Consider the following 48473-nt stretch of genomic DNA (forward strand, 5'->3'; position numbering starts at 1 on the left):
GGCCGCGATCCGGCGCCGCACCCAGTCTTTGACATCGGTCAGCTTGCCGCGTCCCGGATTGCCCTGCGGCTTTGGCGCAAGCGCGCCAGTCTCGCGCTTGAGCCGCACCATGTCATTGACGAACTTGATGGAAACACACAGGCGCCGCGCCGCCTCGGTGTGCGTGCTGCCTTGCTCAACAAGCAAAACCGCCCGTTCACGTAACTCAACAGGATGCGGCTTACCCATACCTGACCCCCATATCTGCCTCCAGAACAGGGAATCACGGGATGATCGAAATGGGAATCCAGAATCCGATCAGGGGCGACACGCTCTAGCCCGCCGCGTCCTCGAACGAGCGGATGCGGAACACCATCCCGCCATTTCGCCGCCACGAATTGCGGGGCGGACGCCTTCAGGTACAGGCGGAGCGGTCGGTTGAAGCCCCCCATGCGTCCGCTCTGAAAGCCGGGTCACGTTCCGCGGTCAGGTCGCGCGTTGCCGGGGCAACTCCGACCTAGGTGCAAATCGCGACCGGACACTCTGCTTGATGTTGTACCAGAGCTTGGCCATGCCGAGCGGTTCGTAGATCATGAAGATGATGATCAGGGCGCCGAACACGACCTGCTCGGTCGCCGAAATGATCGTCGCGTCGATCGCGCCATGGAACAGGTTGTTCCCGATACTGTTGAGCACGACGGGAAACAGCAGGATGAAGGCCGCCCCGATAAACGCCCCGTTGATCGTGCCCAGCCCGCCGAGAATGACCATGAACAGGATCTTGAAAGACAGCTTGATGTCGAAGGCGACAGGTTCGAGCGACTTCAGATAGGTAAAGGCAAAGAGCGCCCCGGCGACACCGCAGAAGAAAGCCGAGATCGCGAAGGCCTGCAGCTTCGTCCTGAGCAGCGAAATACCCATGGACTCCGCGGCGATATCCATGTCGCGCACTGCCATCCAGTTTCGGCCCGTGCTGCCACGCGTCATGTTGATCGCCAGTATCGTGAGCACCGTTACGACGACCACCACCACCAGATACATCTCGAAGGGCGAGGTGAAGGGCTTGCCGAAGATCAAGATGTCCTGCGCCGTGATGATCCCCGACGTGTCGTAATTCTTGAACCATCCGAACTTGTCGATCATCCAGATGATGAAGAACTGCGAGGCGAGTGTCGCCACCATCAGATAGATACCCCGGACCCGGAGGCTGGGCAGCCCGAAGAGTATGCCGAAGGCCGCCGCGATCAGACCCGAGAGTGCCAGCGCCACGGGAAACGGCAGATAGGGCACGCGCAGGATCAGGTTGAAGCAGGCAAAGGCACCGGCAGCCATGAAACCGGCCGCGCCAAGCGCCAGCTGCCCTGTATAACCCATGACGATCTGCTGCCCGATGGCCGCGAGCGAAAGGCAAAGCCACGGGATCAGGATCGAAGAATACCAGTAGTCGGTCTGGACGACCGTCGGGATGACGACCAGCGCCACCAGCAAGGCAACGACGAGATTGGCGAGGTCGCTTCGCGTGTACCCCATGAAAACGGTCTTCGCGTTCATTTCTCTACCCTATACCCGTCTGATGATCTTCTCGCCGAAGAGACCCTCGGGCCGCCACAGCAGGAAGAGGATGGCCATGACGTAAGGCGCCCAGCCCTCGATCGCGCCGCCGAAATAGGGCCCGACATAGACCTCCAGCACCTTCTCGGTCGCGCCGATGATCAGCCCGCCGATGATCGCGCCGGGGATCGACGAAAAGCCGCCGATGATGAGGACCGGCAGTGCCTTGAGCGCAAGGTCCACCAGCGCGAACTGCACACCCGCGCGGGCGCCCCACATCATGCCTGCCACCAGCGCGACGATGCCTGCCGCAGTCCAGACGAGCAGCATGATGTTGCCGAGCGGAATGCCGATGGAACTGGCCGCGCCCGGATCGTCGGCCACGGCGCGCAGGCCAAGGCCCATCTTCGTATACTTGAACAGAAGTGCGAGCGCGATGATCAGGAACGCGGCAACGAAACCGGCCGTCAGATCGAGTGCGCTGATGAAAAGTCCCGTGCTGTCGATGATCCACTGGATCGGAAAATCGCCGATCCCCAGGTCGAGCCGCCGGACCTCCACGCCCCAGGTCGCCTGCGCGAGCCCTTCGAGCACGAAACCGAGCCCGATGGTGGCCATCAGGAGCGTATCCTCGCTTTGCGTGCGCAAGGGCTTCAGAACCAGCCGTTCGGTGCAGAATCCCACAAGCCCCATCAGCAGGATCGTCACGAAGAACGCGACGACGAAGGGCAGCCCCAGTTCCATGAAGCCGACGAAGGCCAGGACGGCAAAGAACACCATCGCGCCCTGTGCGAAGTTGAACGTCGACGAGGCCTTGTAGATCAGCACGAATCCGAGCGCGACGAGCGAGTACATGGTTCCGGCGAGCAGCCCTGCGACGACGACCTCGATGAAAAACAGGAACTCAGTCATGGGCCACCCCGAGATAGGCGTCGATCACGGCCTGATCGGAGCGGACCTCGTCCGGCGGGCCGTCGCCGATGACCTTTCCGTAGTCGAGCACGACCACGTTGTCCGAGATATCCATGACGACCCCCATGTCGTGTTCGATCAGAACCATGGTGGTGCCGAACTCGTCATTGACCTTGAGGATGAAGCGGCACATTTCGCGCTTTTCCTCGACATTCATGCCGGCCATTGGCTCGTCGAGCAGGAGGATTTCGGCCTCCGTGGCCAGCGCCCGGCCAAGCTCCACCTTTTTCTGCAACCCGTAGGGCAACCGACCGACCGGTGTATCCCGGATATGCGCGATCTCGAGAAACTCGACGATTTCCTCGCAACGCTCGCGGTTTTCCCGTTCCTCGCGTCTGGCCTGCGGTGTCTGGAAGGCGACTTGCAGGAAATTGGCCGACATGTGCAGCTGACGTCCCACGAGGACATTGTCGAGAACGGACATCCGCTTGAACAGGGCGAGGTTCTGGAAGGTTCGCGATATGCCCTTTCGTGCCACGATGTTCGGGCTGATCTTGTCGAGCACTTCGTTCTTCAGGGTGATCGTGCCTTCCTGCGGCTTGTAGATCCCGTTGATGCAGTTGAGCAGGGAGCTCTTGCCGGCGCCGTTTGGTCCGATGATCGCCCTGATCTCGTGCCTGAGAACGTTGAACGAGGTATTCGTGATCGCCTTGACGCCGCCGAAGCTGAGCGAGATGTTCCGGACCTCCAGTATCGGGTCGCCGATCGGAAAGTTTCTGGCCTGCATCATCTGTGTCGTGCTCTTTCTCTGTGCGCGCGTTTCGGCCTAGCCGTGGTGAAGATCCGGGTGCACGGCGCTTTCCTGCCGAAGGACGTCCCGGAAATTCTTCCTGCCTTCCTTGGAAATGCCGAGATACAGATCCCTGACGCTGTCGTCGTTCAGCAGGCTCTCGGCCGTCCCGTGCAGCATCACGTGCCCGGTTTCGATGATGTATCCGTAGTCGGCATTGCGCAGCGCGACGTTGGTGTTCTGTTCCGCAAGCAGGATGCTCACACCTTCGTTCTGGTTGAGTTCGGTCACGATGCGGAAAATCTCGGCCACCAGTTGCGGGGCGAGTCCCATGGAGGGTTCGTCCAGCAGAAGCATCCGGGGCTTCGCCATCATGGCGCGGGCGACAGCGACCATCTGCTGTTCTCCGCCCGAGGTGTAACCGGCCTGGCTCTTGCGTTTGTCCCTCAGGCGATTGAAGTAGCCATAGATCTTTTCCAGCTCGTTCCGCATCTCGGCCTTGGACAGCCTGCGCGAATAGGCACCGGCGATGATGTTCTCCTCCACCGTCAGGTGACCGAAGCAGCGGCGCCCCTCCAGGACCTGCACCATCCCCAGTCCGACCATCTCAGCGGGCGTCTGTCCTTTGACCGGCGTGCCGTCATAGGTGATCGTTCCCTTCGTCACCTTGCCCTTTTCCGACGCAAGCATCGTGGAGATGGCCTTCAGCGTCGTGCTCTTGCCCGCTCCGTTGCCGCCGAGCAGGGCGACGACCTTGCCCCGCGGGACGGTGAGCGAGACATCGTGCAGCGCGGAAATGACATTGTCATAGACGACTTCGATGCTGTCGATTTCCAGGATGTTGTCGGTCGGTACGTTCATCTGGGCGATGCCAATCCATTCTTGCGGTTGGGTGCCGGACGCACTGGCAAAGTCAGTCCGGACGGTGGGGGCCAGGGATGTTCGTTTCCCTGGCCCCGACCATTTGCGCCACAGGGGGCTGGCGCCCCTTCAGCACTCTTTCGGCGTTATGCCATTCTCGCTGGCGAACTTGGCCGCGGACTCCTCCACCAATCCGCGAATGAACGCGGGATCGAGCGGGGCTTCCCAGTCGGTGACCTGCTGGAACTTCTCGCCATCCCACTGCATCATGGCGAACCGTCCCGCGCCCTCGTGGTTTTCGCACGAGATCGCGAAGGGTGCGACCATGCCCCTGATGCCGATTTCCTCAAGACGCTCTACGGTCATGTTGAGCGCCTCGTAGCCGTCGCGGAACTCCGCACCGGTCACGGCCTGCCCGACCTTGCCGTGCATCTCCTGCGCGTTCTTCATCGCCTCGATCCACATGACGGCCGCACCGAGACCCCGGTTCCAGTAGACGGACCCGACCCGGCTTTCATCCGACAGGTTGCCCTGTCCGCTGCCGTAGACCTGTTCCTTGATGGCCGCCACGAGCGGATAGGAATCTCCGGGCAACGCGTTGGCCATCGCATACGTGCCGATCGCCGCGTCACCTGCCGGGTACATGTCTTCCTCGGCTGCACCGAAGGTAACGTAGATCATCCGGTCCCGCGGGAAGTTCACCCGTGCGGCGTTCGTCATGGCGGTGGAGTTCATGCCCGATCCGGCGCCCCAGAATGTGACCCAGTCGGGCTGTTCGCGCCGGATTTGCAGCCATTGGGACTGCTGCTCCAGACCCGGTGGCGGGATCGAGATCTCGACCAGCGTCACGCCCCAATCCTCGGCGATCTGCCGCATCGCGGGAAGCGGTTCGCGGCCATAGGCGCTGTCGATATGAAGGTGCACGATCTTCTTGCCCCTCATGTTCTCGATGCCGCCTTCCTGTTCAGCCATGAACTTCATCTTGACCGCGATCTGCGACCAGTAATGGCTGGCGGCGTTGAACACCCATGGCCAGACCGTGCCATCCGCCGCGTCCGTCCGGCCATAGCCGTATTGCGCCAGAACGACGTTGTCTTCGGCCATCCGGTTGATCACGGCATAGGCGCCGGGCGTTCCGAGCGTGTCGAACACGACGATCCGCTGGCCGTCCTTTTCGAGAAGCCGCTGGTAGCATTCGACGGTCTTGACCGCGTTGTACTCGGTCTCACATTCCTGCCACGTCAGCATGACGCCGTTCACGCCACCGTTCATGTTGACGTAGTTCATGTAGTCGATCTGGGCGCCGTAATAGCCGGTGCCCATGGCGGAATAGGGACCTACCCGGCTGCTGGCGACCGGAAAGTACTGGGTTTCCTGCGCGACCGCAGAATCCGGCAGCGCGAATGTCCACGCCGCCACCATGGCGGCAGCCACCGGCATCAGGCGTATCCGTCGATGCTTCATGTCAGATGTCCTCCCCATTTTTTGCTTTTCACTGAACTCGCTCCGAAAAGGATCGGCGTCCTCCGTGCCGCCGCTCCGGTCAGGGTGTCGTCCGTCATGACGACCCGACCGGCGCGCGACCGACAGTGTCCCTCCCAAAACCCTGCCGCAGCTTCTGCGTTCATGCGGATGCCCCTTGTGCGCGACACATCGGGCATGTCCGTCTAGGACGAAGTGCTAGGATGGAGCCTCCCGGCCTGTCAAACTTTTTTTGTTTTATATCAGCTAGATAAAGCGAATCTGCCGCGCTGCAGAAAGGTCACAAAGTCACCGAAACGCCAGCACCGCAGCGTGCAGAGGGACAATTTGTCCATCTCTCGGCGCGATTTCCGCCGGTCGGCGGACTAATTGTCCGCGGCCGGGAACCACACCGAAAACGTGGCGCCCTTGCCCGGAACGCTGCTGACGCTGATCAGCCCGCCGACCCGTGTCACCAGCGCCTGGCTGATCGACAGACCCAGCCCGGACCCCTTGCCCAGCTTGGTCGTCATGAAGGGGTCGAACACGTTGTCGATCTTGTCCGGCGGAATGCCGGGGCCCGTATCCTCCACCAGGAGCTCGGTGCCCTGCGTGCCGTCGCGCGCCGCTGGCCGGGTCCGGATCGTGAGCGTCCCGCCGGTTCCCATCGCCTGCGTGGCGTTGATGACAAGGTTGACCATGACCTGCTGCAATTCGGTCTCGACGACCCTGAAGCCGGGGCTTGGGCAGTGGTCCACCCGCGTCTCGATCGCGTTCTTGCGTAGGTCGGGCGCAACAAGGATCAGCGCGTCGTCGACGGCCCGGGCCGCATCGACACGGGTCATCACGTCCGACATCTCGTCCGGCCGGGTGAAGTTCAGCAGCTTGCCCACGATGATGTTGATGCGGTGGGTCTGGGCATCGATGAAATCCAGCTCGCTCTTGAACTCCGCCCGCTGCTCGGGGGACAGCCGCAACCGGATGATCTCCAGATTGCCCTGGATGATCGCCACGGGGTTGTTGATCTCGTGCGCCACGCCCGCGGTGATCTCGCCGACCGAGGCCAGCTTCTCGGACATCACGAGTTGTGCGAAGGTGGCCTCCAGCTTGCGATTGGCTTCCTGAAGCTCTGCGGTCCGTTGCGCCACGAGTTCGTTCAGGTTGTTCGCATAGTCCCGCAAGGCGGCATCGCGTTCCTCCACCTGGTCGAGCAGGCGGTCAAGATGCCGGGCGACCGTGTTGATTTCGTCCTGTCCCGACACCGGGCCGATCCGCGCATCGAGCGCACCGGCCTCTGCGCTGGCCATGGTGGCGGTCATCCGTTCCAGCGGCGCGAAGATGCCTCTGGCCAGCCACAGGAACAGCGGCACGGATGCGCCGATCACGGCCACGAATGCCAGGAACAGCGTCAGGATCGTCGCGTTCCGCTGTGCCTTGAAGGGCGCTTCGAGAAACCCGGTATAGAGCATGCCGACGCGATTGCCGGAAATATCGGCAAGCGGGACGTAGCCGGAGATATACCAGTCGTTGACGACGAAGGCCCGGTCGAGCCAGGTCTCCCCATCTTCCATAACGCGCTGCCACACCGCTTCGGATACCCGTGTTCCCAACGCGCGCGATCCTTCGAACAGCCGCACATTTGTCGAAATCCGGACGTCTTCGAGAAACAGGGTCGTGGTTCCGGTCCGCGAGAACGACCCGTCTTCGTCGCGATAGACAAGCGCGTTCATGGTGTCGATCACGCCGAGGTTTCGATTGAGCAGGCGGCCGCCGATCAGAACCTTGCCGCTGCGGGCGGCTCGATGCGCCGCCAGCATCAACATCCCCCGACTTTCCTCGTCGCGCGCGATCGGCCGCGCCGCCTCGGTGGGAACCAGCGGGATGGCGGCTCGGTCGGCCAAGGCGGGCGAAATCGCCGCGAGTTCGGCGGCGGTCAGCAGAGCCACGCTCGTGCTTGGCGCATCGGGCGTCGCGGCGCGGGCCACCTCGCGCGCGGCACGGGGCAGACCTGCGTCGGACGTCCCGACCCACACCATGAAATCGAGCCCGAGTTCGGTGCGCCTGCTTTCGACGAAACCGGCAAGCGCCGCGTCGCCCCGCGACCGCGCCTCATCGAAATCCACGGACTGGGCGGTCGCCGACACCGCAGCGGCCTGCGTCGCCTTGATCTGGTCGAAATACTGTTCTGCCACGCGCAGGTCGCTGGCCACCTTCGCGATCAACAGGTCGTCGTACTTGTTGATCCAGCGCAGCATGGTCACGCCGAGCAGAAGCGGCAGCAGCACGATCAGCGGCAGCAGGGCGATGGCAAGCAACCGCAGCCGGACCGAATGCATCAGGTCACAGGCCCCAGGACCGGCACTTCCGGTCGATGGTCTTGCGCGCGACGCCAAGCCGCCGCGCCGCCTCCGCCCGGTTTCCGTCGCAGGCATCGAGAACCGCAAGGATGTGCCGCCGTTCGACCGACGCCAGATCCTCCACGTCAAGCTCCGTTGCGGTGATCCCCAGCGCGGCCTCGAAATCGCCATGAATCAGGGCGCGTTCGACCGTGTTGCGCAACTCCATGACGTTGCCGGGCCAGTCGTAGGACAGGAACCGCCGCCGCGCCAGGGGCGAGAAGGGGGGAATCTCGATGCCCATCCGCTGCGAAAGCTTCTCGGAGAAGTAGAATGTCAGTTCGACGATGTCGGCCGTCCTGCGGCGCAAGGGCGGCAGCACGATCTCGACCACCGTCAGCAGGTAGAACAGGTCGGCGCGAAACACACGTTCTGCGGCGATATCCCCAAGCGGTTTCGTCGTGGAACTGATGATCCGCATGTCGAACCCGAGGCTGCGGCGCGCGCCCAGCGGGCTGAACCGGCCCGTACTGATGAGTTCCGCCAGGATGTTCTGGCATCCCGCGGACAGCATCTCGACATCTTCGAGATAGAGCGTCCCGCCCGCCGCGCTCAGCAATATGCCTTCGTGCCCGGAGACGGACCCGTCGGCCTGCGGGCCCAGGTGCCCGAACAGACGTTCCTGGAAGACCTGTTCGGTCATGCCATAGCATTGCAGCCAGACGAAGGGATGCGACGCGCGCGGCGATGCGGCATGCAGCATCCGCGCGGCGACCTGCTTGCCTGACCCGACTTCTCCGCGGAACACCACGTTGGCGTGGGACATGGCGGCCTGGTCGATCGCGTGGCAGGCCTTCCGGATCTCGGTGGATGTGCCCAGCAGCGCGTTCCGGTGCTTCAGGATGTCCTTGCTGACTTCAAGCTCGTGGCGCAGGACCGAGTTCTGGCGGCGCAGCCGCGCCCGCTCAAGACTGCGGGCCACGGCGTTCAGCACCTGATTGGACCGGAACGGCTTGAGAAGGAAATCGCTGGCGCCGGCGCGGATCGCCTGGATCGCCGTGTCCAGATCGGCATGCGCGGTGATCAGGATGGCATCGCTGAACAGCCCGATCTGGCCCTGCTCCGCCAGCCAGTCAAGCCCGGTCTTCTCGGGCATGATGTTGTCGAGGATGATCACGTCATAGGCGTTCTCGTCCAGAAGGCGCGCGGCTTCGCGCGTATCTGCCATGACGTCGACCTTCGCGCAGTTGCCGGTCAGGACCTTGGACAGGAAGTTGCGCATGCCCGGCTCGTCATCGATGACAAGCACGGCTGCCTGCGCCAGTTCCTCGCTGAACCCTTTGCTGGCGCCCATCGCCTTGCTTCGCTCGCCGGTGGCGGACAGGGGGCTGGCAGCGACGGGCATCATCACCCGCGTGGGCCTGCGGGCCGCATCGGCGCGGGCGCGCGGCCATGCGGTTCGGGGGCAGGCCGGTGCATCGCGCTGCACGCGTTGCCTGCCCGCGACGCGGCCAGTGCCGCTGCGCCGGGCGATCGTGCGCCGCCGGGTTGCGCGATCACGTGCGGCGACCCGGCGATCTTGGCCTGCGCAATGTAAGCGCCTTCGGCACGGTCGTTTTCCTCCCAAGCGGTTTCGCCAGCCTACGTCGTTCCCGGAATTGGCGTCAACGGAGTCGAGATCCGCGGTTCGCGGGACAAGACCCGTCCTTGGTGCAAGCGCAAGTGCGCCATTGCCGCGAGGCATGGCGCGCCTGTGCACAAACCCGCCGGGGATGGCTGTTTTCGGTCTTGCAACCGGATAGCCGCGTCGCTGCGCGCCAGCACGGCGCTGCGGTTGTTGCTTGCGCACCCGGCGATGACGCTTGGCGCGCCGCAGCCGGGCCGCGTACACAGTTTGTGATGCATGACCGGTACATGGGTTTCGACACCAACCGATGTGTTCCGAGGCAAGGGCTGCCTCGATGCGCTTTGGGGCGCGCGACACGGATCTGGCCGCAATCATCGCGCACTGGCAGCAGGTCGCAAGCCGGGACGTGCTTGCGCTACAGGTCGTGCAGACCCAGTCGGAACGTGGCTCGCGCTCGAAGTGCACCGCGCGTTGCGCGGCATGATGCAGGACGGCAACGGCTACTGGCTAGACCGCATGGCGTTCGGCGCCGATTGCATCGGGAAACATGCGAACAAGGCCGCCCGCCACCTGTATCAGATGCTCGATATCGGGCCGTCCCGCCAGGCCCACCTGCGCCGCATGCCAGTGTGCCGCCCGCGCCGCGCCGTGTTCCAATGTCGGGTGGAAAGGTCCGGCCAATGCATAGGGCGGAATGGGCAGGGACATGGTCATGACGCTGGATGGCTGCGGCTTTCGTTGCTCCTCAGCGTCGGGGCCAACCATGCCGAAATAAAACCGTGTGACCCAGATGCCCCGCGGACTGGTATGGAAGAGCTATCCTTGCCATGTGCCAGGCTCGTTCTGAAAGCCGGGGCGCGCAGGTTCATGGCGGTGTCCCGCGCGCAGCCGGGACCCCGGCTTGCCGATGGCCGCCCGGACAAGCAAGCATCGCGACATGCGGTCGGGGCGCGATCACGGAGCCCCCCTTGGCGACGCGCAAGGCTGATGCCCCGGTGCAATAAGGCTTCCCTGGCTTCGCTTTGAGGGCAATGCCGTGGTGCTTCCGTCGCAGGCTGTGCTACCTTTGAATTTCACCCACCTCCAGCGGCAACTGAAAGAAACGGACAGGCACCCTTGGTTTTCTACGCGCGTCCATCCGGCTTGCGTTCCCCACGATGACAGGATGGCGTTCTCGGGCTGGGCGTAACCTGCTGCGCAAGACCAACGTGCCGGCGCTTCTTGCTTTCCTCGTGGTGGTTGCGGGTTGGATTGCAGCCGAAACCCAGGCACGGAAGAATCATGTCGAAGCGCAACGGGCCACGATCGCAAGTCAGGTGGCCCTGCTGCGTGCGGATCTGGAAGGTGCGGTAAACGGACCGATCCAGCTTGTGCGCGGGTTGATTGCGGCGATTGCGACCGAGCCGGATATGGACCAGGCGCGCTTTGCGGATTTCGCCAGCAGGCTCATCAACAGCGAGCCATCGCTGCGCAACATCGCCGCCGCCCCGGACATGGTCATCCGGATGATGTATCCCGTCGAAGGCAACGAGCAGGCCATCGGCCTTGATTACAACAGTATCCCGGAACAGCGCGACGCAGCCCTGCGCGCGCGTGACCTTGGAAACCTGGTCCTGGCCGGGCCGGTCGACCTGGTCCAGGGCGGCCAGGGCTTCATCGGACGCTTCCCGGTCTTCTTGCAGACGGATAGCGCCCGTCCGGTTTTTTGGGGCCTCGTGTCCGCGGTCATGGATCTCGAGGTGTTGTACGCGCAGGCCGGGCTGCACGACGATCTTCCATTTTCGCTGACGCTCACGGGCCGCGATGCGACCGGCGCGCAAGGGCTCAGGTTTCTCGGGCCCGAGGTCGCGCCGGAAGACATGCCGGTCATCGCCAATGTCCAGTTGCCTGCGGGAACGTGGCAGATTGCGGCGCTGCCGCATGGCGGCTGGAACACCCAACATCCGCAGATATGGACAATCCGTGCATTGCTGGCGTTGGCTGCGGCCCTGATCCTCGTGCCCAGCATCGAGATGGGCCGTTCGATGCTGGCCCGCGAACGCGCCATCGCGGAATTGGAAGCCGCGAACACGGCCCTGCATCATCAGATGCAGGAGCTTGAAACGGCGCGCGCAGCCCAGGCGGCGGCGGAGGTGCAATTGCGCCAGTCGCAGAAGCTGGAGGCCGTGGGCCAACTGACCGGCGGCGTGGCCCATGACTTCAACAACCTGCTGACCGTGATCCTCGGCAATGCCGAGATGCTGACCGACGCATTGAGCGACCGGGATCACTTGCGCGGACTTGCGGAAATGACCGCGGATGCGGCTGAACGCGGGTCCGAACTGACCAGCCGTCTTCTGGCCTTTTCAAGGAAACAGCCCCTGCAGCCCCGCGTGTTGGATGTCGGCCATCAGATCACCAATGGCCTCGAAATGCTTTTGCGCCGCACCTTGCCCGAGTCCATCACCCTCCAGATCGATCGCGGCGAAGGCCTGTGGCTGGCCGAGATCGATCCGAGCCAGCTGGAATCGGCACTTCTGAACATCGTGCTCAACGCCCGTGACGCAATGCCGGACGGGGGGGAGATCAGGATCGCGATACGGAATGCCGAACTGGATGACGATGTCGTGTCGAACGAGCCCGACTTCGAACCCGGCCAGTACGTCTTGATCTCCGTGACGGATTCCGGCCACGGGATGCCGGAGGAAACGTTGTCGCGGGTATTCGAACCCTTCTTCACGACCAAGGAAGTCGGAAGCGGCTCCGGCCTTGGGCTGAGCATGGTCTATGGATTTGTGAAGCAGTCGGGTGGCCATGTCCGCATCCGTTCCGCGCCGGACAAGGGCACGTCGGTGACACTCTACTTTCGGCGGTCGCAGCACGAAGAAGCGGAAAGCGATGTCGACGCCAGCCTTCAGCCGATTTCAGGTGGCTTGGAAACGATACTTGTCGTGGAGGACGATGAACAGGTGCGCGAGCATGTCTGTGCCAACCTGCTTGGACTGGGCTACAAGGTGGTCGAGGCCGAGAACGGTCCGCAGGCAATCGAGATCCTTGAACAGACGCGCGATCTCGACCTGCTCTTCACGGATGTCGTTCTGTCCGGTGGTATGAACGGACGTGAACTCGCCGATATGGCCAAGGCGTTGCGACCCGGTCTGAAGATATTGTTCACCTCTGGATATGCGGAGGATACCATTGTCCATCATGGGCGGCTCGATCCGGACGTGGAACTGCTCAGCAAGCCTTACCGCCGCGCGAAGCTCGCAGAGAAAATTCGCAAGGTGCTGGGGTAACGGATGTATTGCGGGGTCGATGCGGGAAGTGCATTGGCCCGGACAGGCCGCGTTGTTCGAGCATGGCCTTACCCGTTCCTGCTTTCCGAAGTGACAGGGTCCGCGCATTGGCAGTGCATTGGGCGGGCGCGGTCCTTGGGGTCAAGCCACGCGGCCTTCAATAGGGCCGATCGCCGGTTCCATCGGCAAATGCGCGGCGACGCGGATCATCTTGCGCGGCAAGCGGGCCGCTAGTCTATGGTCGGGCCAACAGGCCCCCGAGCAGGCGGTTTCCGAGGGACGGCCTGAAATGGTTCGCATCGATCCAGTCTTCGGGCGTCGCGCGAGGCGCCTTCAGATCGGTGAAAGACGCATTGCAGCCGGGATTGCGCACGACGAAATCCTCGACGAGGGCAGCCAGAACCGGGGTCACGCCTGCCAGCGCCGCAGGCAGCTCCGGTTGCGCGGTCTCGACCACCGGGTTCATGGGCGGCTGGAAAAAGACGACGCGCCGACCGGGTTCCGCCGCGCACCAGGCCCCGAGATCGCCGGACAGGTCGAGAATGTCGTCGGAGCGCTCCCGCAAGACCGAAGGCGGCGGGAGGTTGATCTGGCGCAAAGGGCGATCTGCGTCCGAAAAAGGACTTGCGCAGGAACCAGCTTCAGGCGCTGACGCGTTCCACGCATCGACCGCGGAAAGTTTCCAGACCGCGAGCCAGACGTCCATGGCGCGAGGTCCCATGTCGAAGCTGTTCACCCGGGCTTCGCCAAGCGACAGTTCCAGCACGATGGTCTGGACGCTTGGGTTGTCGCGCGCGGCTTTCCCGGCCCATTGCACGGCATCCTGCATGATCCCGGACGAACGCGAAAAATTGGCAGTGTTCGGCAGGCTGCAGGGGTCGAACCCGTACAGGCTGATGGATGTCCCGATGACCCATGTCTCGGCGTCCGACGCCGCTGCAGTATTCGCCAACCAAGTATTTGCGAGCGCCGGATAGCTGTGAAGCACACGCGGAAGACCCTGCGTCGTTGGAAGCCGATGTCGGCTCTGGTTCAGAACGTCGGCCTGCCGTGTCACGAAGTCCGTGGCGAGAACGCCCAGTAGAAAGATGGCCAGGACCGCGCCCCCGAACCGGACCGGGCCGAGCGGCTCAGAACGCTGCATAGATCACACCGCCGGGGATGGGGGAATCCGAAAGCCAAGCAAGCCACGCGATCAGCCCGAGGAACAAGGCCCAGTGTAGAGTTGGCCGGAAGACAGCCCGCCCTTCCGGCTGCGGAAGGAATCCGAACATCCGCGACGTGTTCGGCGCTGCAAAAGCAATGGCAGCGGCGAGGACAAGGATGGCGGCGACGATCATGTGGTCCGGTGTCGCGGAAAGTGTCGGGCAGGTTTCCATGGTTGGCGCCTGTTCGGTGAAGAACATGGTAAGGCCGCGCATGTCGGCGAAGCCGGCCAGCACGGTCAGTGCGGATGTCGCGTCGCCGCTCCGGAAGAACACGATTGTCACGGAGGCGAAACCGACGCAGGTTGCGACGCCGCCCAGACGTGCAAGCCGGCCTGGCGCGCCCGCGCTGTCACGGCCGCGCAGGCGCAGCAAGGCCGCGGCGATCACCGCGCCAGCCGTCACGACACTGATCGCGAAGGCCGTCCAGTTCGCGGTGTGCCACAGCATCACCAACACGAATGTCGCGCATACCGAGATGATCCACGCCGCCAAGCGCCGCCGCACGGCCGACTGGAACGGCAATGCGCGCGACAGCGCCTTCTGCACGTGCACGAAGAAATAGTCCCGCGCAAAGAGCATAAAGGACATGTGCCAGCGCATGACGTAGTCGCCCAGACGGTGCGCCTTGAGCGGGCTGTCGAAATTCGGCGACAGCCGCAGGCCGAAGAACAGGGCAAGTCCGATGGCGATATCCGAATAGCCGGAAAAGTTGTAGTAGAGTTCCAGCAGGAAGCCGAAACTTGCAACGACAGCTTCGGGCAGGCAGGCGGCGGTGCCGTCCGCCGCCGCGGCATAGATCGGTACCGTAAGCGCGCTGATCTGCCCTGCGAAGAACCGCAGCTTGAAGGCGCCGATGATGACGAGCGCAAGCGCAGCCATCAGGCACCCGGTATCGATCTTCTGGCGCGACAGCGCGGCGAGTTGCGGCTGGAGCCCGCGATACGGCGTGATCGGACCGGCGGGAAGATGCGCGAAGAAGGTCGAGAAAAGAAGATACTGTGGCAGCGGCGCGTCCGGTGTTCGGCCCTCGTGCCGGTCGATCAGATAGGTGATCTGCTTGAACGCATAGAAGGACAGCCCAAGCGGCATGCCGGCGACCAGAAAGAGCGAGCCGGTATCGGACAACGTGACGGGATTGATCTTGAACCACGCGACGCTTGCGATGTTCGCGGCGATGCCCAAGGCCAGGATGGCCGTCCGTTCGCGGGGGTACGCGGCCATCGCGCTGGCGCAGGCGCGGTTTACGCAGATGCTGACAACGATCACGGCAAGGCTCAGGGCCGAGGTCGCGGCCAGGAAAGCCAGGGACATCCCCACAAGGAACGGCACGCTCCAGCCCGGCGCAAACCGCCGCAGCAGGAAGAAGCCTGCAAGCGATGCGGGCATGAAGCCGAACAGGAACGGCGCCGACAGAAACACCATGCGATCCGGTTCCCGTCAGGCCGCGGCGCCGGGTTTCTCGACCAGCATGTCCTCGACGAGAATGGCATCGAGCCCACTGGTCATCAGCATCGCGACCGCGTCCTCGACGCTGTGGACGATCGGCTTTCCCATGATGTTGAAACTGGTGTTCAGCACCACCGGAATGCCGCACAGATCTTCGCAGGCATCCAGAAGATCTACCATCCATGACGCGGTGTCCCGTTTGACGGTCTGCAACCGCCCTGTACCGTCCGCATGCACCGTGGCCGGGACCATGTCCCGGCGGGACGCATGCCATGGCAGTGTCACGGACATGTAGGGCGACGGTTGCGCGCATTCGAACCACGCCGACGTATCCGCGAGCCGCACGACGGGTGCGAAGGGCCGGTACGCTTCCCGGCCCTTTACCTCGGCATTGAGACGATCCTTCATGCCGCTTACCTGCGGCGCCGCAAGGATGGACCGGTTGCCGAGCGCGCGGGGCCCGAATTCGGCCCGCCCGCGCATGACGCCGACGATCCGGCCCTGCACGAGGCAGTCCGCCACGGCGCGCGCGGATCCATCGCCCATGTCACGGACCGCAAGCCCGCGGGCCGAAACGCGAAGCTTGTCGAGCATTCGGATGGCCACCGTACTACCCAGATAAGGTGAGCCGTCCCCGCGCGGGACGGCATCGCAACCCTTCGTTCGCATATAGGCCAGCAGCGCGGCGCCGATGGCGTTCCCGTCATCGGCCGGGCATGGCGGAACATGCAGGGCGGGCAGGGCGAAACGGTCGCGTATCGTTCCGTTATGGGACGAATTCAGCGCACATCCCCCCGACAGGATCAGTGGAAGCCGCTCGTCCCCGTCAAGACAATCGGCGATGACCTGATCCGCAAGTGCTGCATACACGGCCTGTCCGGTTGCAGCGAGATCGGCCGCGGCCTCGACCGGGTCGGCGGGTCTGCGGACATGGGGCTGGCACCTGTCCGTCGCCCTGCGCAAGGTCTCCGGGTCGGCAAACCGCAACCGTCCGCGATCCACGGCGACCATGCCGCGCATGACCTCCGCAAGCTCCGGAATGACTTGTCCGAAGGCGGCAAGCCCCATGACTTTCCATTCCTCGCCCTTGCGCCAATCGAAGCCGCACAACCCCGTCAGCCAGCCATAGAAGGTCCCGAGACTGCCCGGGCCCCAGGACCGGAAGCGGCGCGTCAGGCGCCGCGCGCGCATGTCGAAGACGCTCAGCGCGCCGACCTCTCCCTCGCCGTCGAGCACAATGCACACGGCATCATCCACGGGGGCGAACCATGCGGCGGCGACCGCGTGGCACAGGTGATGGTCGAAGCGCATCGGGTCCGGCGGCGCGTCGGCAAGGCCCAGCCGGAGCAGGGAGCGCCCCGCGGTCGCATGGAGCTGTCCCTGCAGTCCCTGCATCCAGAGCGTGTCGCGCGCCGGGAGTAATGCATCCTGCGGCGCCTTGCCCAGTTCGGCCTTCACGCCCGCCCAGCTTGTCCCGACTGCAAGCGTATCGCGGGCCGCATCGAACCCCACCTGCGCCAGCGCGGACTCGAGATGCGGCACGTGGTCGGGTGCGATACCCCAGGCACGCTTGTCCTGCACGAACCGCTCGGTCGCCTCTGCGAAGCGCACGGCACCGTTGTCGTCGACGATTGCCAGCGCCGGATCGTGGCCCGAGGTCGAAACGCCGAGATGGAAAGCTGTCATCCGTCGGCCAGCCGCAGCACGACATCGTCCACGAAACTCCCGACGGTGTCGTGTTCGAAGATGGTGCTGGGATCGAGCTCGACCCGGAAGCGATCCTCGACCTCTCCGCACATGATGACAGCATCGATGGACTGCAGGCCAAGCCCGATCAGGTCCGATCCCGGTTCGATCCGTTCCGCTGGCAGCTTCACATGGCGCGAAATCTGGGTGCGGACGAACTCCATCACGGATGCGCGAAGGTCGGTGTCGGTCATGCCTTTTCCTTGTCTTGTTCTTGTGGGGGCCGGACGCAGGGCAGCTTCGACAGGGCAACAGTCTGCGTCATGTCCTGGTATTCGTGGGCCTGCGGTTTCAGGTGCAGATCCGGAAAGCGCGCAAACAGTGCCGGTACCGCGGTGCGGAGCATCATGCGCGACAGCCCGGAGCCGACGCAATGATGCAGGCCGTGACCGAAAGCCAGATGCCCGGCGCCAATGCCCCGGTTGATCGACAAGAGCTGAAGGCGCGCGGTATCGCCCACACGCAGGTCGAGCCCACCCAAGCGAACCGGTTGTCGCACCATCCGGTAGATGTACTTGGGCGACCCGCACAGCGATATGAGCCGCTCCATGTGCTGCGCGATCCAGTCCGGATCGGCGGCTCCGATGCGATCCTCGGGCGGCCGGGTCAGAATCCAGTGCAGGACATTGCCGAGCGTATGCGAAAGATTGAAGCTCGCCCCGTAGAGGACAAGCACCAGGGCCTTCATGTCGTCGCGCGTGAAATCCTCCAGCCTTGTGGCCATGAGCGCCCCGAGAACGGATACCGGCGCGCCGTCCTGCGGGGCCGGCGGTATCCGCATCAGCGCCAGAAGCTCGGCGAACACCTCTTGCAGGCGAAGAAGCTCGCGCATCGGCAGCCAGGGTTCCAGCACGTCCTGAAGGATCGGCGCCAACTGGTCGAAGCGGTCGGGCGCGTCGGTGTTCACGCCCAGTATGGGCCCGGTGATGCCACGAAACAGCGGATCGGCGAAATCATGGATCAGGTCGGGCCGCGCCGCGGCGGCAAGGCCGTCAAGCGCCCGCTGCACCTGCGTATCGACCAGGCCCTGCCAAACCGGCAGCCTGTTCCCGCCGAGGCAGCCGGCCACGACCTTGCGGACATCGGCATGGCGCTTGCCGCTCATGAAAAACATCGCGTTGCGGGCGATCAGGATGGCCGGCGACAGGTCCGTGCCGCTTCGCGCCGCGAGCGCGCGCAGATGCGGCTCCATGGCGGGGGGCATGAACCTGTCGTTGTCGGATACGATGGCGCGCGCGGATGGAAGATCCTTCACCTCCGCCAGCCGGGCGCTCAGTCTCCGGGACTGGCCGGTGGTGTCGCATGGCATCGTGACGGGAAACTGCACCATGGCGGTCGTCCGGAACCGCACCTTGTCCTTGTGCAGCGCCATGTTCGGAAAGCGCCGCGCAAGCGCGGGCACGGCAAGGGCCAGCAGCCGCCGCGACACCGCTTCGCCGGGGCATTTATGCGCGCCCGCGCCGAAGGACAGGCTGCGCGCCTTGCCCGCCGCGTCGGTCCGGTCGCGCAACCGCGAGTTGGTGGCGGGAACGTCGATCACCGTCGCTTGCCCCCGTGCGAAGGGACAGCCGCCGATGACCACATCCCGCGAAGCCATGCGCACCAGCGTCAGGGTCGACGGATAAAGGCTCAGGAATCGTTCGAGGTGCCGTGCCGCCCAACCCGGTGTCGCCGCGTCGTGCCAGTGCCGTGCATCCTCCATCAGCAGGCCGTGGAGCACGAAGCCAAGGGTCTGCGCGGCGGTCGATGCGGCGACGGTCAGCGCCATGGCCGTATAGCGCAACTCCACGCTCGCGGGCGCCCTGTCCCGATTGCGGTGGAGATAGCTCGACAAGCTCTCGGGTGTTGCGGGCGGGATGCCGTCTTCCGGGGGCAACCGGGCGTCGAGATACTGCACGGCGCTGTTCAGGTCCCGCAGGTCGCGCAGCGACAGCATCGGTTCGGTGATGCGCTGCACGGTCGCGATCATGCGATGCATCTGTCCCGATCCGTCGTCGCGCAGCCCCACCATGGGGCAGATCACCGACAGGAAAAGCGGTGTCACGAAATCATCGATCAGGTCGGGCCGGGGCGCGGTTGCCAGCCGGTCGAGCGCGGCGTCGATAGCCGTCTCGAACCGCGGTTCCCAGCGCGCCATCGCGCGGTCGCTGAAGAACGGCGCGATGAGCCTGCGGGTTTCCAGATGCTCGCGCGCGGGCTGCGAAATCAGGGCATTCCGCGCAAGACGGCGAAGTGCGCCGAAGTCTTCGCCGCTTGCCGCTTCCAGTCGTGCCACGTAGTCCTGAAGCGGCGCGACCTCCATGGCCGGACAACGCAGAAGCGCTTCGACCTGCGCGGGATCGCTTTCGAAGAGCGACCGGTCGTCCCAGATGTCATGCCTCATGGGGCTGCCTGGTCCGCGTCTGTTCCGCAACGTCCACGCCGACCTGTCCCGCACGATAGGCTTCGGCCATGGCTTGGCGGCGGACCTTGCCGCTGCTGGTCCGGAGCAGCCGTCCGCGTGGCAGAATTCGAAGATCCTTCAGATGGATGCCCCATTCGCCCGCGATGACCTTCGCGATGCTGCTGCGCACCGTTTCCAGCGGACCCGCGGTCGTGGCGTACCCCGACTTCAATTCGATCAGCAGAACCGCGCGTGCGCTTTCGGTCGCATCGGGCATGAAGGCCGCCGCAGCCAGGGGATTGAGCGCGTCATCCATGCTGGCGGCCAGCCATTCCAGTTCCGCAGCCGCGACCTTGCGCCCGTTCGCGATCAGCGTGTCCTTGATCCGCCCCGTCACATGCAGAAGCTCGCCGGTAATCACACCCAGATCGCCGGTGCGCAGCCATTCTCCCGCAACCGCGTCCGGCGTTTCCAGTGTCGCGTGAAAAGTCTGCCGAGTCTCCTCGGGGAGGTTCATGTAGCCATCTCCCTTCGAAGGGCCGCGCAGCCAGATTTCGCCCTCCCGGCCTTCGGGGCATGGCATGCGGGACTGCGGGTCGACGATGCGCAGGCGTGGGGCCGTAAGCGTGTTCAACCGGCAGGGTTCCACCGGGGTGCCGCCGAGCGAGGCAGCCGGTCCGGGCGCACCTGCGGCGAACAAGGTCATCTCCGCCATGCCATAGCAGCCGAATACCCCCTCCGGCGGCAATCCATGGGCCGCGAACCGCGCGCGGAAGGCCGGCAGCAATCCCGCTGGTATGGGTTCGGCACCGCAGAAAGCGCGCGTCCAGCACGAAAGGTCCAGCCCCGCGCAGTCCCCGGGCGCGATCCGGCGCAGGCACTCGGCAAAGGCGAAGGCGGGTCCCCCGCTGAAATCGGCGCGGTGATCGGAAATCGCGCGCAGCCAGTCAACCGGGCGGCGCACCATGTCGAGAGGGTTCATCTGCACCGACCTGCCGCCTGCCAGCAGCGGGTACAGGATGCCGCCCATCAGCCCCATGTCGTGATAGTGCGGCAGCCAGTTCACCATGCACGTTTCTGGCCCCATGCCCCAGCTTTCTTCCACCATGCGGCAGTTCGCAAGGATGCTGGCACCGGAAATCCGCACGCCTTTCGGCAGGCGCGTGGAGCCGGAGGTATACTGGACCACGACCGGGTGCGGACCCTCTGCGCACGGTCCGATCCGTTGCGGACGCTGCTGCATGTGCGTGCCATACTCGGCGGCGTCGATGGCCACCACCGGGCAGGAGGGGCCATGCGTTGCGTTCCTCAAGCCCTCGCGGATCGACGGCAGCTGCGCCCCGGTGCACAGCACCGCATCGGCGCCGCAATCGGTGACGATATGGGCAAGCCTGCTGGCAACCGATCCAAGGCGCGGCAGCGCGGCCGGCACCATCGTGTGCCCGCCGAGAATTCCCGCCAGCAGGGCCGCGAGGAACCACTCGCCCGGCGGCAGCGCCAGCACGAGGCGTAGCGGACCGGCGCCGAACTGGCTATCCCAACGGACCCGGAGCGCATCGGCGCGCTGTTGCAGGTCGTGGCCGGTCAGCACCAGCGGCGGCGACGCGCGGCGCAGCACGGTGATCTGCGGCACGCCCCTGCGTTCGGCGAGCCGCATCTCGATCGCGCGCGCAAGAGGATCCGCGCTCATGATGCCACGGCGCTCATGCGGGGCAGGTCCGCCTTTCGGGGCTGCCGGGCATAGCTGTTGAGATACAAACCAAGCGCCTGCATCAGGTCCCCGCGCAGGGTCGGGCGCGTCGCCGCAAGATCGCGGACACAGTCGATCACCCGCCTCGCGGCCGGGTCGCGTGCCATGACGGAAAACAGTTCCATGAACGGGTGCGACCGTGCCGCGGGGTCGCGCCGGTCCGGCTGTGTCAGGTGCTCTGGCATGTCACCCAGAAGCTGCGCATAGCGTTCGAACCGCCCGATTGCGTTGCCGGGGTCGAGAAGCGCATGCCGCAGCCATTCCGCGCCTTCGCCAAGTTGTTCGCGGCTCATCTGCGCCGGCTGGATGTTCGTCAGCGAACTGCCGCTCGTGACCGGAACCAGCGAGGGTTCCTCGACGATCCGCCCCGCAGCGCGCATCTGATCGTAAAGCGGCGTTGCGATCGGCGCGACGAGAACCGAAAGCCGATAGACGACGATCGGCAAGGCCATCGCAAAGTCGAACTGGCGCTCGAAACAGGACAGGTCGTCGCTGTCGAAGCCGATCATGAGACCCGCCTGCAACGAGACACCCGCGCGAACGACCTTTTCGCATTGCTCCACAAGGTCGATGCGCATGTTCTGCCGCTTGCGGCTCTCCTTCAGCGCCTCGATATTGCTCGTTTCCAGCCCGACGAAACCGAAGCGCAGCCCGGCGCGATTGCAGGCAGCCAGCAGTTCCGGGTGCCGCGCGACGTCGATCGACATCTGCGTCATGAAGCTGACCGGATCGCGGCCGTCCGCCCCGTTCCATGCTGCAAGTGCCTCAAGCAGGACGAGTGTCCGCTGGCGATAGACGGTGAAGTTGTCGTCCGACAGGTTGATCTGGCGGTACCCGAGATCGTAGAGCGCCTGAACCTCGTGGATGACAAGTTCCGGCGGTTTGTGGCGCTGCACACGGCCGAGATACTGGATGACGTCGCAGAAATTGCAATCGAACGGGCAACCGCGGCTTGTCTGGACAACACCGGCAAGGGCCAGCTCGTTCGGATAGAGATCCCAACGCGGCATGCGCGCGTTGCCCAGATCCGCCTTTCCGCCCTGATAGCGCCGTTTCAACGTTCCGTCTGCGATATCCGCCACGACATCGTCGGCGATCTGTTCGAATTCACCGAGAACCAGACAGTCCGCAACTCCCTCGAAGATGTCCGGTGCGAGCGACACATGCGCGCCGCCAAGGATCACGGTGCGGCCCATCGCGCGAAACCTGCGCGCGATGATGGCTGCCCCGGCTGCCTGCGCGATATTGACGCTGATCGCGATGACCTCGGCCGGGTCGTCGTAGTCGACCGGTTCGACGATCTCGTCGCACAGGCGCAATTCGAAGTCATCGGGAAAGAAAGCCGCGACCGTGGCGATACCGGCCGCGGCATTCATGGCGTAAGGACGCGAAAATCCGACGGCGCAATCGTCGTTCAGGACATTTCGGCCAAAGTCTGGGGCAGGAGCTATGAGATAGACGCGCATGTTTCGTAAGCGGTGCGGCGCAGAGCCGCGTTCATGTTCCATGCAGGTCCGAACGACCTGCCCCTTGTTGGGAGACGGCCAGTTCGTGTCGTTGGCCTTTCCCGTTTTCGCGTTCGGACGCACGGCCACAGACCCGCTTACCGTGTATCATCAACTCTGCTGTGCGGACCATCGCCGACGTAGTCAATCCTTCACTCCGCGATTTGCACAACTTTTGACAATATGGTCCCGGTTGAATCACGTTTCGCAAACCGACGTCCGAACGGGTGCTGGCAAGACCGCTGTCGACGAAAAAACGCGGTGTCCGTGTCTTGGCATTATACGAGGCGCCCGGGTTGCAGCCGGTTCGCCCGGACGTCGGACCGGTTACGCGTCTGATGTGCGGCCTGGCCGGAAATCTTGCCCATCGCGTTGAACAGGATTCAAGGCGGGGGGCAGCCGTCGGAAAATTGCCGCGCGCATTGCGCCATCGTGCCTCGGCGTCCCGTGCGTGGGGGCTTGGTGCTCGGATTGGCCGGGATCGGATTCCCGTTACCAGCGCGGGTCACCGATCTTTTTGATCGGTATACAACGAGCACACTTTCTACGTTGAAAAAAGTAATATTATATGCCTTTATTGACGAGGCTCAGGCCGATTCAGGGAGGAAACCATGAAGAAATACATGCTTGGCGCAGCTTTCGCTGCGCTTGCGACGGGTGCGACCGCGCAGACGATCGGCTTTTCGCAGATCGGCTCCGAGTCCGGCTGGCGCGCGGCGGAAACGACCGTGACCCGCCAGGAAGCCGAGGCGCGGGGCATCGACCTGCGATTCTCGGATGCGCAGCAACGGCAGGAAAACCAGATCGCCGCGATCCGGTCCTTCGTCGCCCAGGGCGTCGATGCGATCCTGCTCGCGCCCGTCGTCGCGACCGGCTGGGACAGTGTTCTGGAAGAAGCCAAGGAGGCCGATATCCCGGTTGTCCTGCTCGACCGCCGGGTCGACAGTTCCGACGATCTTTATCTGACTGCTGTCGGTTCCGACCTCGTTCACGAGGGCGCGGTGGCTGGTCAGTGGTTGGTGGACAACAAGCCCGAGGGCGAATGCCGCGTCGTGGAACTGCAGGGCACCACGGGATCGTCGCCCGCCATCGACCGTGCGACCGGCTTCCGCAACGCGATCGAGGGCAATGACGAGATCGAGATCGTGCGCAGCCAGACCGGCGACTTCACCCGCTCCGGCGGGAAGGAAGTCATGGAAAGCTTCCTGCAGGCCGAAGGCGGCGGCGGGAACATCTGCGCGCTCTACGCCCATAACGACGACATGGCGCTTGGCGCTATCCAGGCGATCAAGGAAGCCGGGATCGATCCGGGCGACGACATACTGATCGTGTCCATCGACGCGGTGCCGGACATCTTCCGCGCCATGGCCGACGGCGACGCCAATGCCACCGTTGAGCTGACGCCGAACATGGCCGGCCCGGCCTTCGACGCTCTGGACGCCTATTGGCAGGACGGCACCGTTCCGCCGAAATTCATTCAGACGGAATCGGCGCTCTATACTCAGGACGACGATCCGATGGCGCAGTACGAGAACCGCAAGGACCTCGGCTACTGACGCAAACGCGGTTGAAGATCGGTCGGGGCCCGTTCGCGGGGCCCTGGCGCGGCGGTCCTGCGGGCACGTCGCGCCGATCCGCGCGGGAGGGCGCAAGATGCTTCTGACCATCCGCGAGCTGACAAAGACCTTTCCGGGCACGGTTGCGCTGGAAAACGTTCAGTTCGACCTGAAGGCCGGCGAGGTTCACGCGCTGCTGGGTGAGAACGGCGCTGGCAAATCCACGCTCATCAAATGCCTGACGGGCGTGCATGCCCGCGACAAGGGCGAAATCCGCCTGGACGGCGCGCCCATCTCGCCGGATTCGACGCTTGCGGCGCAGGCGCTGGGGATCGGCACGGTTTACCAGGAAGTGAACCTGCTACCGAACCTCACGGTGGCCGAGAACCTTACCTTCGGACGCCAGCCCACGCGCTGGGGCATGGTGTCCGGCCGCCGGATGCGTGCCGAGGCGCAGGAGATGCTGGCGGGCTACGGGCTCGATCATGTCAATGTCGGTGCCGAGTTGGGCAGCTATCCGGTGGCCGTGCAGCAGATCGTGGCCATAGCCCGGGCCGTGGCACTGTCGGGCAAGGTCCTGATCCTCGACGAGCCGACCGCGAGTCTCGATGCGCGCGAGACCGAAACGCTGTTCGAGGTGGTTCGCAACCTGCGGGCGCGCGGGCTGGGCATCATTTTCATTTCCCATTTTCTCGACCAGGTGTTCGATGTGACGGACCGGCTGACGGTGCTGCGCAATGGGCGCCATATCGTGACGGCAGAGACAGCGGTGATGAACCGGGTCGACCTGATCCATCACATGCTGGGGCACGACCTGGCCGAGGTTGAAGGACGACGACAATCGAGAGAGCCGGGCGCAGAACGGCTGCACTTCTCCGGGTTCGGTCGGCGGGGCAAGGTCGAACCCTTCGACCTGACGATCCGCGAGGGCGAGGTCACCGGGCTTGCCGGGCTGCTCGGATCGGGGCGGACGGAAACGGCGGACGTGCTGTTCGGGCGGACGCCCGCCGATCGCGGCGCGGCGCGGGACGCCAGCGGGCCGGTCGATCTGAAATCGCCGCGCGCCGCCATCGCCCAGGGCTTTGGCTATGCGCCCGAAGACCGCAAGACGGACGGGATCGTCGCGGAACTTTCGATCCGCGAGAACATCGCACTGGCGCTTCAGGCTCGGCGCGGCTGGTCCAGGCCCATTCCGCGCCACGAACAGAAGGCGCTGGCGAACATGTACATCAAGCGTCTCGACATCCGGACATCGGACGCCGAGAAGGCGGTGGGCGACTTGTCCGGCGGCAATCAGCAGAAGGTCGTGCTGGCCCGCTGGCTGGCGATGAACCCGCGGTTCCTTATCCTGGACGAGCCGACGCGGGGCATCGATGTCGGCGCCCATGCAGAGATACTCCGACTGATCGGCGAGTTAACCGACCAGGGCATGTCGATCCTGATGATCTCGTCGGAACTGGACGAACTCATCGCCGCGTCCGACCGGGTCATCGTGGTGCGCGACCGGCGCCACGTGTCCGAACTGGTCGGCGCGGATATCGAAACCGGAACGATCATCAACGCGATCGCCGCCCACGAAGCTGAAGGAGCCACGGCATGAGCCCGGGCCTGCGCCGTCTTGCGCCGCAACTGCTGACGCTGGCCGCCGTGATCGCTCTGGTCTCGGTGTTCTTTCCCGGCTTTCTTGCCGTGGAGCTGTCGGACGGCCGGTTTGTCGGCAGCGCCGTGGACGTTCTGAAACGCGGCGCCCCCGTGGCGGTGCTGGCCGTCGGCATGACGCTTGTGATCGCCACGCGCGGCATCGACCTGAGCGTCGGGGCGGTGATGGCCATCTGCGGCGCAGCCTCAGCCTGGGCCATCTCCAACGATTACGGGCTTGCGGCGGCGCTGGCCGTGGGGCTTGGCGCCGGGCTTCTGTGCGGGCTTTGGAATGGCGTACTGGTCGCGCTTTTCGGCATACAACCCATCGTCGCCACGCTGATCCTGATGGTGGCGGGGCGGGGCATCGCGCAGATGATCACCGAGGGGCGCATCCTGACCTTCAGCCATGACGGGCTTGCGTTCTTCGGCACGGGCGATGTGCTGGGCATCCCGACGCCGATCCTGATCTGGGTCGGCACCGGGCTCGCGTTCGGGCTGCTGGTACGCCGCACCGCGCTTGGGCTTCTGATCGAGGCGATCGGCATCAACCGGCCCGCAAGCGCGCTGGCGGGCGTGAACGCGCATGTCCTGCTGATCGCCGTCTATGTCGCCTCCGGACTGTGCGCGGCCATCGCGGGGATCATCGTCGCTGCCGATATCCGCGGCGCGGACGCGAACAATGCCGGGCTCTGGCTCGAGCTTGACGCGATCCTTGCGGTCGTGATCGGCGGCACATCGCTGCTGGGCGGGCGGTTTTCCATCGCCGCGTCGCTGCTTGGCGCCTTCATCATCCAGACCATCGACACCGGCATCCTGCTTGCCGGATTCCCGTCCGAATTCAATCTCGTGATCAAGGCCGGGCTGGTCGTCATTATTCTCGTGCTGCAATCACCGCGGCTGAAACCGCAACTGTCGTTCCTGTTCCGGCGCGATCGCGGGGCGGATGCGGCCACCCGAGCCGAAGAGGCCGCAGAATGAACGCGCGTGTCCTGCCGCTCTATGCGACCATCGCGATCTTCCTGGTCGCCTACCTGATCTGCTACCTGCAGTTTCCGGCGATGCTGTCGACGCGGGTGATCGCCAACCTTTTGACCGACAACGCCTATCTCGGAATCGTCGCGGTCGGCATGACCGTCGTGATCATATCGGGCGGGATCGACCTGTCCGTGGGGTCGGTTATCGCCTTCTCTGGCGTCTTCATCGCGGTGTTGCTGCGCGATACCGGGCTGCACCCGCTGATCGTCTTTGCGCTGCTCCTGTCGGTGACCACGGCGTTCGGGGCTGCCATGGGCGGTCTGATCCACGGGCTTGCGATGCCGCCGTTCATCGTCACGCTGGCGGGCATGTTCCTTGCGCGCGGGGCGGCCTACATGCTGACCATCGACAGCGTGCCGATTACCCATCCTTTCTACGACATGCTTCAGGACGCGTATTACCGGATGCCCGGTGGGGGGCGGCTCAGACTCATCGGGGTGCTGATGCTGCTGACGGTCGGTGCGGGCATGATCCTTGCCCATCGCACCCGTTTCGGCACCGCCGTCTTCGCGCTTGGCGGCGGTTCGCAGACCGCCCGGCTGATGGGAGCGGACGTGGGACGGACGACCGTGCTGATCTACGCCTTTTCGGGCTTCATGGCCGGGCTGTCGGGCATCGTCTTCTCGATCTACACCGGGTCGGGTTATCCGCTTGCGACCGTGGGGACCGAATTGATCGCGATCGCCACCGTGGTCATCGGCGGGACGATCCTGACAGGAGGTTCCGGCTACGTGTTCGGCACCCTGATCGGCGTGCTCACGATGGGCCTGATCCAGACTTACATCGTCTTCGACGGTACGCTTTCGAGCTGGTGGACCAAGATCGTCATCGGATTGCTTTTGCTTCTCTTCATTTTGCTTCAAAAGGGGCTCTTGATCCTGGGTCAGAGACAACGCAGAAGCACGGCCTGACATGAAACAGCTTTTCGACCAGATCGATCCCGGCCTCCGCCCGAGCGGCGGGAACCACGCGCGTGTGGTCGAGGGTCTGGGTCGGGCCATCGTGGCGGGCGAACAGCCGCCCGGCGCACTTCTGCCGCGTGACGACGAACTTGTCGAGATCTTCGGGGTTTCCCGCACGGTTCTGCGCGAGGCGATGAAAACGCTGGCCGCGAAAGGCATGGTGGTTGCCAAGGCCCGTGTCGGAACACGGGTGCGGCCAAGCAACGAATGGAACATGTTCGACGCGCAGGTCCTGCAATGGCATCTGGACGGCGAACCGAGCGACAGCTTCTTCCGGCAGCTTTTCGAGATGCGGTTGGCGTTCGAACCCTTTGCCGCCGGGCTTGCCGCCGAAAAAGCGAGCGCCGAGGATATCGACCGGTTGTCGCGTTGCGTCGAGGCGATGCGTGCGGCACAGGATCCCGCCGCGTTCTCCGTCGCCGACATGGACTTCCACAGGGCCGTCTTCGATGCGGCCGGCAACGCGTTCTTCCACTCCGTCGTGTCGCTTGTCGGGGCGGCATTGCTGTCGTTGCTGCGGCGGTCGTCGCCCGAGCCGCATCCGGAACAGCAAAGTGCGATCTGCGATGGGCATCAGCGGATCGCGGATGCGATCGCCGCGCACGATCCGGCAGCCGCGAGAGACGCCATGGTCGCCGTCATCGAGGTCGGATGGGCCCGGATTTTCGGCGATGGAAGCGGCCCGGGGTCAATGTCGCGCTGACAGCGCAGGCCATGCACGCGTGGCGGTGGACACGCAGGAACGGGTTTCCCATGGTATTGGCCGCTCCCGGTATGTGTCCGGGGCTGGACCTGCGCCGATTGCCCCTCTGGCTGTGCCCCGAAAGGAAAACGCCGCCGGTCTGCACCGGCGGCGTTCCACGCAGCGTGGAAAGGGCGGATGCCGCAGCAGCCGTCCCGACCCGAAGGGAAGATCACTTCACCTTGACGATCTGTCCGCTGGCGAGCTTGGCGTTGTACTTTTCCAGTTCCCGCTTGACGATGGGCATCAGGAAATAGAGCCCCGTGATGTTCACGACCGCCATGGCGAAGATCGCGGCGTCCGAGAAATCGATCACCGGGCCGAGGCTCATTGCCGCGCCGATCACCACGAAGACGCAGAACAGCACCTTGAAGGTCAACTCGCTTGCGCTGCCTTCCCCGAAGAGGAAGGTCCACGCCTTCAGCCCGTAATAGGACCACGAAATCATGGTCGAGAAGGCGAACATCACGACTGCGATGGCCAGAACATAAGGGAACCACGAAATCGACGATCCGAACGCCGCCGAGGTCAGTTCAACCCCGGTTATGCCGCCTTCGGTGGCGATGCGGCCCAGTTCGGCATCCCAGATGTAAAGGCCAGTCTCCGGATCGCTGCCCAGAACGCCCGTGATGATGATGACGAGCGCGGTCATGGTGCAGATCACGACGGTGTCGATGAACGGCTCCAGCAGCGACACGTAGCCTTCGGTGACCGGCTCCTTGGTGCGCACGGCCGAGTGGGCGATGGCTGCCGAACCCACGCCCGCCTCGTTCGAGAACGCGGCCCGGCGGAACCCCTGGATCAGCGCGCCGACAAGCCCGCCCGCGACCCCAAGCCCGGTGAAGGCGCCCGCGAAGATCTGCCCGAAGGCCCAGCCGATCATGTCGTAATTCGCGGCGAGGATGATAAGGCCTGCACCGACATAGATGACCGCCATCAGCGGTACGAGCCGCTCGGTCACCTGCGCGATGGACTTGATCCCGCCCACGATCACCATGAACACGATGCCCGCCATCACGATGCCGGTGATCCAGCCGTTCCCGTCAAGAAAGCTGTTCGTCCCGCCGGTGATGTTCACAAGCTGCGCATGGGCCTGGTTGGCCTGGAACATGTTCCCGCCCCCGAGCGCGCCGAGGATACAGAAGATCGCGAACAGCACGGCGAGCACCCGTCCCAGCGTGGCGTAGCCGCGTTCCTTCATGCCTTTGGCCAGATAATACATCGGGCCGCCCGACACCGTGCCGTCGGGGTATTCGTTGCGGTATTTCACGCCCAGCGTGCATTCGGTGAACTTGGATGCCATGCCCAGCAGACCCGCGAGGATCATCCAGAACGTGGCCCCCGGCCCGCCGATGGACACGGCCACCGCCACGCCCGCGATGTTGCCAAGCCCCACGGTCCCCGACAGCGCTGTCGCCAGCGCCTGGAAATGGCTGACTTCGCCCTCGTCCTCGGGGTTGGAGTAGTCGCCTTTCACCAGTCCGATGGCGTGGCCGAAGCCCTTGAGCTGGATGAAGCCGAAATAGAAAGTGAAAACGGTGGCGCCGACGACCAGCCAGCCCACGATCCAGGGAAAGGTGGTGCCGGGAAACGGGGCGAAGATGAAGCTGACGAACGGCCCGGTCGCCGTGCCGATCACCGTGTTGATGGTCTCGTCGATTCCCTGCGCCGCGGCTTGCAGGGGGGCGGCCATCGCGGCCATCGCGGCAAAAATCATGCGGTTCATGTGGAAATTCCTCTTGCCGGTCATGGAACGATGGTCACGGGCACGGGCGATACCTGTGCCAGGCCCATGGCGGCGCTGCCGAAGATGCGCCCCCCGAAACTCGACCCGCCGGAGCGGCCCATGATGATGGCACTGGCACGGCGCTTCTGCGCGATCTCTGCCAGCAGTTCGACCACGTTGCCGTAGCGGATCTCGCCCGTGGCCGTGATGCCGCGCGATTTCATCTCTTCCAGCACCGGCGCGATGACCTCGGTCTCGGCCCGGGTGCTTTCCTCGGTCCTGCGCTTGTGCCGCTCTTCCAGTTCCTGTGGCGTCAGGAAGCGATAGGGCGACCATTCGATCACATGCACGATGTGCAGCGCGGCACCCGCGCGGGCTGCCTGTTCGGCGGCGTGTTCTATCGCGCGTTTGTGCTCGCCATCGTAGCCGACCACATAAAGTTCATCCGACATGCAATATCTCCCCGGGGGCCCTTATCGATACCTGTCTCTGCGCCAACGGCCCCGGCCGGGGCACCCCTCTCCTGCCGGTTCGGTCACAGTAACGTGACATGGAATAAAAGGAAGGCGTCTTATGCGGCGATTGCCGTCCCAACAGGCAGGAGATCGTATCCCAGCGCTGCCGCCACCGCCGGATGGGTCACGCGGCCCGCGGCCACGTTCAACCCGGCGGCAAGATGCGGATCGGCAGCCAGGGCCGCCTGCCAGCCCCGGTCGGCGATACGCAGGGCATGGGGGAGGGTCACGTTGTTGAGCGCGTAGGTTGATGTCCGGGCCACGGCCCCCGGCATGTTCGCCACGCAGTAATGCACGATGCCGTCCACCTGATAGGTCGGATCGGCATGGGTCGTGGCGCGCGACGTCTCGAAACAGCCACCCTGGTCGATCGCCACATCCACCATCACGGCGCCCTGTTTCATCGTGCCCAGCATGTCGCGCGTCACCAGTCGGGGCGCTGCCGCGCCGGGCACGAGAACCGCCCCGATCACGAGATCGGCCTCGGCCACGCAGGCGGCAAGATTCGCGCGGTTGGAAAAGCGGGTCTTGGCGCGGGCTTCGAAATGGATGCCGAGCCGTTCCAGAACGGCGGGCGAGCGGTCGAGGATCGTCACATCCGCGCCCAGGCCCACGGCCATCTGCGCCGCGTTGAACCCGACCACACCGCCGCCGATCACCGCGACCTTTGCGGGGGCGACGCCGGGCACGCCGCCCAACAGGACGCCGCGCCCGCCATGGGCCTTTTCCAGCGCCGTGGCACCCGCCTGCACCGACATGCGGCCCGCGACCTGGCTCATGGGTTTCAGCAGAGGCAGACCGCCCTGCGCGTCGGTCACGGTTTCATAGGCGATGCAGATAGCGCCCGACCGCACCAGATCGCGGGTCTGGTCGGGGTCGGGGGCGAGATGCAGATAGGTATAGAGGATCTGGTCCTCGCGCAGCATCGCGCGTTCCTCGGCCAGCGGTTCCTTGACCTTCACGACCATCTCGGCGCGGTCGAAGATCTCGGCGGCCGTGTCGACGATCTCCGCCCCGGCGGCGACGTATTCCGCGTCTTCCGCCCCGATCCCGGCACCCGCGCCGGTTTCCACCAGCACGCTGTGGCCGTGGGCCACCAGTTCGGTGACGCTCTCCGGGGTCAGTCCGACCCGGTATTCGTGGTTCTTGATTTCCTTCGGTGTGCCGATGCGCATGGGACCCTCGCTGTCGTTGATGACCCTTTGTCACCCGGCGCGGGCGGGATTTGTTGCGAAACCCTGTGCATGGCCGCTATGCAGGCGGGAAAAACTTGCACAGGATGGGCGTATGACGGGAAATCCTTCGATGGATCGATTTGATCGCCGGATTATTGCCGCGTTGCAGCGAAACAGTGCGCGCCCCATTGCCATTCTGGCCGAGGAAATCGGCCTGTCGCCATCGGCCTGCCACCGACGGGTGCGCGCACTGGAAGAAAGCGGCGTGATCGCAGGGTACGCCGCGCGGATCGACCGGACAAAACTGGGCCTCAGCCTTCAGGTCTTCGTGGAAATCAGCCTGTCATCCCAGGCGCGAGAGGTGCTGGAAGCGTTCGAGACCGCAGTCACCCGCTTCGATGACATCCTCGAATGTCACCTCACAAGCGGGCATGCCGATTACATCCTGCGCGTGGTGGCCCGCGACATGGCGGATTACGCCGCGATCCACCGCGATTGCCTTGCGCGACTGCCCCATGTCGCCAGTATGCAGACGATATTCACCCTTCGGCCCGTACAGCAGTGGCGGGGCTATCCGATCCGATAACCCGTCAGTACAGTTCCGCCCGCAACTGCTGGCGCAGGATGTCGATGGGCACCGACTTTCCGTCGCGTTTGAAGGACCAGTAGGTCCAGCCGTTGCAGCTTGGTGCGCCCTCCAGCGCCGCACCGACCTGATGGATCGACCCCTTCACGTTGTCGGCGATCAGGGTGCCATCGGCCCGCACCTTCGCGGCGCGTCCGCGCGGCGAAACCAGCACCTCGCCCGGACGCAGGAGGCCGCGTTCCACCAACTGTCCGAACGGCACTCGCGGCTCGGCCCGTTTTGCGCGCGTGACCGCGATCGCTTCGGGCGTGTAGGGGCGCACCTTGTCCAGCCGCGCGCGCGCCGCCTCAATGTAGCCTTCGTCCCGTTCGATCCCGATGAAATCGCGCCCCAGCATCCGCGCAACGGCCCCGGTCGTCCCGGTGCCGAAGAACGGGTCGAGCACCACGTCCCCCGGATTGGTCGTCCCCACCAGCACCCGGTGCAGCAGCGCCTCGGGCTTCTGGGTCGGGTGTGCCTTGGCGCCTGTCGCGTCCTTCAGCCGTTCGTGCCCGGTGCACAGCGGAATGGACCAGTCCGACCGCATCTGCACGTCGTCGTTCAGCGCCTTCAGGGCCTCGTAGTTGAAGGTGTATTTCGCGCCTTCGGACCGCGACGCCCATATCAGGGTTTCATGCGCGTTGGTCAGCCGCTTGCCGCGGAAATTCGGCATCGGGTTGGTCTTGCGCCAGATCACGTCGTTCAGCAGCCAGTAGCCCGCGTCCTGCAACGCAGCACCCACGCGAAAGATGTTGTGATAGCTGCCGATCACCCAGATCGCCCCATCGGGTTTCAGCACGCGCCGCGCCGCGGCCAGCCAGTCGCGGGTGAAACGGTCATAGACCGCGAAACTGTCGAACCGGTCCCAGGCATCGTCTACCGCGTCCACGCGGCTGTTGTCGGGCCGGTGCAGGTCGCCGCGCAATTGCAGGTTGTAGGGCGGATCCGCGAAGACCAGATCGACCGACCCTTCGGGCAGCGCGTTCATCCGGTCAATGCAGTCGCCCTGCAGGATCTCGTTACGGGGCAGGGGTGCTGCCGGGTTCTTGGTGCGTTTCATCGTGACTGCCTCTGGTGGCCCGGACGGGCGCTGTTTTGCGGCCAAAATGAGTCAAAACCGATTCGCGGTCAATTTTTTTTTGGAATCAGCGGGTTAGCTTGTGCCGCCGCACAAGATGTTGTGGACCGGGGCGAAGCTGTGTCTATGGTGCGGGGTCACCCCATAGGTCTTGAGCGCGGCGCGGTGTTCCGCCGTGGGATAGCCTACGTTACGCTCCCAGCCATAGCCCGGATACGCGCGCGCCAGATCGGCCATCACCGCATCGCGTGCGACCTTGGCGAGGATCGACGCCGCCGAGATGCTGAGGCTTCGTGCGTCGCCCTTCACCACCGCCTCGGCCCGACCCACGAGCGCAGGCGGCACCCGGTTGCCATCGACCAGCACATGGTCCGGGGGCGCGTGCAGCCCCGCCACGGCGCGGGTCATGGCTGCCATGCTCGCGTGCAGGATGTTCAACTGGTCGATTTCGGCGGGGCTGACATGCACGACGCAATGATCGCAGGTCTCGCGCAGGATCGCCGCCAGTGCCACCCGCCGTGCCGCCGTCAGTTTCTTGGAATCGTTCAGCCCCGGCGGGATACGGTTCGGGTTCAGCACCACCGCCGCTGCCGTCACCGGCCCGGCGAGCGGGCCGCGCCCGACCTCGTCCACGCCCGCGACGCGGGCCAGTCCGCGTGCCATCGCGGCTGTCTCGAAAGCGAAATCGGGCATCATCGGACGAAACGTAAACGGGCGCAGCGGTGTTGCACGCTGCGCCCGGTTGGGTCGGTCTCGAAGGGCGCTTCCCTCAGAAACCCAGCCCTTCGTATTTCTTCTTGAACTTCGAAACGCGCCCGCCGCTGTCCATCAGGCGGGTCGAGCCGCCGGTCCAGGCCGGGTGCGACAACGGGTCAATGTCCAGCGACAGGCTGTCGCCTTCCTTGCCGTATGTCGACTTCATCTGGACCACGGTGCCGTCGGTCATCTTCACGTCGATGACGTGATATTCGGGATGCAGGTTCTTTTTCATCGGGCCGGTCCTTACGCGTTGGCGTCGGCCGCATCGGCCTTCGGCTTGTAGTTGGTCTTCTCGGCGATCCGGGCGGACTTGCCGCGGCGATCACGCAGGTAATACAGCTTCGCCCGGCGGACCTGGCCGCGGCGCACGACGGTGATGCTTTCGATGTTGGTCGAATGCAGCGGGAACACGCGCTCCACGCCTTCGCCGAAGGAAATCTTGCGGACCGTGAACGATCCGGCGATGCCGCTGCCGTTCTTGCGGCTGATGCAGACGCCTTCATAGTTCTGCACGCGGGTGCGCGTGCCTTCGGTCACCTTGTAGCCGACGCGGATGGTGTCACCCGCCTTGAAGTCCGGAATATCCTTGCCAAGCTCGGCAACCTGCTCGGCTTCCAGTTGTGCGATCAGATTCATCGCGGTCATCCTTTTGTGGCGCGGTTCTGTCCGCGACGTGTGTGCGCCCTCAGAGCTCTTGGTCCCCGTCCGGGTCCCTACCATGCAGCGCACAGTAAGCCCGCCAGAGATCAGGGCGGCGTTCCTTCGTCAGCCGTTCGGCCTGTGCCTGTCGCCAGGATGCGATATGCGCGTGATGCCCGGACAGGAGAATGTCAGGGACCGTGCGGCCATCCCAATCGACAGGTTTCGTGTACTGCGGGTGCTCCAGCAGGCCGGAGGAAAAGGATTCCTCCTCCACCGATGCGTGATTCCCGAGCACGCGGGGTATAAGCCGGACCGTCGCGTCAATCAAGGCTGTCGCGGCGATCTCTCCGCCGGTCAGCACGAAGTCCCCGATCGACACTTCCTCGATGCCGAAGGCATCGATCACGCGCTCGTCGATGCCTTCGAAGCGCCCGCAGACCAGCGTGACGCCGCGGGCCTGCGACAGGGCCTGCGCCATGTCCTGCCGGAACGGACGGCCTCGCGGCGACAGGGCGATCACGGGCCATTGCGCGCGGTCGGGCGAGGTGCCCTTTGCTGCCTGTGCAAGGGCGGCCGCCAGCACGTCCGGGCGCAGGACCATCCCCGCACCGCCGCCCACCGGCGTGTCGTCCACGTTGCGGTGCCGCCCCATGCCGAACTGGCGCAGGTCGATGCAGTCGAGTTGCCAAAGGCCCTCGTGCAGGGCCTTGCCGGTCAGCGACGCACCAAGGATGCCGGGAAAAACCTCGGGGAACAGGGTGATGACCCGCGCCTTCCATGCGCCGACCAGATCGGCGGGCTCCCCCATCAAGTCGCTGGGCCGCAGGGTGGGGCGGATGGACTTGCGGCCATGGGACCGGGTGGGCGCGGTCATGCGTCGTCCCCGCCCGTGTCGTCGCCGGGCAGCAGCCCCGCGGGCGGGTCCGCCACGATCCGGCCCGCCGCAAGATCGACGGTCGGCACCGCGGCCAGCGTGAAGGGCAGCAACACCGTATCTGACATCCCCGGAACCTGCAGTTCTAGAAGATCGGTCGCGCCGTGATTGTGCACAGCTGTGACGGTTCCAAGATCGGCACCGCCGGTATCCACCACGGCCAGACCGATCAGGTCGGCGTGGTAGTATTCGTCGTCGGGCAGGGACGGCAGCCTGTCACGCGGTGCGAACAGCCGCGTGCCGCGCAGGGCGTCCGCCGCCTCCTTGCTGGTGACGCCGCCCAGCCGGGCGGTGAAGCCGCCCTTGGTCTGTCCGGTCAGGCGCACGGTGAAACTCTGCGCGCCGTCCTCGGTGCAGAGCGGCGCATAATCGGCGATGGCTTCGGGGTCGGCGCAGAAGCTCTTCAGCCGCACCTCCCCGCGCACGCCGTAGGCACCCGCCACGGCGCCCACGCAGACCATGTCGCCGGGGGCGGTCATTGCGGTGCCACGCAGAACCCGCGCGGATCGGCTGACCCGCCCGCGTTCAGGCAACGTTCCACCGCCGTGACCTGTTCATAACGTGCGCCGGCCCACAGGCCGGCGGCGAAGATCACCGCATAGATCACCAGACGGATCATGCCTCAGCCCTCTGCCTCCCGGTCGCCGCGCGGGACACCCCGCGCGGCAGTGCATGCGTCACTCCGCGGCGTCGGCAGCCGCTTCGGCCTTGGCGGCCTTTTCCTTGGCGCGTTCCTGCGCCTTCTTGCCCGGCGCACCCTTCTTGAGGTTGGCACGGTCCTTCTTGGGGATCACGCCCGCCGCTTCGAGCATGCGGCTCACACGGTCCGTGGGCATCGCGCCCTGGCCCAGCCAGTATTGCGCGCGCTCTACGTCAATGCGCACGCGGTCCTCGTTGTCCTTGGGCAAGAGCGGGTTGTAGATCCCGATCTTCTCGATATAGCGCCCGTCGCGGGGCATGCGGCTGTCCGAGGCGACGACCCGGTAGAAGGGACGCTTCTTGGACCCACCGCGGGCGAGACGAAGTTTCATGGCCATTGTTGTTCTCCTTTGAATGGCTGTGTTGGGGCGCGTAGCCCTCAGGATTGCTGTCGTTCGTGGTGTTTGATGACTTCCTGAATGATGAAATTCAGGAATTTCTTGGCGAACTCGGGGTCGAGGTCGGCCTCGCGAGCGAGCCGTTCGAGCCGCGCGATCTGTGCCGCCTCCCGCGCCGGGTCGGACGGCGGCAGGTCATGCGCCGCCTTCAGCCGCCCTACCGCCTGCGTGTGCTTGAACCGCTCGCCAAGCGTGTAGACGAGGATCGCATCGAGCCGGTCGATGCTGTCGCGGTGGTCGCGCAGGACCGCGGAGGCACGTGCGATAACGTCGGTCGGATCGGGGCGCGTGTCGGTCATGCCATCACCTGCGCCAGCCTATATGTCACCGCGTCCGGCATCCATGCCGGGGCAGGGGCTTCGACCGGCATGGCCCCAAGCCGTTCCGCCAACTGGCGCGACGGCGCGTTGTCCACAGCGATCCGCAGGATCAGGTCCGACCAGCCCAACCCTTCGAGCAGATGCGCGGTCACGGCGCGCGCCGCCTCACGCGCAAAGCCTTGCCCTTCGAGCGCGCCATCCCAGAGGGTCCAGGTCATTTCCGGCGGTTCGGTGTCCAGAAGCTGCAGCGGTCCGACATGGCCGATCGCGCGACCCTCGCGCGTCATGACATACCGCCCGAAGCCGCGCAGGTCCCAATGCCCCGCCATGGCCGCGAATTTCTCGAAGGCGCGGGCGGCATCGAACGGACCGCCCACGAAACGCGCCCGGTCCGACGCGCAATAGGCGGCATAGGCGGGGAAATCCGCGATGACCGGTCGGCGCAGTTCCAGCCGCGCCGTCACAAGGCGATCCAGCGCCGGTATCATTTCTTTTTCCCGAAACCGGACAGGCCCGGCGGCAGCGCGCCACCGCCCATGCCGCCAAGCCCGCCCGGAAGACCGCCGGGCATCTTGCCCATCTGTGCCTGCGCCGCCTTGATCTCAGCCTCGGACGGCCCGCCGCCGCCGCCGAACAGGCTGCCAAGGTTCCGCATCATGCCCTTTTTGCCCATCTTGCCCATCTTCTTCATCATGTCGGCCATCTGCCGGTGCTGCTTGAGAAGCCGGTTGAGTTCCTGCACCTCCAGCCCCGCACCCGCCGCCACGCGCTTCTTGCGGGATGCTTGCAGGATCTGCGGATTGGCGCGTTCCTTCTTGGTCATGGAATTGATGAGCGCGATCTGCCGGCGCAGCACCTTGTCGTCGAGCCCGGCGGCATCGGCCTGCTTCTTCATCTTCTGCATGCCGGGCATCATGCCCATCATGCCTTCCATGCCGCCCATCTTGAGCATCTGGTCAAGCTGCCCCTTCAGGTCGTTCATGTTGAACTGACCCTTCTGGAAGCGCTTCATCATGCGCTCGGCCTGCTCGGCCTCGAAGGTTTCCTGCGCTTTCTCCACCAGCGCGACGATGTCGCCCATCCCGAGGATGCGGCCCGCGATGCGGCCCGGCTCGAACGTCTCCAGCGCGTCGACCTTCTCGCCAAGGCCCACGAACTTGATCGGCTTGCCGGTCACCGCGCGCATGGACAGGGCCGCGCCGCCGCGCCCGTCGCCATCCATCCGGGTCAGCACGACGCCGGAAATCCCGATGCGGTCGTCGAAATTCTGCGCGGTGGTCACGGCGTCCTGACCGGTCAGCCCGTCCACCACCAGCAGCGTCTCGCGCGGGGTGACCACGTCGCGGACCTGTTCGACCTGGGTCATCAGTTCGTCGTCGATGGACAACCGGCCCGCGGTGTCGAGCATGTAGACATCGTAGCCGCCGAAGGTCGCCTGCTGTTTCGCGCGCTTGGCGATCTGCACGGCGCTTTCGCCCGTCACGATGGGCAGCGTGTCCACCCCGATCTGGGTGCCGAGGATCGCAAGCTGTTCCATCGCCGCCGGCCGATTGGTGTCGAGCGAGGCCATCAGCACCCTTTTGCCCGCCTTCTCGGTCAGCCGCTTGGCCAGTTTCGCGGTGGTCGTGGTCTTGCCCGACCCCTGCAGCCCCACCATCAGGATCGGCGCCGGGGCGCTGTCTATCTTCAGCGCGCCGGGATCGTCGTCGTCGCCCGCCAGAACATGCACCAACTCGTCATGGACGATCTTGACGACCTGCTGGCCGGGCGTGACCGACCGCGTGACCGCTTGACCGGTCGCCTTGTCCTGCACCGCCTTCACGAAATCGCGGGCCACCGGCAGGGACACGTCCGCCTCCAGCAGCGCCACGCGCACTTCGCGCAGGGCGGTCTTGACGTCGTCTTCGCTCAGCGCACCCTGCCGGGTGAGACGGTCGAACACGCCGCCAAGGCGTTCTGACAGGCTTTCGAACATGGGCGCGGCCCCCTTGCTTGCGTGCCGGTTGCCGCCGCCGATCCCCGGTTCAATGCGGACGCACGCCCGCGGGCGCAACGCGCTGGCGGACGGCGATCCCTGAACAGGCCAAGGGACCGGAGGCATGACGCTTCCGGGACTTGCCGCGCGTCATGCGCCGACGGCACCGCGATGTCAAGTCCGGCACGCGATCTGCCAGGTGTTCGGATGGCCGCCACCGCGGCCCGCGGGCGACATGCGGCACGGCCCTGGGGCGCGACGCAAGATCAGGCGTCTTAACCTTTCGGATAGCCATGCTGTGCCTCGGGGGAGGGGGCCTGTGCTTTTCACGGCATGCTTAACCCTCTGAACACCTGCCGTAACCACGCCGCCGCCCGTATCTTCAAATCATCGAAGGACACTGGCGGATCATCGCCGGACCCTCCGCCCAGAGACGGCATGACCGCCCGAACCGGCCCCCGCGACGCCCCGCGCGCCGCGCCCCGAAAGTGCACAACTTTCGGTCCGGTCGATGCGTGTCTGCCACGCACGCGAAAGGAAGACGGACATGTACCTGCGAAAGACCGATGGCCCACGGGTTGTCACCCTGCCGGATGGAACCATTCTTAGCCGCGATGACCTGCCCGATCCCGAAACGCGGCGTTGGGTGGCCAGCCGCAAGGCTATTGTGGCAAAGGCCGTGATGCATGGCCTGATCAAGCGGTCCGATGCGTTGTCGCGCTACAACCTGTCGGACGAGGAACTGACCGACTGGATCCGCGGCGTGCAGCGACACGGTCTGTCCGGCCTGAAGGTGACCCGCATCGATACCCTGCGCGGCGCACGCTGAACGCTACAGCGCGAGGTTGCGCAGACAATAGGCCCCACCCCAACAAGAACCCAAGGTTGTATTCCTGTCTCCACCTGTGTAAATTTAAGGTTAACGAGGTTACGCGATTGTGACAGGGTGGAGGGGGGTCGGACCCATGAAACAGCGCCGTGCCGTTCATACTTGGAAACGGACTGCGCATGGAGGACAAGATGGATATCTTTCTGCTGACCCGGAATTCCGAACTGGCCCAAAGTGTCGGACTGATGCTGGCCGATCCGGATCTCGGGTATCGGCTTGGCGTTCACGACACGGTTGCAGCGGTGCATCCCGTGGGCGACCGGGCGGGCGTAGTGTTGATCGACGCCGAACTGCCTGCAACCGAGTGCATGGCGCTTCTGGAACGTCATGACCGCGACCTGTCCTCGCACGCGATGATCGTGATCGTCGGGCCAGGGCTCGCCGACCGTCCGCTGCCGGGGTTTGAAGGGACGCGCCATCTCGTCACGCCGTTCCACAAGAAGGACCTTCTGACCAGCATCCAGGCCGAGGCACTGGCGAACCGCAACGGATCGCAGGTGCTGCGCGTGGGGCGTCTGACGCTGAACATGGCGCTTGGCAAGGCGTTCGTGGACGACAGCCAGGTGCCGCTGACGCGCAAGGAGTACGAAGTGCTCCAGCTTCTGGCGATGCGCCGCGGCGTGACCCTGTCGAAGGAGATGTTCCTCGACAAGCTCTACGGCGGTCTGGATGAGCCGGAGGTCAAGATCATCGACGTGTTCGTTTGCAAGATCCGCGGCAAGATCAAGAAGCTGACCGGTGGCGACAGCCTGATCGATACGGTCTGGGGCCGCGGATATGTGCTGCGCGATCCGGATGCACGTCAGGTCGATGACGGCGACGCGCGACGCGCCGTCGGCTGAGCCGCGAAAGCCGTCCAGCAGGAGTTTGTCAGTCTCTTCCCAACTTTGCGCGGGGGCGGGCTTGAACCGGACCGCCTGCCCGATGCGTTTGCGGCCGGAACGGACCATATCGCGCTCAGGCCGCCCATCTTTCACATTCAAACGCTGCACAAGCGCGGACCGCCGTGAACGGCGGAGTCGCAATGCGTGGGAGCGTGGGCAATGCCGCCCCACCTGTTGCGGTGGGGAACACATAGCCAGACCACGAAAAAAGGGGGCGCTTGCGCACCCCCTCTTGCGTCATTTCTGCAATCGGCTCAATTCACCGACAGCGCTGTCCGGTCAACGCCCGCCTTCGCGAGGATAGCGCGGATCACGCTTTCATCACCTTCATCCCGGGCGGTGCGCAGTTCCACCAGTTCGCTGAGGGTGAAATCCGCCGGGTCGACATTAAGCGGCCCTGCGAGCTGCGCCTTGGCGACGGCTTCGCTGCGCTCTTGCGCCGGGCTCAGCTGGCCCGATGTCTCGAGACGGGTGCTCAGATCGACGGCGCCTTCACGGAAACCCGCCGACAACTGGTCATACGTCAGCTCCGACCCGGCATTGCGCAGGATGCGGTTCACGCCTTCGCGGTTGTTCTCTTCAAGTTCGGCGCGCAGTTGCACGAGTTCCACGGCGCTGTACCGGTCCGCGTTCACGCCGATCTGTGCGGCAAGCTGCGAATTCCCGGCGGACTGGGCAAATGCGTTCGCCGGCAGAACGGCGGCGAGGGCGATTGCAGTCACTGTCAGGGTACGTGTCATGTATTCATCCTTTCCTTCTTCCGGGCGGTGGCGGCAACTTCGCGTTGTCACCGGGCCGCGCCGTTGAAGCAGACCTAAGCACCGGGTTCGATCTTGAAAGGCCCTGCAAAATCAGCCGCTTCTCGCTAACCCGGCGTCACCGGTCACGCCAGCTTGAGCAACGCCGTGAGCCCTTGAAATCGCCGCACATCCGACGGTGACGCGTGTGGGCCTTGTGCGGCTGGGCTTTTGGCGCCCCGCACTGCAGCGCCATCCGATCACGACCGGACTTGCATGGCGCGCGGCGCTGTGGTCATTGTCGAGGCTAGTTGTTCAAAAATGCACAAATGAAATGTCCATCGAAGCCTGGGATGAAATCCGAACCGCCTATCACGTGGCCCGTCTCGGCACCGTGTCGGGCGCCGCAAGCGAACTTGGCGTGCATCATGCCACGGTGATCCGGCATGTGGACGCGCTCGAGTCGCGGCTCGGCACCAAGCTGTTCCAGCGACATCCGCGCGGCTACACCGCGACCGAGGCCGGACGGGACCTGTTGCAGGTCGCGCAGGCCACGGACGACCAGTTCACGCAGCTTGTCGGGCGGCTGAAGGGACGGGGCGACAGCGTGACGGGCGAACTGGTCATCACGTCGCTGTCCATCCTGTCGCCGCTCCTGCTGCCCGCCATCGCGCGGTTCCAGATCGATCATCCGGGCGTGCTGACCCGCTACCTGACCGGCGAGCGCCTGTTCCGGCTGGAATACGGCGAGGCGCATGTGGCCATCCGTGCAGGGCGCGCGCCGGACCAGCCGGACAACGTGGTGCAGAAGCTGTATCTCAGCCGGACGGGCATGTATGCCGCGCAATCCTATCTCGACCGGCGCGGCCAGCCGGATACCGACGCGGAACTCGACGGGCACGATTTCGTCGGTGCCGATGCCGAGGACAGCCGCGCGCCGTTCTACCGCTGGCTGGCGGAGCGCGTTCCGCGCGACCGCGTCGTCTTTCGGGCAAGCGATGCACGCAGCGGCAAGTATGCCGTTCTCGAAGGGGCCGGGATCGGCTTTTTGCCGACATGGGAAGCCGCGCAGCACCCAGAACTTGTGCAGGTTTTGCCGCCGCGCGACGAGTGGGACAGCCAGTTGTGGCTGGTCACCCATGTGGACCTGCACCGCACCGCGAAGGTGCAGGCGCTGCTGAAGCATCTCAAGTCGTCGGCGCAGGGCTGGAGTGCGGCTAACCCGTCGTGATGTCCCGCGCGAGTTCCATTTCGAGGAAGCGTTCGAAGGCGTCGAGATTGACAGGTTCGAACTGACCGAACCCCTGCATCCAGACCGAGGCCGCCCGCAGCGCATCCGGTTCCAGCTTGCACCATTTCACGCGCCCGCGCTTTTCCTGCGCGATCAGCCCCGCGCGCGTCAGGATGACGAGGTGCTTGGATATCGCGGCGAGCGACATGGAAAAGGGCGCCGCCACATCCGTCACGGCCATGTCGTCTTCCAGCAGCATCGACAGGATCGCCCGCCGCGTCGGGTCCGCCAGCGCGGCGAAGACCCGATCGAGCGGGTCGGCGGGGGTGTCCGGTGCAGCCTGCGTCATGCGGTGGCGTTACGGCGCGCGCCCGTTCCGGTCAAGGACAGCGGCGCGGGCGGCGCTTTGCATATGATTGCATGCCGAACCCTTGTCGCCGCGCCTGCGCACGCCATAAACAGGGCATGAGCATCATCACACCCATCCCGCCGAAATTGCCGCTGTACCAGCGGTTGTTCTTCAACATCCCCGTGCTGGGCTGGATGGCCCGCGACGTGGTCTATGGCGACCGGGACAATATCGTCTGGGCCGGCGTGATCTTCGCGGCGATCTGGCTGTGGGGGGTCACGCAATGGGGTGTCCTGCTGCTGCTGGCGACATTCAGCGTGGCGACGTGTCTGCTGGTCGCCGGCGGCTTTTACGTCTGGTTTTCCGTGCAGGTTGCACGGGCCGAGGCGCGGGGCCGCAAGACCGAAAAGCCCTGATGCCAGCGTAAAGATAAACCCTTCAGTTGAATATGACCAAGGCCCGCGGCCGCGTGCGACACCTGTGCACCGGCGCGGGTCTTTTCATGTTTTCAAAGGGTTGCGCTGGCGGATCGCCGCGCTGCGGCGCGTTGACTCGGGCGGCTGCTGCGCCTAGTGTCCGCGGCAACCTCAGGAGGGTCGGAATGACTGGGCCGGATGATGGCGACGGCGGCGACAGGCTGAAAGAGCTTGATGCCCGTATCGCCAGGGTTCGCAAGGCGCGGGCTCCGGACACCCCCCACCAAGAGGAACATTATTCGAAAGCCCAACAGGGCTGGCGGATGGTGAGCGAGCTTGTGGCCGGTCTCGTGATCGGGTTCGGCATCGGGTACGGGTTGGATGTGCTTCTTGGCACGACGCCGATCCTTCTGGTGCTGTTCACGCTGCTGGGTTTCGCGGCCGGTGTGCGCGTCATGATGCGCACCGCGGCGGAATTCACGGCACGCCCCCAGGCGGGCGACGGGACGGGCAGGGACGACCGCGGCAGCGACGCGGACAGATGAACAGACCCCGGCGACGGGGATGACGCGAAAGGGAACGGCAGGTGGCTACGGAAACGGACGGCGGCGGTCTTGTGTTTCACCCGATGGACCAGTTCATCGTGTCGCCGCTTTTCGGCGATGGCGGTGTGGCGTGGTACACGCCCACCAACGTGACGCTCTGGCTTGCGCTGACCGTGGCGGTCATCGCGCTGCTGCTCGTGCGGTCCACCCGGGACGCGCGCATCGTGCCGGGCAAGGCGCAATCCATCGCCGAACTGGCCTATGGCTTCGTCTACAAGATGGTCGTGGACGTGACCGGCAAGGACGGGGTGAAGTACTTTCCCTACATCATGACGCTGTTCATGTTCATCCTCGTGGCGAATTTCCTCGGGCTCGTGCCGATGGCCTTCACCACCACCAGCCATATCGCCGTGACTGCCGTGCTCGCGGTGGCGGTGTTCCTCGCGGTCACCGTGTTGGGCTTCGTGCTCAACGGGCCGAAGTTCCTCGGCATGTTCTGGGTCACCTCCGCCCCGCTGGCGATCCGCCCGGTGCTGGCGATCATCGAGGTGATTTCCTACTTCGTGCGCCCCGTCAGCCATTCCATTCGTCTTGCCGGCAACATGACCGCAGGCCACGCCGTCATCAAGGTGTTCGCCGCCTTCGCCGGCTTGGCCGCGCTGTCGCCGCTCGCCATCCTCGGCGTCATGGCCATGTACGGGCTCGAGATCCTCGTGTCCTTCATCCAAGCCTACGTGTTCACCATCCTGACCTGCGTCTATCTCAAGGACGCGTTGCATCCGCATCACTGACGGGACTTCCGTCAGGTCGGGCCCCCAACTCCAGCCATTCCAACATACAGGAGAGAAGTCCATGGAAGGCGATATCGCAGAACTCGGCAAATTCCTCGGCGCAGGCGTGTCGGCCATCGGCATGGGCCTTGCCGCCCTCGGGGTCGGCAACGTGGCAGGCAACTTCCTGTCCGGCGCGCTGCGCAACCCTTCGGCCGCTGCCGACCAGACCGCGACGCTGTTCATCGGCATCGCCTTCGCCGAAGCGCTGGGGATCTTCTCGTTCCTCGTTGCACTTCTGCTGATGTTCGCCGTCTGATCCGGACCCTTGTGACGACCGGGCCGCGGCGCTGATCGGCGCCCGGCCCGTTTGGGCAGACCGGTTCCTGGAGGACGACGACATGGCCGACACACCGACCACGGCGCACGGGGCCGCGGCAAACGGGTCCGAAGCGGCAGGGATGCCGCAACTTGATTTTGCGACCTTTCCCAACCAGATCTTCTGGCTGGTGGTGGCGCTGGTCGCGATCTATTTCATTTTGTCCCGGATCGCGCTGCCGCGCATCGCGGGTATCCTCACCGACCGCCAGGACACGATCGGAAACGATCTTGGTGCCGCCGAGGAATTGAAGCTCAAGGCGCAGGCCGCCGAGGCCGCCTATGAAAAGGCGCTCGCCGACGCACGGGCCGAGGCGCAGCGCATCGCAAACGAAACCAAGGCCGCCATGCAGGCCGACGTGAACGACGCCATCGCCAAGGCCGATGCCGAGATTGCCGAACGCGCCGCCGAGTCGGAGAAGGCCATTGCGGCCATCCGTGCCTCTGCGCTCGAAAGCGTCGAAGCCGTGGCCAAGGACACGACCGGCGCCATCGTAGCCGCCCTTGGAGGGCAGACCGACGACGCCGCGGTCGCCGCCGCGGTCGATGCCCGGCTGAAAGGATGACCGCGATGATCCGACTGACATGCGCCCTGATGATGGCGGCGGGCCCGGCCCTTGCCGCCACGGGCCCCTTCGTATCCCTGCGCAACACCGATTTCGTGGTGCTTCTCGCGTTCCTCGGTTTCATCGCCGTGCTGGTCTATTTCAAGGTGCCGGGCCTTCTGGGCGGCATGCTGGACAAGCGCGCCGAGACCATCCAGTCGGAGCTGGACGAGGCACGCACCCTGCGCGAGGACGCCCAGTCGCTGCTGGCATCTTATGAGCGCAAGCAGCGCGATGTTCAGGCGCAGGCCGACCGCATCGTGGAGCAGGCCAAGAAGGACGCGGCGGCCGCGTCGGAACAGGCCAAGAAGGATCTGGAACTGTCCATCGCCCGCCGCATGCAGGCGGCCGAGGAACAGATCGCCCAGGCGCAGGCGTCCGCCGTGCGCGATGTTCGCGACCAGGCCGTTGCCCTGTCCGTCGCCGCTGCGCGGGACATCATGGCCAGCGGCATGAGCGGCCATACCGCCGCGTCGCTGATCGATGCCTCCATCGACGAGGTGGGGCAGCGTCTGCACTGATGCGTGCGTCCACGCGAAACGACAGGACCCCGGCCCATTTGGGTGCGGGGTCCTTGTCCGTTTGGGGCACGGGGCACACCGGTTTCGGGTCCTGTACGGCGGGGCAGGTGCGTTCCGCGGCGCGGGAGGCGGCACCTGTGCGTGCTCTCCGGACCCCGCGGGAACGCGAGCCGGATTACCGGGCCCGGGCCGCGCGTTCCTGCTCATGGGCAAGCCGCTGGGCTGCCACGGCTTCGTTGGCGGCAGCACGCTGGCGGTCGCGCAACATGTCTTCGACATAGTCCAGATGCGCCACCACCGCAGCCCGCGCCGCGTCCGGGTCGCGCGCCTGTAGGGCGGCGTTGATCGCACTGTGCTGCGCCAGCAGGCCCTCGCGGTTCGCGCGTTGCAGGAACATCGACTGGCGGTTGTAGAACACGCCCTGCCGCAGCAGGTCGAACATCGACCGCATCATGTGCAGCATGATGACATTGTGGCTGGCTTCCATGATCGACAGGTGGAATTCCGCGTCGAGCTGTGCCTCCAGCTTGGGATCGCTGCGGCCCTCATGCGCCTCGACCATGCGCAGATGGATCGTGTCGATCACGGCAAGATCGGTGTCCGATGCCATGCGCGCCGCCCGGTCGGCGGCCAGGGCCTCGATGTCGCGGCGAAAGGACACGTAGTCGAACACCGCCTCGTCATGGCGTTCGAACAGGTCCACCAGTGCCGGGGAAAACGCCGATCCCAGCACTTCGGCCACGTAGATGCCCGAATTGGCCCGGCTGACCAGAAGCCCGCGCGCGGACAGGTCGGCCACGGCGTCCCGCAGGCTCGGGCGCGACACGCCCAGCCGTTCGGCGAGATCGCGTTCGGATGGCAGCCGCTCGCCCGGCCGCAGCACGCCCCGCAGGATCAGTGTCTCGATCTGGCGCACGACGGAGCGGGACAATTTCTCGGGCTCGATACGTCTGAATGTCATGTTGCGGTCCACCGAAAGGGCCGGACGAGCATACGCCGTGGATGCCGCGCCCGTCCAGCCGTCTGCTGACCTTGCGTCAGCCCGTTGTGGCGGGGCGGATGATGACCTCGACCCGGCGGTTCTGGGCGCGGCCTTCGGGTGTCAGGTTCGATGCGACCGGCGCGTCCTCGCCCCGCCCGATGGAGGTGATCCGCGTGCCGGACACCCCGCCATCGACGAGAATGCCCGCTACGGTCCCCGCGCGGCGGTTGGACAGCTCGAAATTGTGCCCGGCCGAGCCTGTGTTGTCGGTATGGCCGATCACCGTCACGTTGGTGTCGGGGTAACGTTGCAGGTTGGCGGCGAGCTTGCGCAATTCGGTGCGTGCGCCTGCATCGACCGCGGCACTGTCCACGGCGAACAGGATATCCTGTGGGAAATTCACCAGAAGCTGGTCGCCCTGGTTCGTGACGGTGATCTGGTCGCCCAGTTCCGCATCCAGTTCGCGCGCCTGCCGGTCGAGCCGCTGGCCGATGATCCCGCCGATGGCAGCCCCGGCGACCGCGCCCGCCGCCGCGCGCCCGCCGCTGCCGCCC

50 protein-coding genes and 1 pseudogene are annotated in these 48473 nt (G+C 65.0%); 17 read left to right on the top strand and 34 right to left on the bottom strand.

From position 1 onward, the window contains the following. The 9 genes and pseudogenes from DDE13_RS11115 to DDE13_RS11155 all read right to left on the bottom strand — a co-directional run. A pseudogene (locus DDE13_RS11115) lies at positions 1–228 on the bottom strand (helix-turn-helix domain-containing protein); the annotation flags it as partial. Positions 229–465: 237 nt separating this feature from the next. Further along, a complete protein-coding gene (locus tag DDE13_RS11120; RefSeq protein ID WP_111404159.1) occupies positions 466–1530 on the bottom strand; it encodes a branched-chain amino acid ABC transporter permease in 1065 nt (354 codons plus the stop codon). 9 nt (positions 1531–1539) lie between these two features. Next, complete coding sequence (locus DDE13_RS11125; RefSeq protein WP_111404160.1) at positions 1540–2442, bottom strand: branched-chain amino acid ABC transporter permease; 903 nt, start codon at positions 2440–2442, stop codon at positions 1540–1542. Continuing rightward, positions 2435–3232, bottom strand: coding sequence for an ABC transporter ATP-binding protein (locus DDE13_RS11130; RefSeq protein ID WP_111404161.1), 798 nt, complete (start codon positions 3230–3232; stop codon positions 2435–2437). Before DDE13_RS11130 ends, DDE13_RS11125 begins: the two co-directional genes overlap by 8 nt. 36 nt (positions 3233–3268) lie before the next feature. Beyond that, positions 3269–4093 carry an ABC transporter ATP-binding protein gene (locus DDE13_RS11135; protein WP_111404162.1) on the bottom strand — a complete coding sequence of 275 codons (825 nt, stop codon included), beginning with the start codon at positions 4091–4093 and terminating at the stop codon, positions 3269–3271. A 129-nt stretch (positions 4094–4222) separates the two neighbouring features. Further along, the gene (locus DDE13_RS11140) at positions 4223–5557 is read right to left on the bottom strand and encodes an ABC transporter substrate-binding protein (protein WP_111404163.1); all 1335 of its coding nucleotides are present in this window, start codon (positions 5555–5557) and stop codon (positions 4223–4225) included. A 383-nt stretch (positions 5558–5940) separates the two neighbouring features. Continuing rightward, positions 5941–7890: a sensor histidine kinase gene (locus DDE13_RS11145; RefSeq protein ID WP_111404164.1), complete on the bottom strand. Its 1950-nt coding sequence runs from the start codon at positions 7888–7890 to the stop codon at positions 5941–5943. Between the two features lie 4 nt (positions 7891–7894). Continuing rightward, positions 7895–9244, bottom strand: a complete 1350-nt coding sequence (locus tag DDE13_RS11150; protein ID WP_111404221.1) for a sigma-54-dependent transcriptional regulator — start codon at positions 9242–9244, stop codon at positions 7895–7897. Positions 9245–10024: 780 nt separating this feature from the next. Continuing rightward, a complete protein-coding gene (locus DDE13_RS11155) occupies positions 10025–10282 on the bottom strand; it encodes a hypothetical protein (RefSeq protein ID WP_162630955.1) in 258 nt (85 codons plus the stop codon). A gap of 392 nt (positions 10283–10674) precedes the next feature. Here DDE13_RS11155 and DDE13_RS11160 point away from each other — a divergent pair, with 392 nt between their 5' ends. Next, the gene (locus tag DDE13_RS11160; protein ID WP_111404166.1) at positions 10675–12792 is read left to right on the top strand and encodes an ATP-binding protein; all 2118 of its coding nucleotides are present in this window, start codon (positions 10675–10677) and stop codon (positions 12790–12792) included. A 235-nt stretch (positions 12793–13027) separates the two neighbouring features. Here DDE13_RS11160 and DDE13_RS22845 read toward each other — a convergent pair whose 3' ends face one another. Then, positions 13028–13528 (bottom strand): hypothetical protein, encoded by a 501-nt coding sequence (locus tag DDE13_RS22845; protein WP_162630956.1) that lies wholly within the window; start codon positions 13526–13528, stop codon positions 13028–13030. Here DDE13_RS22845 and DDE13_RS22850 point away from each other — a divergent pair. Beyond that, the gene (locus tag DDE13_RS22850) at positions 13512–13769 is read left to right on the top strand and encodes a hypothetical protein (RefSeq protein ID WP_162630957.1); all 258 of its coding nucleotides are present in this window, start codon (positions 13512–13514) and stop codon (positions 13767–13769) included. The genes DDE13_RS22845 and DDE13_RS22850 overlap by 17 nt on opposite strands. Positions 13770–13922: 153 nt before the next feature. Here the strand turns inward: DDE13_RS22850 and DDE13_RS11170 are convergent, their stop codons facing one another. The 6 genes from DDE13_RS11170 to DDE13_RS11195 are packed head-to-tail and all read right to left on the bottom strand — an operon-like array spanning position 13923 to position 22701. Continuing rightward, the gene (locus DDE13_RS11170; protein ID WP_111404168.1) at positions 13923–15422 is read right to left on the bottom strand and encodes an MBOAT family O-acyltransferase; all 1500 of its coding nucleotides are present in this window, start codon (positions 15420–15422) and stop codon (positions 13923–13925) included. A 15-nt stretch (positions 15423–15437) separates the two neighbouring features. Then, positions 15438–17132 (bottom strand): carbamoyltransferase family protein, encoded by a 1695-nt coding sequence (locus tag DDE13_RS11175; RefSeq protein WP_111404169.1) that lies wholly within the window; start codon positions 17130–17132, stop codon positions 15438–15440. Then, complete coding sequence (locus tag DDE13_RS11180) at positions 17129–17386, bottom strand: acyl carrier protein (RefSeq protein ID WP_111404170.1); 258 nt, start codon at positions 17384–17386, stop codon at positions 17129–17131. The genes DDE13_RS11175 and DDE13_RS11180 overlap by 4 nt, the downstream gene beginning before the upstream one ends. Further along, on the bottom strand, positions 17383–19575 hold the full coding sequence (locus tag DDE13_RS11185) for a cytochrome P450 (protein WP_111404171.1): 2193 nt from the start codon (positions 19573–19575) through the stop codon (positions 17383–17385). Before DDE13_RS11185 ends, DDE13_RS11180 begins: the two co-directional genes overlap by 4 nt. Beyond that, entirely contained in the window at positions 19565–21265 is a 1701-nt protein-coding gene (locus DDE13_RS11190) for an AMP-binding protein (protein ID WP_111404172.1), read from the bottom strand. The genes DDE13_RS11185 and DDE13_RS11190 overlap by 11 nt, the downstream gene beginning before the upstream one ends. Beyond that, positions 21262–22701 (bottom strand): B12-binding domain-containing radical SAM protein, encoded by a 1440-nt coding sequence (locus DDE13_RS11195; RefSeq protein WP_162630958.1) that lies wholly within the window; start codon positions 22699–22701, stop codon positions 21262–21264. Before DDE13_RS11195 ends, DDE13_RS11190 begins: the two co-directional genes overlap by 4 nt. Positions 22702–23441: 740 nt before the next feature. On the opposite strand from DDE13_RS11195, the gene ytfQ reads away from it, so the two are divergent. The 5 genes from ytfQ to DDE13_RS11220 all read left to right on the top strand — a co-directional run bounded on the left by ytfQ (position 23442) and on the right by DDE13_RS11220 (position 28727). Next, complete coding sequence (gene ytfQ, locus DDE13_RS11200; protein ID WP_111404174.1) at positions 23442–24386, top strand: galactofuranose ABC transporter, galactofuranose-binding protein YtfQ; 945 nt, start codon at positions 23442–23444, stop codon at positions 24384–24386. 97 nt (positions 24387–24483) lie between these two features. Beyond that, positions 24484–25986 carry a sugar ABC transporter ATP-binding protein gene (locus DDE13_RS11205; RefSeq protein ID WP_111404175.1) on the top strand — a complete coding sequence of 501 codons (1503 nt, stop codon included), beginning with the start codon at positions 24484–24486 and terminating at the stop codon, positions 25984–25986. Beyond that, complete coding sequence (locus DDE13_RS11210; protein WP_111404176.1) at positions 25983–27005, top strand: ABC transporter permease; 1023 nt, start codon at positions 25983–25985, stop codon at positions 27003–27005. Before DDE13_RS11205 ends, DDE13_RS11210 begins: the two co-directional genes overlap by 4 nt. Next, positions 27002–27973, top strand: a complete 972-nt coding sequence (gene yjfF, locus DDE13_RS11215) for a galactofuranose ABC transporter, permease protein YjfF (protein ID WP_111404177.1) — start codon at positions 27002–27004, stop codon at positions 27971–27973. The genes DDE13_RS11210 and yjfF overlap by 4 nt, the downstream gene beginning before the upstream one ends. A gap of 1 nt (position 27974) precedes the next feature. Next, positions 27975–28727, top strand: coding sequence for a FadR/GntR family transcriptional regulator (locus DDE13_RS11220; protein WP_111404178.1), 753 nt, complete (start codon positions 27975–27977; stop codon positions 28725–28727). A 211-nt stretch (positions 28728–28938) separates the two neighbouring features. On the opposite strand, the gene DDE13_RS11225 is transcribed toward DDE13_RS11220, so the two are convergent. From DDE13_RS11225 to ald, 3 genes are all read right to left on the bottom strand, one after another. Next, on the bottom strand, positions 28939–30492 hold the full coding sequence (locus DDE13_RS11225) for an alanine/glycine:cation symporter family protein (protein WP_111404179.1): 1554 nt from the start codon (positions 30490–30492) through the stop codon (positions 28939–28941). Positions 30493–30512: 20 nt separating this feature from the next. Beyond that, the gene (locus DDE13_RS11230) at positions 30513–30944 is read right to left on the bottom strand and encodes a universal stress protein (protein ID WP_111404180.1); all 432 of its coding nucleotides are present in this window, start codon (positions 30942–30944) and stop codon (positions 30513–30515) included. Positions 30945–31063: 119 nt separating this feature from the next. Next, positions 31064–32182, bottom strand: coding sequence for an alanine dehydrogenase (gene ald, locus DDE13_RS11235; RefSeq protein ID WP_111404181.1), 1119 nt, complete (start codon positions 32180–32182; stop codon positions 31064–31066). A gap of 130 nt (positions 32183–32312) precedes the next feature. Between ald and DDE13_RS11240 the strand changes: the two genes are divergently transcribed. Then, positions 32313–32768: an Lrp/AsnC family transcriptional regulator gene (locus tag DDE13_RS11240; RefSeq protein WP_111404182.1), complete on the top strand. Its 456-nt coding sequence runs from the start codon at positions 32313–32315 to the stop codon at positions 32766–32768. A gap of 4 nt (positions 32769–32772) precedes the next feature. Here DDE13_RS11240 and DDE13_RS11245 read toward each other — a convergent pair whose 3' ends face one another. The 11 genes from DDE13_RS11245 to ffh form a co-directional block, all read right to left on the bottom strand. Next, positions 32773–33867 (bottom strand): site-specific DNA-methyltransferase, encoded by a 1095-nt coding sequence (locus DDE13_RS11245; protein WP_111404183.1) that lies wholly within the window; start codon positions 33865–33867, stop codon positions 32773–32775. A 93-nt stretch (positions 33868–33960) separates the two neighbouring features. Continuing rightward, positions 33961–34548: a ribonuclease HII gene (locus DDE13_RS11250; RefSeq protein WP_328587840.1), complete on the bottom strand. Its 588-nt coding sequence runs from the start codon at positions 34546–34548 to the stop codon at positions 33961–33963. 106 nt (positions 34549–34654) lie between these two features. Next, positions 34655–34876: a 50S ribosomal protein L31 gene (gene rpmE / locus DDE13_RS11255; protein WP_111404185.1), complete on the bottom strand. Its 222-nt coding sequence runs from the start codon at positions 34874–34876 to the stop codon at positions 34655–34657. An 11-nt stretch (positions 34877–34887) separates the two neighbouring features. Next, a complete protein-coding gene (gene rplS, locus DDE13_RS11260; RefSeq protein WP_111404223.1) occupies positions 34888–35280 on the bottom strand; it encodes a 50S ribosomal protein L19 in 393 nt (130 codons plus the stop codon). A 49-nt stretch (positions 35281–35329) separates the two neighbouring features. Further along, entirely contained in the window at positions 35330–36160 is an 831-nt protein-coding gene (gene trmD, locus DDE13_RS11265; RefSeq protein WP_111404186.1) for a tRNA (guanosine(37)-N1)-methyltransferase TrmD, read from the bottom strand. Next, positions 36157–36699 carry a ribosome maturation factor RimM gene (gene rimM / locus DDE13_RS11270; RefSeq protein WP_111404188.1) on the bottom strand — a complete coding sequence of 181 codons (543 nt, stop codon included), beginning with the start codon at positions 36697–36699 and terminating at the stop codon, positions 36157–36159. Before rimM ends, trmD begins: the two co-directional genes overlap by 4 nt. After that, positions 36696–36839 (bottom strand): hypothetical protein, encoded by a 144-nt coding sequence (locus tag DDE13_RS22855; RefSeq protein ID WP_162630959.1) that lies wholly within the window; start codon positions 36837–36839, stop codon positions 36696–36698. The genes rimM and DDE13_RS22855 overlap by 4 nt, the downstream gene beginning before the upstream one ends. Positions 36840–36897: 58 nt before the next feature. Continuing rightward, positions 36898–37257, bottom strand: coding sequence for a 30S ribosomal protein S16 (rpsP, locus tag DDE13_RS11275; protein WP_111404190.1), 360 nt, complete (start codon positions 37255–37257; stop codon positions 36898–36900). 41 nt (positions 37258–37298) lie between these two features. Continuing rightward, positions 37299–37616, bottom strand: coding sequence for a chorismate mutase (locus tag DDE13_RS11280; protein ID WP_111404192.1), 318 nt, complete (start codon positions 37614–37616; stop codon positions 37299–37301). Beyond that, complete coding sequence (locus DDE13_RS11285) at positions 37613–38125, bottom strand: GNAT family N-acetyltransferase (RefSeq protein WP_111404194.1); 513 nt, start codon at positions 38123–38125, stop codon at positions 37613–37615. The genes DDE13_RS11280 and DDE13_RS11285 overlap by 4 nt, the downstream gene beginning before the upstream one ends. Beyond that, positions 38122–39612, bottom strand: coding sequence for a signal recognition particle protein (gene ffh, locus DDE13_RS11290; RefSeq protein WP_111404196.1), 1491 nt, complete (start codon positions 39610–39612; stop codon positions 38122–38124). The genes DDE13_RS11285 and ffh overlap by 4 nt, the downstream gene beginning before the upstream one ends. Positions 39613–40159: 547 nt before the next feature. Between ffh and sciP the strand changes: the two genes are divergently transcribed. Both sciP and DDE13_RS11300 read left to right on the top strand, forming a co-directional pair. After that, entirely contained in the window at positions 40160–40441 is a 282-nt protein-coding gene (gene sciP, locus DDE13_RS11295; protein ID WP_111404198.1) for a CtrA inhibitor SciP, read from the top strand. Positions 40442–40632: 191 nt separating this feature from the next. Beyond that, positions 40633–41343, top strand: coding sequence for a response regulator transcription factor (locus tag DDE13_RS11300; RefSeq protein ID WP_162630960.1), 711 nt, complete (start codon positions 40633–40635; stop codon positions 41341–41343). A gap of 296 nt (positions 41344–41639) precedes the next feature. On the opposite strand, the gene DDE13_RS11305 is transcribed toward DDE13_RS11300, so the two are convergent. Then, a complete protein-coding gene (locus DDE13_RS11305) occupies positions 41640–42125 on the bottom strand; it encodes a hypothetical protein (protein WP_111404202.1) in 486 nt (161 codons plus the stop codon). 337 nt (positions 42126–42462) lie between these two features. Between DDE13_RS11305 and DDE13_RS11310 the strand changes: the two genes are divergently transcribed. Next, positions 42463–43353, top strand: coding sequence for a LysR family transcriptional regulator (locus tag DDE13_RS11310; RefSeq protein WP_111404225.1), 891 nt, complete (start codon positions 42463–42465; stop codon positions 43351–43353). Here the strand turns inward: DDE13_RS11310 and DDE13_RS11315 are convergent. Further along, a complete protein-coding gene (locus DDE13_RS11315; RefSeq protein ID WP_111404204.1) occupies positions 43340–43702 on the bottom strand; it encodes an ArsR/SmtB family transcription factor in 363 nt (120 codons plus the stop codon). The two genes, DDE13_RS11310 and DDE13_RS11315, sit on opposite strands and share 14 nt — an antisense overlap. A 116-nt stretch (positions 43703–43818) precedes the next feature. Between DDE13_RS11315 and DDE13_RS11320 the strand changes: the two genes are divergently transcribed. The 6 genes from DDE13_RS11320 to DDE13_RS11345 all read left to right on the top strand — a co-directional run bounded on the left by DDE13_RS11320 (position 43819) and on the right by DDE13_RS11345 (position 46937). Then, on the top strand, positions 43819–44118 hold the full coding sequence (locus tag DDE13_RS11320) for a hypothetical protein (protein ID WP_111404206.1): 300 nt from the start codon (positions 43819–43821) through the stop codon (positions 44116–44118). Between the two features lie 185 nt (positions 44119–44303). After that, the gene (locus tag DDE13_RS11325) at positions 44304–44663 is read left to right on the top strand and encodes an AtpZ/AtpI family protein (RefSeq protein ID WP_111404208.1); all 360 of its coding nucleotides are present in this window, start codon (positions 44304–44306) and stop codon (positions 44661–44663) included. A 41-nt stretch (positions 44664–44704) separates the two neighbouring features. Next, a complete protein-coding gene (locus tag DDE13_RS11330; protein WP_235868676.1) occupies positions 44705–45454 on the top strand; it encodes a F0F1 ATP synthase subunit A in 750 nt (249 codons plus the stop codon). A 61-nt stretch (positions 45455–45515) separates the two neighbouring features. Further along, positions 45516–45752: a F0F1 ATP synthase subunit C gene (locus DDE13_RS11335; protein WP_111404212.1), complete on the top strand. Its 237-nt coding sequence runs from the start codon at positions 45516–45518 to the stop codon at positions 45750–45752. Positions 45753–45834: 82 nt separating this feature from the next. Further along, positions 45835–46377: a F0F1 ATP synthase subunit B' gene (locus DDE13_RS11340; protein WP_111404214.1), complete on the top strand. Its 543-nt coding sequence runs from the start codon at positions 45835–45837 to the stop codon at positions 46375–46377. Continuing rightward, on the top strand, positions 46374–46937 hold the full coding sequence (locus DDE13_RS11345) for a F0F1 ATP synthase subunit B (protein WP_111404216.1): 564 nt from the start codon (positions 46374–46376) through the stop codon (positions 46935–46937). The genes DDE13_RS11340 and DDE13_RS11345 overlap by 4 nt, the downstream gene beginning before the upstream one ends. 175 nt (positions 46938–47112) lie before the next feature. Here DDE13_RS11345 and DDE13_RS11350 read toward each other — a convergent pair whose 3' ends face one another. After that, positions 47113–47898: a FadR/GntR family transcriptional regulator gene (locus DDE13_RS11350; protein ID WP_111404218.1), complete on the bottom strand. Its 786-nt coding sequence runs from the start codon at positions 47896–47898 to the stop codon at positions 47113–47115. Between the two features lie 76 nt (positions 47899–47974). Next, positions 47975–48473 (bottom strand): OmpA family protein (locus DDE13_RS11355; protein WP_111404220.1); only part of this gene is annotated, 499 nt, incomplete at its 5' end.

The sequence above is a fragment of the Meridianimarinicoccus zhengii genome (assembly GCF_003254465.1).
GTDB lineage: Bacteria > Pseudomonadota > Alphaproteobacteria > Rhodobacterales > Rhodobacteraceae > Meridianimarinicoccus > Meridianimarinicoccus zhengii.

Coding starts and splice junctions, on each gene's coding strand:
- DDE13_RS11120 (WP_111404159.1), bottom strand. CDS start 1,530: ATGAACGCGAAGACCGTTTTCATGGGGTACACGCGAAGCGACCTCGCC.
- DDE13_RS11125 (WP_111404160.1), bottom strand. CDS start 2,442: ATGACTGAGTTCCTGTTTTTCATCGAGGTCGTCGTCGCAGGGCTGCTC.
- DDE13_RS11130 (WP_111404161.1), bottom strand. CDS start 3,232: ATGATGCAGGCCAGAAACTTTCCGATCGGCGACCCGATACTGGAGGTC.
- DDE13_RS11135 (WP_111404162.1), bottom strand. CDS start 4,093: ATGAACGTACCGACCGACAACATCCTGGAAATCGACAGCATCGAAGTC.
- DDE13_RS11140 (WP_111404163.1), bottom strand. CDS start 5,557: ATGAAGCATCGACGGATACGCCTGATGCCGGTGGCTGCCGCCATGGTG.
- DDE13_RS11145 (WP_111404164.1), bottom strand. CDS start 7,890: ATGCATTCGGTCCGGCTGCGGTTGCTTGCCATCGCCCTGCTGCCGCTG.
- DDE13_RS11150 (WP_111404221.1), bottom strand. CDS start 9,244: ATGGGCGCCAGCAAAGGGTTCAGCGAGGAACTGGCGCAGGCAGCCGTG.
- DDE13_RS11155 (WP_162630955.1), bottom strand. CDS start 10,282: ATGGTTGGCCCCGACGCTGAGGAGCAACGAAAGCCGCAGCCATCCAGC.
- DDE13_RS11160 (WP_111404166.1), top strand. CDS start 10,675: ATGACAGGATGGCGTTCTCGGGCTGGGCGTAACCTGCTGCGCAAGACC.
- DDE13_RS22850 (WP_162630957.1), top strand. CDS start 13,512: ATGTCGAAGCTGTTCACCCGGGCTTCGCCAAGCGACAGTTCCAGCACG.
- DDE13_RS11170 (WP_111404168.1), bottom strand. CDS start 15,422: ATGGTGTTTCTGTCGGCGCCGTTCCTGTTCGGCTTCATGCCCGCATCG.
- DDE13_RS11175 (WP_111404169.1), bottom strand. CDS start 17,132: ATGACAGCTTTCCATCTCGGCGTTTCGACCTCGGGCCACGATCCGGCG.
- DDE13_RS11180 (WP_111404170.1), bottom strand. CDS start 17,386: ATGACCGACACCGACCTTCGCGCATCCGTGATGGAGTTCGTCCGCACC.
- DDE13_RS11185 (WP_111404171.1), bottom strand. CDS start 19,575: ATGAGGCATGACATCTGGGACGACCGGTCGCTCTTCGAAAGCGATCCC.
- DDE13_RS11190 (WP_111404172.1), bottom strand. CDS start 21,265: ATGAGCGCGGATCCTCTTGCGCGCGCGATCGAGATGCGGCTCGCCGAA.
- DDE13_RS11195 (WP_162630958.1), bottom strand. CDS start 22,701: ATGAATGCCGCGGCCGGTATCGCCACGGTCGCGGCTTTCTTTCCCGAT.
- ytfQ (WP_111404174.1), top strand. CDS start 23,442: ATGAAGAAATACATGCTTGGCGCAGCTTTCGCTGCGCTTGCGACGGGT.
- DDE13_RS11205 (WP_111404175.1), top strand. CDS start 24,484: ATGCTTCTGACCATCCGCGAGCTGACAAAGACCTTTCCGGGCACGGTT.
- DDE13_RS11210 (WP_111404176.1), top strand. CDS start 25,983: ATGAGCCCGGGCCTGCGCCGTCTTGCGCCGCAACTGCTGACGCTGGCC.
- yjfF (WP_111404177.1), top strand. CDS start 27,002: ATGAACGCGCGTGTCCTGCCGCTCTATGCGACCATCGCGATCTTCCTG.
- DDE13_RS11220 (WP_111404178.1), top strand. CDS start 27,975: ATGAAACAGCTTTTCGACCAGATCGATCCCGGCCTCCGCCCGAGCGGC.
- DDE13_RS11225 (WP_111404179.1), bottom strand. CDS start 30,492: ATGAACCGCATGATTTTTGCCGCGATGGCCGCGATGGCCGCCCCCCTG.
- DDE13_RS11230 (WP_111404180.1), bottom strand. CDS start 30,944: ATGTCGGATGAACTTTATGTGGTCGGCTACGATGGCGAGCACAAACGC.
- ald (WP_111404181.1), bottom strand. CDS start 32,182: ATGCGCATCGGCACACCGAAGGAAATCAAGAACCACGAATACCGGGTC.
- DDE13_RS11240 (WP_111404182.1), top strand. CDS start 32,313: ATGGATCGATTTGATCGCCGGATTATTGCCGCGTTGCAGCGAAACAGT.
- DDE13_RS11245 (WP_111404183.1), bottom strand. CDS start 33,867: ATGAAACGCACCAAGAACCCGGCAGCACCCCTGCCCCGTAACGAGATC.
- DDE13_RS11250 (WP_328587840.1), bottom strand. CDS start 34,548: ATGGCACGCGGACTGGCCCGCGTCGCGGGCGTGGACGAGGTCGGGCGC.
- rpmE (WP_111404185.1), bottom strand. CDS start 34,876: ATGAAAAAGAACCTGCATCCCGAATATCACGTCATCGACGTGAAGATG.
- rplS (WP_111404223.1), bottom strand. CDS start 35,280: ATGAATCTGATCGCACAACTGGAAGCCGAGCAGGTTGCCGAGCTTGGC.
- trmD (WP_111404186.1), bottom strand. CDS start 36,160: ATGACCGCGCCCACCCGGTCCCATGGCCGCAAGTCCATCCGCCCCACC.
- rimM (WP_111404188.1), bottom strand. CDS start 36,699: ATGACCGCCCCCGGCGACATGGTCTGCGTGGGCGCCGTGGCGGGTGCC.
- DDE13_RS22855 (WP_162630959.1), bottom strand. CDS start 36,839: ATGATCCGTCTGGTGATCTATGCGGTGATCTTCGCCGCCGGCCTGTGG.
- rpsP (WP_111404190.1), bottom strand. CDS start 37,257: ATGGCCATGAAACTTCGTCTCGCCCGCGGTGGGTCCAAGAAGCGTCCC.
- DDE13_RS11280 (WP_111404192.1), bottom strand. CDS start 37,616: ATGACCGACACGCGCCCCGATCCGACCGACGTTATCGCACGTGCCTCC.
- DDE13_RS11285 (WP_111404194.1), bottom strand. CDS start 38,125: ATGATACCGGCGCTGGATCGCCTTGTGACGGCGCGGCTGGAACTGCGC.
- ffh (WP_111404196.1), bottom strand. CDS start 39,612: ATGTTCGAAAGCCTGTCAGAACGCCTTGGCGGCGTGTTCGACCGTCTC.
- sciP (WP_111404198.1), top strand. CDS start 40,160: ATGTACCTGCGAAAGACCGATGGCCCACGGGTTGTCACCCTGCCGGAT.
- DDE13_RS11300 (WP_162630960.1), top strand. CDS start 40,633: ATGGATATCTTTCTGCTGACCCGGAATTCCGAACTGGCCCAAAGTGTC.
- DDE13_RS11305 (WP_111404202.1), bottom strand. CDS start 42,125: ATGACACGTACCCTGACAGTGACTGCAATCGCCCTCGCCGCCGTTCTG.
- DDE13_RS11315 (WP_111404204.1), bottom strand. CDS start 43,702: ATGACGCAGGCTGCACCGGACACCCCCGCCGACCCGCTCGATCGGGTC.
- DDE13_RS11320 (WP_111404206.1), top strand. CDS start 43,819: ATGAGCATCATCACACCCATCCCGCCGAAATTGCCGCTGTACCAGCGG.
- DDE13_RS11325 (WP_111404208.1), top strand. CDS start 44,304: ATGACTGGGCCGGATGATGGCGACGGCGGCGACAGGCTGAAAGAGCTT.
- DDE13_RS11335 (WP_111404212.1), top strand. CDS start 45,516: ATGGAAGGCGATATCGCAGAACTCGGCAAATTCCTCGGCGCAGGCGTG.
- DDE13_RS11340 (WP_111404214.1), top strand. CDS start 45,835: ATGGCCGACACACCGACCACGGCGCACGGGGCCGCGGCAAACGGGTCC.
- DDE13_RS11345 (WP_111404216.1), top strand. CDS start 46,374: ATGACCGCGATGATCCGACTGACATGCGCCCTGATGATGGCGGCGGGC.
- DDE13_RS11350 (WP_111404218.1), bottom strand. CDS start 47,898: ATGACATTCAGACGTATCGAGCCCGAGAAATTGTCCCGCTCCGTCGTG.